Source organism: Pseudomonas putida (genome assembly GCF_002025705.1).
In the GTDB taxonomy this organism is placed as follows: Bacteria; Pseudomonadota; Gammaproteobacteria; order Pseudomonadales; family Pseudomonadaceae; genus Aquipseudomonas; species Aquipseudomonas putida_J.
Window position 1 is genome coordinate 4292276 of sequence record NZ_CP018846.1, and the last position, 54835, is coordinate 4347110.

The following is a 54835-nucleotide window of genomic DNA, read 5'->3' on the forward strand; positions in this document are numbered from 1 at the left end:
GGGGTGGCGGGTACATGCTGGTGGACGAAATCGGCGGCTTCGCGCAGGGCAGCAAGGTCGAACATGGCGATCATCCCTCTTCGGTAGGTGGTTGATCCGATCCTAAGCGCCAGGCATTGTATGGGTACAACCTTATATTGCATGGGCAGCAATTTCGTGTGGATCCCACAGCTGATCGACGATGACCAACCCCGTTACCTTGCCTTGGTCGATGCAATTGCCAATGCCATCGAAAGTGGCGCCCTCAAGGTCGGTGACCGCCTGCCCCCGCAACGGCGGCTGGCCTGGAAACTGGGCCTCAACCCTAGTACTACCCAGCAGGCCTACCGCGAAGCTGCCGCTCGCCACCTGGTGGCTGGCGAAGTGGGCCGCGGCACCTACGTGCTGGCGGGCAGCAAGGAAGCGACCCTGTTCCGCATCAAGCATCATGACGGGCAACGCCCGCTGATCGACCTGTCGACCAACGTTCCGGTGGCTGATCCGCACAATCATGATTTGCACGACAGCTTGCGCAGCCTGCTGAAACGCCCCGATAGCGACTTGCTCAATCATTACCTGGGCCCCGAGCAGTTGCTGCTTGGGCGGATGCGTGGCGCCCAGTGGATGGCCAACCGCGGCCTGGCCCTGTCAGCGGACGAACTGTTGCTGTGTGGCGGAGCCCAGCAGGCGCTGGCACTGGTGCTGCAGTCGATCTGTCAGGCGGGTGAGCCAGTCATGCTTGAGGCCCTGACCGCACCGGGTATCAAGGCGGCCTGCCGGCAACTGCGTCTGCCCGTGCATGGCGTGGCACTGGACGACCAAGGCCTGCGGCCCGATGACCTGGACCGTGTGGCGCGCGCCAGCGGTGCCCGCGTGCTGGTAACTACGCCGACCCTGCACAACCCCACAGGCGCCTGCATGGATGATGCTCGCCGCGCGGCAATTGCTGAGGTAGTCAAACGTCTGGGGCTGTTGCTGATCGAGGATGATGTGTACGGCGCATTCAGCGACCAACCGCCGCTCTACCCACTGCTGGGCGATCAAGGGGTCTACATCAACAGCCTGTCCAAGACGGTGGCTGCTGGCTTGCGATTGGGATGGATTGCGGCCAGCCCGAAACTGCTGGCCCAGGTTGACCCGCATGCCCAGGCCAGCCACTGGCCAGTGTCGCCATTGAGCCTGGAGATCGCTCGCCAATGGATCGAAGACGGTACAGCTGCGCGGCGGCTCGCCTGGCAGAAAACGGAAATCACCGAGCGATGGCGCCTGGCTCGCAGGCTGCTGGGTGATGGGCTGCACCTTACGGGCCAGCCTTCGCCCCACGCGTGGCTAGGCACGCCGCCGGGGGCCGAGGCGGTGGTAAAGCAATGTCGCGAGCGAGGTGTGGAAGTCGTCCCGGCCAGTGTGTTCGCGATTGGCGCGACCGAGGTGCAAGCCGTGCGCATCAGCCTGTCGGCAGCAGGCAGCCGAGCAGAGCTGAAACAAGGCCTGGAGGTAGTACAGCAGGTACTTTCGGGGCAATGATCCAGGGGACGAGAGCAGCCACTTCGCTACTGCTCAACGCGAAGGGCCGCTTACGCGAGCTATCAACCCTGCTGGCAACCTTCACCCATCGCCCGGTACTGAATGGTGTGCACCTGGCCATGGTGGTCTTCATAGGTCATGGTCGCAGGCACCACTTCACAGACATTGGGGATGGTCGACAGGTTGATCACCCGTTTGATGTCAAGGTTCATGGAGTAGTCGTACTGCTGGGCCACAGGCTCGCTGGAGACCGGTTTGGCCTCATCGGCGAGGGCGAACGAGGACATACCGACCAGAGCAAGAATCAGTAATGGTTTCATGGGGTTTGACCTTTAAAGCAATCCAGCTGATCGAGTGACTTCTTATGCCGTCAATGGCGCGGAGAAGTTGTCATCAACTGCGAAGATGACACGAAGTACCGATCCCGCTTCGTCTACTGCCAGGGGGAATGGTTAAAATTCTACTCCTGGCCGGGAATAGTTGAACCCTGAACTCGGACATTCACCCTTGCAGGTTTTGCAACAATCTGCGACAAAGCGAAACGGCTCGATGGCCTGAGATCAGCGAGCTAGAGCCAACCGTTCCAGGTATACCCATGACTGCCCTGCACTGCGCCCTGCTCATCGGCCCCGAGCGCCGATTGCTCGAACACTTCTACAAACAGCAGGGTTCGCGCATGCGTGCAGCCAATGATGGTGAATCGTGGGTGGCTCGCAGTGATGGGATCGTTGCCGGCCTCTGCCTCAGTACGATTGCCGACGGCCAATGGCTCACCGGCCTGTTCGTCGCCCCGCAAGCGCGCAAGCGTGGTGTGGCCGCGCAGTTGATCGAGGCGGCGCTGGCCGGGCACAGTGGCCCAACCTGGCTGTTCTGCCACCCCGACCTTGCCGCCTACTACCAGCGCCTGGGTTTCAGCATTACGGCGCAACTACCCGAAGCCCTGGCCTCGCGCCTGCAGCGCTACCAGCGCAGCAAAAGCCTGCTGGCCATGGTACGGGCTCAGTCGTCGCTGGCATCCAGCCCAGGGAACAGCACATCGGTGTAGCCGAACCTGGCAAAGTCCTGGATGCGTGAGGGGTACAGGCGGCCGATCAGGTGGTCGCATTCGTGCTGCACCACCCGCGCATGAAAACCATCGGCAAAGCGGCTGATCGGATTACCCTGCGGGTCGATGCCTTCATAGCTGATGTGCTTGAAGCGCGGCACCACCCCACGCAGGCCGGGCACCGACAGGCAACCTTCCCACCCGTCCTCGATCTCGGTGGTCAGCGGCGTGATCACCGGGTTGAGCAGGATGGTTTGCGGTACCGGCTCGGCATCCGGGTAACGTGCGCTGCGCTCGAAGCCGAATATCACCAGCTGCAGGTCGATGCCGATTTGCGGCGCTGCCAGGCCCACGCCTCCGACGTGGTGCATGGTCTCGAACATGTCGTCGATCAACTGCTGCAGCTCGCTGCTGCCGATCAGGTGTTCAGGCACCGGTGGAGCGACGCGCAGCAGGCGCTCGTCGCCCATCTTGAGAATGTCACGGATCATCGCGGGTTCGGCTCGGTCGGTTGTGGCTCGACCGGGTGTTCATGGCCGAGCACGGTGATGGTTTCCTGGGTTTCGACGCCCTTGAAATCCTTCTCGCCCGGGTTCTTGCCCTCGCTCGACATGTGCTCGATCACCGCATTCATTTCAGCGCCCAGCAACAGCACGGCGGCCGAGATGTAGAAGTACAGCAACAGCACGATGATCGCACCGATGCTGCCATACATGGCGTTGTAGTCGGCAAAGGTCTTGACGTAGTAGGCAAAGCCCAGGGAGGCGATGATCCATACTACTACCGCCAGTACCGAACCGGGGGTGATGAAGCGAAACTTCTGTTTCACGTCCGGCATCACGTAATAGATGAGCGCCACGGCCACCATCAGCAAAATGACAATGGCCGGCCAACGCAAGATCGTCCACACCGTGACGATCACCTCCTGCATGCCAATCTGAGCTGCGATCCACTCCATTACTTGCGGGCCAAGCACCATCAGCGCTGCCGCCACCAGCAACATGCCGGCGATACCGACGGTATAGAAGATCGACAGCGGGATGCGCTTCCACACCGGGCGCCCTTCGGGCACGTCGTAGGCGGCGTTCATCGCGCTCATCATCAGCCGTACACCGGCCGAGGCGGTCCACAGCGCGATGACGATACCCACCGACAACAGCCCGCCCTTGGACTGTTGCAACTGGTCGATCACCGGGTTCACCTGCTCCAGCGCCTGGGGCGGGAGCACCAGTTCGGATTGCAAGCGCAACCAGGTAAAGAAGTCTGGCAGGTGCAGGAAGCCAATCAGGGCGATCAGGAACAGGATGAAGGGGAACAGCGAGAACAGCATCTGGTAGGCCAGTGCGGATGCGTAGGTCGACATCTCGTCGTCGAGGAACTCCTTGACGGTGCGCACCAGCACGCGGTGCAGGGGCAGGCCGCGCAGGTCGGGGAAAATCATAGCGTCTCCTTTCGCCGCTTGATTCTTGAGTACAACGGGTAAGTCTAATAGACCACGCGGAGGATGTACTGCTCCCGGCCATGCCAGAAGAAATTGCCTATGCCTGTTTCTGCCTCGCACAGAGGCAGAAACAGGCCACTTCACATCAAGGCTTCTTCACCGCATCTTTCACATTGCCCTTGATCTGCTGCGCTTCGCCCTTCAGTTCCTGGGCCTTGCCCTCGGCCCGCAGCTTGTCGTTGCCGGTCACCTTGCCGACGCCCTGCTTGACGTTACCGACCGCTTCGTTGGCCAGGCCTTTTGCTTTGTCTTTGGTGCCGCTCATGGCAAATCTCCTGCAAATGGAGACACGTGAACCGTGTCGACAGTCTGTGGACCGACCGCAGTTGGCAGGAGTTTCAATCAATTTTCCGGATTCAAGCCGAGCGGTGATTCTAAGGGCGAATACCGCACCGAATCAGCCCTGTCGTGCTGCCCAAGGCCTGCGCGCTGCCCTAGAATCGCCGGCAAACGGCAACCCGAAGCAGGTTGCAAGCCTACAAGAACAACAGTTTCCGGATACCCGCCCCATGCGTCTGATGTCCCTGTTCACGGCCATGCTGCCGTTGTTGCCCCTGTCTGCCCTGGCCGCCGCACCGGCCAGCGAAACCCTGAAAGTCGAGCGTTATGCCGACGATGACCAACCCGGCACCCTGCGCTGGGCAATCGAAACCAGCAACCAGAACCCCGGCCACTACCGCATCGATATCGCCGCAGTGGGCAAGCCGCCCTACGTGATTCGCCCAACCCGCGCCCTGCCGGAAATCAAGGGCCCGGTGCAGATCACCGGGCTGCCCTGGGCCCGAGATGGCCAGTACATTGCCATCGACGGCTCGGGCTATATCAAGGACCAGGGCGTGCGCACCTGCCCCGGCGCCCTGCCCGGCCAGTTCGGCACCAACGTTCGCACCACCACCAACCCTGGGTTGGTGCTGCGTGATACCCAGGACGTGCACCTGAGCGGCCTGGAAGTGCGCAACTTCTGCATCGGCATCCTGGTCAACCGCGCCAGCGGCAACGTCATCGAAGACAACCGCATCGTCGCCAACAAAGGCGGCGCCGGCATCATGCTCACGGGCGATGACGGCGCCGGCAACCCGACCGCCACCACCACGGTCAACAACAAGGTGCTGCGCAACCAGCTGATCGACAACGGCGATGGCCTTGAGCTGACCCGCGGCGCGGCCTTCAACCTGGTGGCCGACAACCTGTTCCGCTCCACCCCGGCCAACCCCGAGCCTTCCCAGGGCATCGAAATCCTGCTGGGCAACGACAACAGCGTGGTGCGCAACCGCTTCGAAAACTACTCCGACGGTTTGCAGATCAACTGGGGCAAGCGCAACTACCTCGGCGCCAACACCTTCAGCGGCAACTCGATCGGCATCAGCGTCACCGGCGAAGGCAATATCCTCGACGGCAACCTGATCCACGGCAACCGCATCGGCGTGGCCCTGCGCCCGGAGCCGGATGTCACCGCCACGCGCCTCACCGGCAACCGCATCTGGGGCAACAGCCAGGACATCCGCCGCTGCGAGGCCGGCGGCTCGTGCGTGCCTGACCAGCGCACGGGGGCCATCATCTTCGGCGTGCCGGCCCAGGCCCATGCGCTGTATGTGGGTTCACGCGGGGTCGGCGCGGATTTGCCGAAGCAGGACCAGGCGATCATCTGCGATGCCAAGGGCGAGCCCAAGCCATGCCAGCCGTTGCCCAACCACAACCAGCAGGCGCCACGGCTGATCGCCCTGGACGGCAATGTGCTGCGTGGCGAGGTACAGGGGCCTGTGTCGAGCCTGCTGCGCATCGAGGTGTTTGGCAATGCCCAGGCGAATGGGACCGAGGCGGAGCAGTATCTGGGGGAACTGTTGGTCAATAGCGATGCGCAAGGGCAGGCAAGGTTTGCTCAGGTGCTGGAGAACATCGGCGAGCTGAAGAGCTTCACTGCGACGGTGACCACTGCGGATGGGGCCACTTCCGAGTTGAGCTTGCCGGTCAGCCGCTAGGGCTCATGGCCTCTTCGCGGGCTTGCCCGCTCCTACTGGGATATCAAATAGCCTGAAGGCAATGACATTCCTGTGGGAGCGGGCTTGCCCGCGAAGAGGCCTGTAAACCTTGCTAGGCCCGGTGCCACCCCTCACAATGCAGCCCTAATCAAGCGTCAACCCGCAGGAACCTGCATGAAACTCGACAAACCAGCCGCCATCGCCCGCCGCAACCAGGCCCTGGCCAACCCGGTGCTGACCAGCGCCAACACCCTGTTCGCCATCCTCGACCGCAAGCGCAACCTGTGGTGGTTCGAGGTGCCGGTGGCACTGCTGCGCAAGGGCCAGCCCGACTGGGTCAACCTGCTGCTGCACACCCCGGAAAGCGACGAGCTGCAACACCTGAAGGTGCCGATCAACTTCCTGCGTGCTCACCAGGAGCAGATGGAGGTGCGCAACCCTGGCAAGCGCCGTTCGACCATCAGCCTGGCCCTGAGCGCCGACCGCGACTCGCTGCTGCGCGACACCCGCCCGGGTGGCGAGCAGCTGGACTTCCGCACCTTCGTCCAGGCCTGATCAGGCCTTTTCGATACGATCGTCATGGATGACGATGCGGCCTTGCTTGAACAACCCGCCAATGGCCTTCTTGAAGTTGCCCTTGCTGACGTTGAACATCTGGCTGATCGCCTCCGGGGCGCTCTTGTCGCTCACCGCCAGCACCCCGCCTTCGGCCTCCAGGCGCGCCATGATGCGCTCCTGCAGGTCGTCGCCCAGCGCCTTGCCGACCGGCTGCAGGCTCAGGGCGATCTTGCCGTCATGGCGCACTTCCTTGATGAAGCCTTCCACGTGCATGCCCGAACGCAGGAACTTGAACACCTCGTTCTTGTGGATCAGGCCCCAGTGGCGGTTGTTGATGATGGCCTTGAAGCCCATCGGCGTCTCGCCGGCCACCAGCAACTGCACCGGTTGGCCGACCGCGTAGTCGGCGGGCGTGCGATCGAGGTAGCGGTCCAGACGCGAAGTGGCGGTGATGCGCCGGGTGCGCTTGTCGAGGTAGGCATGCACCACGCAGTAGTCGCCGATCTTCAGCTGGCGTGACTCTTCCGAATACGGCATCAGCAGGTCCTTGGACAGGCCCCAGTCGAGGAAGATGCCGGCACCGTTGATGTCTTTGACCTTGAGGCTGGCGAACTCGCCGACCTGCACCTTGGGCTTCTCGGTGGTGGCGATCAGCTGGTCTTCGCTGTCCAGGTAGATGAACACGTTCAGCCAGTCGTCGACCTCGGTTTCGGCGTCTTTCGGGATGTAACGCCCGGGCAGCAGGATTTCGCCGTCGGCGCCGCCGTCCAGGTACAGGCCGAATTCCACGTGTTTCACGATTTGCAAACTGTTGTAACGCCCAAGCAGAGCCATTTCCGATGTTCCTCAAGACAAGGCGGCTATTCTACACCTGAAGCCAGCGCGCTGCCCGGTCGCTGATTCGGCGGAACCGCGCCGCCCCCCTTGCGTCTACCGAATGGCCAGCCACTGCAAGGATTCGCACATGCCTGTACGCCAGTCCAAAGCCCTGCTCCTCGCCATCGCCTGCACTGTGGCACTGGCCGCCTGCAGCCGGATCGACCTGGCCTACCGCAACCTCGACCGCCTGGTGCCCTGGTCGCTGGGCGACTACATGGCGATGAACCGTGAGCAGAAGACCTTGCTCGACGAACGGTTGAAAGAGCACCTGGCCTGGCACTGTAAAACCCAGTTGCCCGGCTACCTCGACTGGCTCGACCGCATACGCGACATGGTCGCCGAGGACCAGGTGACCGACCAGGCCCTGCAGCAACGCACGGTCGAAGCACGCCAGGCGATTGGCCGGGTGGCTGAAGAAATCACCCCCTCGGCCACCGAGCTGCTGCGCGGCATGAGCGATGCGCAAGTGGCGCAGATGCGCGATGCCTTCCGCGACGATATCAGCGAGCGGCAAAAGCAATATGTCGACACCCCCTTGGCCAAACAGATCGCCCGCCGCAGCGAACGCATGGAAAAACGCCTGAACAACTGGTTCGGCGAGCTCAATTCTGCCCAACACCAGCGTGTGCAGGCCTGGTCGCAGGCGCTGGGTGACCAGAACCGCCAGTGGATCGCCAACCGCCAGCACTGGCAGCAGCAACTGCTGCTGGCCATGAACCAGCGCAACGACGCCAGCTTCGAGCCGCGCCTGGCGACCTTGCTGCAACGCAAGGAAAGCCTGTGGACGCCGGAGTATCGCGCTGCCTATCAGAATAGCGAGCAGCAGGCACGCAGCCTGTTGATCGACTTGCTGCGCCTGAGCACACCGGTGCAGCGCCAATACCTGCAAGAGCGGCTGGCCAAGGTGCGCACTGACTTCAGTGAGCTGAAGTGCCTGAAAGGGTGAAGCGAACAGCAGGCCCGGCCTCTTCGCGGGTAAAACCGCTCCCACAGGTTTTGTGCGAACTTGAAACCAGTGTGGAATCTGTGGGAGCGGGTTCATCCGCGAAGAGGCCAGGCCTGGAAGCCGAGAATCAGCGCCCCTTGCGCCGATAGGGGAACACGTCGATCACCTTGCCTTCGCGGATCGACGCCTGCAGCCCCTTCCAGTAATCCGCGTCATACAACTCCCCGTGTAACCGGCTGAACAGCCGGCGCTGGCTGATATCGGCAAACAGGAACGGCGGGAACTCCTCGGGGAACACATCGTGCGGCCCGATCGAATACCACGGCTCGCCAGACATCTCGTCCTCCGGGTAGCGCGGCGGCGGGATGTGCCTGAAGTTCACCTCGGTGAGGAAGCTGATCTCGTCATAGTCGTAGAACACCACCCGCCCGTGCCGGGTGACGCCGAAGTTTTTCAGCAGCATGTCACCCGGGAAGATGTTCGCCGCCGCCAGCTGCTTGATGGCCAGCCCATAGTCCTCCAGGGCTTCAAGCACTTGCCCTTCGCTGGCCTGCTCCAGGTACAGATTGAGCGGGGTCATGCGCCGCTCGGTCCAGCAATGGCGCACCAGCACCGTGTCGCCTTCGAGCGCCACGGTCGAGGGTGCCACTTCCAGCAACTCGGCCAGGCACTCGGGCTCGAACTTGCCACGCGGGAAGCGGAAATCGGCAAACTCCTGGGTATCGGCCATGCGCCCCACCCGGTCGACGCTTTTAACCAGCCGGTATTTGTCGATCACCGTGGCACGGTCGACGGTCTTGGACGGCGAGAAACGGTCCTTGATGATCTTGAACACCGTGTTGAAACCCGGCAGGGTGAACACGCTCATGACCATGCCGCGCACCCCGGGCGCCATGACGAAGCGGTCGTCGCTGCTGGCCAGGTGGTTGATCAGGGCGCGGTAGAACTCCGACTTGCCCTGCTTGTAGAAGCCGATCGAGGTGTACAGCTCGGCAATGTGCTTGCCCGGCAGAATGCGCTTGAGGAAGTTGACGAACTCCGCTGGCACCGGCACGTCAGCCATGAAGTACGAACGCGTGAACGAGAAGATGATCGACACTTCGGCCTCGTCGGTGATCAAGGCGTCGGCCTCGATGCCGTGGCCTTCACGGTGCAGCAGCGCAATCACCAGCGGCCACTGCTCGTCGCTGTTGTACAAGCGGCCGACCAGGTAAGCGCCCTTGTTGCGGTACAGCACCGGCACGAACAGCTCCACGGTCAGGGCCGGGTCCTTGCACACCCAGTCCGGCAGGCATTCGCGCAATTGCTCCTCAAGGCGGGCGAGGTCGCCTTCCAGGTCGCCATAGGGCGCATCGAACGGGTAATCGGCGAAGATCGCCCGCAGCAGGCTCTTCAGGCCGGCACCCAGTGTGTAGGTGCGGGTCTGCGCAGCGCGCTCATGGGCGCGGATCGAAGGCCGGGTGGTGTGGATGAACATGCAGCCGTCGCTGATCTGGTCATGGCTGAACAGGCTGCAGAACAGCGAGTTGTACCAGGTCTCCGCCAGCTCATCGTCCAGGCGTGGGTCGATCAGGCGGATGTAGGCGTTTTTCACCAGCGGCCACTGTTCCACATCCAGCAGCACCTCTGCGTCAAAGCCATCGCGCAGCCAGGCGTTGACCTCACCGACCTTCTGTTCATAGAGGTTGATGCGCACGGCCGACGCCCGCTGAATCTCTTGCCAGCGCGCCTGCTCGAAGCGCTCGCGAGCCCCCAGGGTGATGCGGCGAAAATGTTCGCGATAGTCGTCAAAACCGTCGAGGATCATCCGGGCGATCTCGCCGGCTGGCCAATGCTGGGTCATGCGATGAACCTCACGCCTGGTGAGATGAAGAGCTTAGCCTGTACTGGCCTCTTCGCGGGTAAACCCGCTCCCACAGGTTTGCGCAGTGCTTGAAGGCAGTGATATCCCTGTGGGAGCGGGTTTACCCGCGAAGAGGCCGGTACAGGTTTACAGCGCAAGAAAGCACAAGAAACACACCCGGCGCCTGGCGTACACTCGCGCCCTGCCCTGTATCCGGAGACCGTTGTGAGCCCCATCGCCCTAGCCCGTCTGCTGACCCTTGCCGCTGTCTGGGGGGCGAGCTTCCTGTTCATGCGCATCATTGCCCCGGAGCTGGGCACCATCCCTACCGCGTTCTTCCGCGTCTCCATCGCCTGCCTGGGCCTTGTTGCCATCCTCACCGCCACCCGGGTGCGCTGGAACTTCGACGGCAAACTCGGCGCCTGCCTGGTGCTGGGCATGATCAACTCGGGCATCCCGGCCACGTTCTATTCAGTGGCCGCGCAGGTGCTGCCCGCCGGTTACTCGGCCATCTTCAACGCCACCACACCGTTGATGGGCGTGCTGATCGGCGCGCTGTTCTTCCGTGAGGCCATGACCTTGCCCAAGCTCGGCGGTATCTTCCTCGGCCTGTTCGGTGTCGGCATCCTCAGCGGCGCTGGCCCGGTAGCACTGGACATGGCCCTGGTGCAAGGCGCCCTGGCTTGCCTGGCGGCCACCACCTGCTACGGCTTTGCCGGCTTCCTCGCGCGGCGCTGGATCAGCGGCCTGGACAGCCGCCTGTCGGCCCTGGGCAGCATGCTCGGCGCCACCTTGATGTTGAGCCCGCTGTTCGCCTGGAGCGCCCTGACGCAGCCGCCTGCAAGCTGGGGTGGCTGGCAGGTGTGGCTGTCACTGCTGGGCCTGGGCCTGTTGTGCACCGCCTTCGCCTACATCCTGTACTTCCGCCTGCTGGCGGAAATCGGCCCGGTCAGGGCCAGCACCGTGACCTTCCTGATCCCGGTGTTCGGTGTATTGTGGGGGGCATGGCTGCTCGACGAGCCCTTGTCGATGGCGCATGTGTATGGCGGTGTGCTGATTGCCCTGGCACTGTGGCTGGTGCTGCGCCCGGCGCGCACGTGAGGCGAAGCGAACCATGAGCGACACATTCAAAAAGGTGCTGTTCCGCCTGGAGCAGGACGAACACGGCTACCCGCCAGCCTCGGTGGAAGGCTTGTGGACGCAGGCGGTCGCAGGTGGCCATCGGGTCGACAGCATCCCCTTCCACGTCTACGGCATCGCGCCCGGCGACATCATCAGCATCCGCCATGAGGGCGACCAGGCCTGGTTCGATGCTTTGCAGCAGAGTGCCGGGGCGTCGGTGTTCCGGGTCGTCGTCAAACCACCGGAAACGTTGGAGCAGGTACACGCGGCCCTGATCGAGTTCGGTTGCACCTGCGAAGTGGAAAAAGCGGTCAGGATGCTGGCAGTCGAGGTGGCGGCAACGCGATCGGCCGACACCCTGCTCTACTACCTGCTGACCCAGCGCGAAGCCGGCACCCTGGACTTCGAGGAAGGCGTGTTGCGCCACGCCATCCCCGAAGAGTTCCGCTAGGCCTTACGCCTCGGCGAGCCGTGCGGCCGGTTTGCGGAACACAAACAGCAGGCCGACCACGATCAGCCCCATGCCCAGCAGGCTCAACGGCGCCAGGCGGTTACCGAAGATCAGGAAATCCATCACTGCGGTCACTGCTGGCACCAGGTAGAACAGGCTGGTGACGTTGACCAGGTTGCCCTTGGCGATCAGCCGGTACAGCAGCAGCGTTGCCAGCAGCGACACCACCAGCCCCATCCACAGCAGCGCGCCGATGAAGCCGCCGGTCCATTCCACCTGCAACGGCTGCAGCGGTGCAAATACCGCGCACATGGCGAAGCCTGCGATGTATTGCAATGGCAGTGTGCCCATGGGGTTGTCGGTGATGCGCTTCTGCAGGATCGAACCAAAGGTCATGCTGGCCAGCGCCAGCAGGGCGAACAGCATGCCGAGCAGCGAAACCCCGCCCAGGTTGATGCCCTGGTAGACCACCATCACCAGCCCGCCAAGCCCCAGCGCCAAGCCAAACAGCCGGCTCCAGGAACGCTGGCGCTCCATCAGCACCACGGTGAGGATCGGTTGCACCCCCATCACCGTGGCCATCACGCCAGGGGTGACATGGGTGTTGAGTGCCACCAGGTAGAAGATCTGGTAGGCGCCGAGCAGCACGCAGCCGGTACCCAAGGCACGCAGGATCGCCCCCCTGCTGCGCGGCCAGCGCAGGCCAAGCAACGGGCCGATCAGCAGCAGGCCAGTCAGGGCCAGCGCCGAGCGCAACAGCAGGAAGGCGAAGGGGCTGGCATGGGCCAGGCCAAGTTTGGAAACGATCGCGCCGCTGCTCCAGAGCAGGACGAACAGGCTGGTGGTGGCCGCCGAGGCCACGGATGCTTTGTTGAAGACAGACATGTATTGCCACCTGATATAAGGCGAATAAGCCAGACGGCGGGCGTGAACTTCAGCGAGGGAAGGTGCCGACCGTGTTCAGTAGGTTGCGGATGCGAGGGGGATGCGGCAGCAGCCGATCAGCCCAGTACGACCACACAACGAGGCGGAGCTACGCCGCCTACAACGCCACTGACAGGTGGTGGGTAGTGACTGATCATGGCCGGCTGCTGGCTGCCACGCACGACCATGCCCGCGACTGGCGCGATGGCAAAGCTTGCGGTGGAAGGGATGGCTGGCATGATCGGGTCTTCAGGGAAGAGAAGTGTTTCGGAATATAGCGGTGAATCCTGGGTTGGGCAATAGCCTGTTCCGGCCTCTTCGCGGGTAAACCCGCTCTCACAGGTAGTGCACAGGCTTCAAGTACTGCGCGATCCCCTTGGGAGCGGGTTTACCCGCGAAGAGGCCAGACCTGCCTTAGAACAACCAGCGGTACAACACGTAAGCCACCACCACCGCCAGCACCGGCCGCAAGATGCGGTAGGCCTTGGGGTTGGCACGCTTGAACTGCTTCACGCGGGTGCTGATCTTGTTGCTGAAGCGCTTGCTCCAGGCATAGGCCTGGTTGATCCCGCCCACACGCTCGTCGTCGGTGTTCTGCGGCGCGGTGGCGCGGCCGAGGAAGGCACTGACCTTGCGGTTGATACGGGTCATCAGCGGGCTGCTCAGCGGCCGCTCGATGTCACAGAACAGGATCACCCGAGTCACGTCGGTTTCGTTCTTGACCCAGTGCACGTAGGTCTCGTCGAACATCACGTCCTCGCCGTCACGCCAGGCGTATTCCTCGCCGTCGACATAGATGCGGCAAGCGTCGGAGTTTGGGGTCGACAGGCCCAGGTGGTAGCGCAGGGAACCGGCAAACGGGTCGCGGTGCGGGTTCAAGTGGCTACCGCCCGGCAGCAAGGCAAACATCGCGCCTTTGACATTGGGGATGCTGCTGACCAGCTCGACAGTTTTCGGGCACAGGGCTTCGGCAGACGGCAGCGGCTTGTCGTACCACTTCAGGTAGAAGCGCTTCCAGCCTTTCTTGAAGAACGAACCGAAGCCTGCGTCGTTGTCCTTTTCGGCAGCACGGATGTAACCCTCGTCGAACAGGCGCATGGCCTCCTCGCGGATCACCTGCCAGTTGTCCTTGAGCACGTCCAGCTCGGGAAAACGCTGGCGGTCCAGGTAAGGCTTGGACGGCACGCCGGAGAACAGGTACATCAGGCTGTTATAGGGAGCGAACAGCGCCGAATGGTTGACGAACTGGCGCAGTACCGGCAGGCGTGCCTTGCCGCGCAGGTGCACGTACAGCACGCTGCCGAAGAACACCAGCAGGACACCTGCCTTGGCGAGGAAGGAAAAGGTCATGCAACACTCCTTGGATGGGACGCAGGCCAGCGCTGCCTGCTCCCAGAAAAATCATCCGGCCATCATAAACCCATCCCGCCCCGGTAAAAACAACCAGGGCAGGATCTCACTCATGAAGATTTTGCAATAAACCAGGCCGCCGAATGTTGCGCCGGATCAGCGGCAGGGCTGATTACTGCTGGTTTTCCTGCTCGCTGAACAGGTCGCTGAACAGCATGCTGGACAGATACCGCTCACCCGAGTCGGGCAGGATTACGACGATGGTCTTACCCTGCATCTCCGGCTTCTCGGCCAGGCGCACCGCGGCTGCCATGGCCGCACCACAGGAAATACCGCAGAGAATGCCTTCTTCCTGCATCAGGCGAATGGCCATGGCCTTGGACTCTTCATCGGTCACGGTCTCGACCTGGTCGACGATCGACAGGTCGAGGTTTTTCGGCACGAAGCCTGCGCCGATGCCCTGGATCTTGTGCGGGCTGGGCTTGAGCTCTTCACCGGCCAGGGTCTGGCTGATCAGCGGCGAAGCCACCGGCTCGACCGCCACCGACAGGATCGACTTGCCCTGGGTGTGCTTGATGTAGCGCGACACGCCAGTGATGGTGCCGCCGGTACCAACGCCCGCAACCAGCACGTCGACCGCGCCGTCGGTGTCGTTCCAGATCTCCGGCCCGGTGGTCTTTTCGTGAATCGCCGGGTTGGCCGGGTTCTCGAACTGGCCCGGCAGGAAGTACTGGGCAGGGTCGGAGGCGACGATTTCGTTGGCCTTCTCGATGGCGCCTTTCATGCCCTTGGCCGGCTCGGTCAGCACCAGCTCTGCCCCCAGTGCCTTGAGCACCTTGCGTCGCTCCAGGCTCATGGAGGCCGGCATGGTCAGGATCAGCTTGTAGCCACGGGCGGCAGCGACGAAGGCCAAGCCGATGCCAGTGTTGCCCGAAGTCGGCTCGACGATGGTCATGCCCGGCTTGAGTTTGCCGCTGCTCTCGGCGTCCCAGACCATGTTCGCGCCAATCCGGCACTTGACCGAGTAGCCCGGGTTGCGCCCTTCGATCTTGGCCAGGATGGTCACCCCACGCGGGGCGATGCGGTTGATCTGCACCAGCGGCGTATTGCCGATGGAGTGGGCGTTGTCTGCAAAGATACGGCTCATGGCAGGGTCCTTGAACATGAGAAACAACAGGGAAAGACTTAAAGGGTAAGCCCGCCCCGGTGGCCAGTAAAGCCTGTTCGAACTCCCGGGCTTTATCTGCGGTCAACCGTGCAACCCGCCGCGGAGAGCCTTGCGATGAAAGCTCGCTATCGCTGGCCGTTGATTGGCCTGACCAGTCTGATCGTGCTGCTGGTGGCCTTGCAGCTGGCCCTGCCCTACCTGGTGCGCGATTACCTGAACGACAAACTCGCCCAGATGGGCGAATACCGGGGCCAGGTGGCCGACGTCGACCTGGCCTGGTGGCGCGGCGCCTACCAGATCAATGGCCTGAAGATCGTCAAGGCCACCGGAAAAGTACCGGTACCGCTGCTGGAAGCGCCGCTGATCGACCTGTCGGTGAGCTGGCATTCGCTGATCTACGACAAGGCCGTGGTGGCCAAGGTGACCTTCAAGCGCCCAGAGCTCAACTTCGTAGACGGCGGCAACAAGCAGGCCTCGCAGACCGGTCGCGGTACCGACTGGCGCCAGCAGCTGGAAAAACTGCTGCCGATCACCCTCAACGAAGTGCAGATCGAAGACGGCACACTGACTTTTCGCAACTTCACCTCCAAACCGCCGGTCGACCTCAAGGCCACGCACCTCGATGCCAACATCCGCAACCTGACCAACGTGCGCGACGAAAAGGGCCGGCGCGATGCCAGCTTCGACGCCAGTGCCTTGCTGCTGGGCGATGCCAAGGTCGAGAGCCGCGCCACCTTCGACCCCTTCAGTGATTTCGACGACTTTGAATTCCGCCTGCGTGCCACCGGCATTGAGCTGCGCAGGCTCAACGATTTTTCCAGTGCCTACGGCAAGTTCGATTTCAATGCCGGGCACGGCGACCTGGTCATCGAGGCCCAGGCCGAAGACGGCCGCCTGCATGGCTACATCAAGCCGTTATTGCGCGATGTGGATGTGTTCGACTGGCAGCAGGACGTGGAGAACAAGAACAAGAACATCTTCCGCTCGGTCTGGGAGGCGCTGGTAGGGGCCAGCGAGACGGTGCTGAAGAACCAGCCGAAGAACCAGTTCGCCACCCGCGTCGAACTGAGTGGCAGCGTGCACAAGCAGGACATCAGTGCCTTCGAGGCGTTTTTGCAGATCCTGCGCAATGGCTTCATCCAGGCGTTCAATGCACGCTATGAACAGCCCCCGCCCAAGACTGACTGAAGCCGTGTGACGGGCCATTCAGGGACTGAATACCCGGTCTGCGTTTCCAGCTGCCCAAGCCCGCGTTATAGTCGTTGGCAAATCACAAACATGTGTTGTCTGCACTGGCCTCTTCGCGGGCAAGCCCGCTCCCACAGGTACTCCACAAGGTCCAAGCCTGTGCTGATCCTGTGGGAGCGGGCTTGCCCGCGAAGAGGCCGGCACAGGCACCCCGCAGAGGACAGATCCATGAAGTTCGAAGGCACCCGCGACTACGTCGCCACAGACGACCTGAAACTGGCGGTAAACGCGGCCATCACCCTCGAACGCCCGCTGCTGGTCAAGGGCGAGCCAGGCACTGGCAAGACCATGCTCGCCGAGCAGCTCGCTGCCTCGTTCGGCGCACGCCTGATCACCTGGCACATCAAGTCCACCACCAAGGCCCACCAGGGCCTCTACGAGTACGACGCGGTCAGCCGCCTGCGCGATTCGCAGCTGGGCGTGGACAAGGTCCACGACGTGCGCAACTACCTGAAGAAAGGCAAGCTGTGGGAGGCCTTCGAGGCCGACGAGCGGGTGATCCTGCTGATCGACGAGATCGACAAGGCCGACATCGAGTTCCCCAACGACCTGCTGCAGGAACTCGACAAGATGGAGTTCTACGTCTACGAAATCGACGAGACCATCAAGGCCAAGCAACGCCCGATCATCATCATTACCTCCAACAACGAAAAGGAGCTGCCCGACGCCTTCCTGCGCCGCTGCTTCTTCCACTACATCGCCTTCCCTGACCGCAGCACCCTGCAGCAGATCGTCGACGTGCACTACCCGAACATCAGCCAGTCACTGGTCAGCGAGGCGCTGGACGTTTTCTTCGACGTGCGCAAGGTACCGGGCCTGAAGAAGAAACCGTCCACCTCCGAGCTGGTCGACTGGCTCAAGCTGCTGATGGCCGACAACATCGGTGAAGCCGTGCTGCGCGAACGCGACCCGACCAAGGCCATCCCGCCACTGGCTGGCGCCCTGGTGAAGAACGAGCAGGACGTGACGCTGCTCGAGCGCCTGGCCTTCATGAGCCGGCGCGGCAACCGCTGACAGGAGCCGGGCCATGCTGCTCAACCTGTTCAATGAAATGCGCGCGGCGAAGGTGCCGGTATCGGTGCGCGAACTGCTCGACCTGCACCACGCCATGCAGAAAGGCGTGGTGTTTGCCGACATGGACGCCTTCTACTACCTGGCCCGCGCCATCCTGGTGAAGGACGAGCGCCACTTCGACAAGTTCGACCGTGCCTTCGCCGCCTACTTCAAGGGCCTGGAAAACCTCGACCAGCACATCGAGGCGCTGATCCCCGATGAATGGCTGCGCAAGGAGTTCGAGCGCTCGCTGAGCGACGAAGAACGTGCTCAGATCCAGTCGCTGGGCGGCCTGGACAAGCTGATCGAGGAATTCAAGAAACGCCTCGAAGAGCAGAAGGAACGCCACGCTGGCGGCAACAAGTGGATCGGCACCGGCGGCACCAGCCCGTTCGGCTCGGGTGGTTTCAACCCCGAAGGCATCCGCGTTGGCGAAGCCGGCAAGCGCCAGGGCAAGGCAGTCAAGGTGTGGGACCAGCGCGAGTACAAGAACCTCGACGACCAGGTCGAGCTGGGTACGCGCAACATCAAGCTGGCCCTGCGCCGCCTGCGCAAGTTCGCCCGCGAAGGCGCCGCCGAAGAGCTGGACATCGACGGCACCATCGACCACACCGCACGTGACGCCGGGCTGCTGAACATCCAGATGCGCCCGGAGCGGCGCAACACGGTGAAGCTGCTGTTGCTGTTCGACATCGGCGGTTCGATGGACGCCCACGTCAAGGTCTGCGAAGAGCTGTTCTCGGCCTGCAAGACCGAGTTCAAGCACCTGGAGTATTACTACTTCCACAACTGCGTTTATGAGTCGGTGTGGAAGAACAACCTGCGGCGTACATCAGAGCGCTTCTCCACCTTCGACTTGCTGCACAAATACGGCGATGACTACAAGGTGGTATTCGTCGGTGACGCAGCCATGGCGCCCTACGAGATCACCCAGCCGGGTGGCAGCGTAGAGCACTGGAACGAAGAAGCCGGGTATGTGTGGATTCAGCGCTTCATGGAGAAATTCAAGAAAGTCATCTGGATCAACCCTTATCCGAAGCAGGCTTGGGATTACACGGCATCGACACACCTGGTGCGGGACTTGATCGAGGACAAGATGTATCCGCTGACCTTGCAGGGGTTGGAGGACGGCATGCGTTACCTGTCGAAGTAGCTCATGCCCCGGGGCCGCCTTGCGGCCCTTTCGCGACACAAGGCCGCTCCTACAAGGGGCCGCGATCTCCTGTAGGAGCGGCCTTGTGTCGCGAAAGGGCTGCAAAGCAGCCCAAAATGCTCAAATCCAACGCCGACCAAATGCCTGCTGTTCCCGCCAGGCCTCTTCCTGCACCACTGCCCTGAACCGCACCACCGCCCCCGGCATGCACTGCGCCAGCTGCGCCAACGCCAACGGCGTCAAAGCCCCCAATCGCGGATAGCCGCCAATGGTCTGCCGATCATTGAGCAACACGATCGGCTGCCCATCCGGCGGTACCTGTATCGCACCCAGCGGAATGCCTTCGGAAATCATCGGCGCGCCCTGGTAGACCAGCTGCGGCCCCAAAAGGCGGATGCCCATGCGGTCTGCGCGGCTGTCCAGCGCCCAATCACGGTTGAACGCCTCGAACAGGCTGGTCCCGCTGAAGTCACCGATCTGCGCGCCCATCACCAGGTCGAGCACAGGTTTTTGCGCATAGCTCGGACGCAACGTCGCCGGCACCTCGCGCAGGGCCGGTGAATCGCAAACAAACGCCAGGCTCTGGCCTTTTTCAAGCGCTTTGCCTCGCCCATCGATACCACCCAGCTCCTCGCGCACGACCGTGGCGCAGCTGCCCAGCACATCCTCACCAAGGAACCCGCCCGGCGCTGCCAGATACGCCCGCACACCTTGCTTTGGCTGCTTCAGGGTCAAACGCTGCCCTTTGGCCAAGCTGAAGCTGCGCCATGGCAGCAAGGGCTGATCATCCACCCGCGCATCCAGGTCAGCTCCGGCCAGCGCCAGCACACAGTCCTGCTCGGCCACCAGGGCAAAACCACCCAGCGCCACCTCGACCACTGGCGCCCCCAGCGGGTTACCCAGCAGCCAGTTGGCCCAATGCATCGCCACCCAGTCCAGCGCCCCACCCTGGGTCACACCCAGGTGCCGCACGCCAAAGCGCCCGGCGTCCTGCAACTGGCACAATGCGGTGCTGGCCTCGATTTTCAGCTGCTTCATGCCTGCACCTCCACGTCACCGCCCAAGGCCACGAACTCGGCCCGCGACACCGCCACGAAGCGCACCCGGTCGCCCGGCTGCAGCAAGCTGTAGCCCTCACGTTCACGGTCGAACAGGCGCACCGGTGTGCGCCCGATCAGGTTCCAGCCACCCGGCGACACCGCAGGATATGCCGCCGTCTGGCGTTCGGCGATACCAACGCTGCCGGCCGCCACACGCTTGCGCGGGGTGCTCAGGCGCGGGCTGGCGAGGCGCTCGTCGACCAGCCCCATGAAGCCGAAACCTGGGGCGAAGCCAAGGGCGAACACCGGGTATTCACGTTCGCTGTGCAAACGGACCACCTCGGCTTCGCTCAGCCCGCTGCGGGCTGCCAGCACGGGCAGTTCCGGGCCGACGCTGGCGTCGTACCACACCGGGATTTCATGGCGCCGGCCACCGTTGCCGGTATCCGGCTGCAAACCGTCCAGCGCCTGGCCGATCAGCGCCCTCGCCTCGCCTGGCGGCAGGTCTGATTGCAGCATCAGCGTGGTGTAGGACGGCACCAGGTCCACCAGGTGCACGCCGAACGCCGCGCTCAGGCGCTGGCTGGCGGCGAGCATCCAGGGCATGTTGGCTTCGTCGATACGGTCGAACAGGCGCACCATCAGGCTGTCGATGGCGACGGTTTCGATACGCAGCTTCATCGCGCCTCCAGCGCATCGAGGGCCTGGCGGATCTGCCGCACGGCCGCCACCGAGCTGTCGTTGTCGCCATGCACGCAGAGGGTGCTGGCGGCAAGCTTCAGCGCGCTGCCATCATCCGCCACCAGTGTTTCGCCCCGGGCCAGGCGCAGGGCCTGCTCGACCACCAGCGCCGGCTCATGGTGCACTGCCCCCGGCAAACGGCGCGAAACCAGGTGGCCGCTGGCGGTGTAGGCACGGTCGGCGAAGGCCTCGAACCACAGCGGCACGCCGATTTCATCGCCCAGTGCCTGGGCCGCGCTGTTGTCGGCGGTGGCCATGAGCATCAGCGGCAGGCCGCTGCCATAGGCCGCCACGGCTTCCAGCACGGTGCGCAGCTTGAGCGGGTCAGCCATCATGTCGTTGTACAGTGCGCCGTGGGGCTTCACGTAAGCCACGCGCCCGCCGAGCACTTTGCAGATACCGTCCAGGGCGCCGATCTGGTAATGCAGCAAGTCGCGGACTTCTTCAGGGCTGCAGGCCATGGAGCGGCGGCCGAAGCCCACCAGGTCCGGGTAGGCCGGGTGCGCGCCGATGGTCACGCCGTGCTCCAGCGCCATGGCCACGGTGCGGCGCATGATGCTCGGGTCGCCGGCGTGGTAGCCGCAGGCGATGTTGGCGCAGTCGATGTGGGGCATCACCTCGGCATCCAGGCCCATGCGCCAGCTGCCGTAACTCTCGCCCATGTCGCAATTGAGTAGCAGGGGTTTCACCTGACGTGCTCCCGTGTCGATGTTCATAGGCCTACCTTAGCGCGCCTGAAGTTGTTTGCCGCGTGTTTCGGGCAAGCTCAACGCCGCCACGATCACCACGCCATACGACACCGCAGAGAACACGCCGATGCCCAGGCCCAGAGGGATTTTCTCGCCGAGCAGGCCGATCAACAGCGGGAACAGGGCGGCGATGACCTTGCCGATGTTGTAGCAGAAGCCCTGCCCCGAGCCACGCACCCGGGTGGGGAACAGTTCGGTCAGAAACGCGCCCATGCCGCTGAAGATGCCCGAGGCGAAGAAGCCCAGCGGGAAACCGAGCCACAGCATCACGCCATCGCTGACCGGCATCTGCGTGTACAGCAGCACGATGATGAACGAGCCTACGGCGAACAGGATGAAGTTCTTCTTTGCCCCAGCAGGTCGGACAAGTACGCGCTGACCACATAGCCGATGTAGGAACCGATGATCACCATCGCCAGGTAACCGCCGGTGCCCAGCACGCTCAAGCCGCGCTCGTTCTTGAGGAAGGTCGGCAACCACGAAGTGATGGCGTAGTAGCCACCCAGCGCACCGGTGGTCAGCAACGAGGCGCGCACGGTGGTCCAGAGCATGCCGGGGGCGAATATCTCGTAGAAATGCGACGGGGCCTCAACACTCTCCCCGGCCTTGGCCTGGCGATACACCTCTGGGTCCTTGACCAGCCGGCGAACGAAGATCACGAAGATCGCCGGTACCAGGCCGAGCAAGAACAGCGCGCGCCAGGCCTGCTCGGCCGGCAGCCAGGAGAACAGAAGCGCATACAGGATTGCCGTCAGGCCCCAGCCGAGGGCCCAGCCCGACTGCACCATACCCACCGCCTTGCCGCGGTCCTGGGCACGGATCACCTCGCCGATCAGCACCGCACCGGCGGTCCATTCGCCACCGAAACCAAAGCCCATCAGGGTGCGGGCGATCAGCAGCTGCTCATAGTTCTGGGCAAAGCCGCAAAGGAAGGTGAAGAAGGCAAACCACAACACCGTCAGTTGCAGGGTGCGCACGCGGCCGATGCGGTCGGACAGGATGCCGGCAACCCAGCCGCCGACGGCCGAGGCGATCAGCGTGCTGGTGTGGATCAGCCCGGCTTCGGCGGTGCTGATGCCCCACAGCATGATCAGTGTCGGGATGACGAAACTGAGCATCTGCGTGTCCATGCCGTCCAGGCCATAGCCGATCTTGCAGCTCCAGAATGTGCGCCGTTGCTGTTGGTCGATGTCACGGTACCAGGCGAACGGCCCGGTCGAAGGAGGGGATTGCACCTGCTGCTGCACGCCGCTTGGGTTCATGCTTGCCTCGGCTTGTTGGTATTGTTTTATGGGCGACGTCGGGCGTCGCGGCCTGGGCATCATGTTCAGAGGCCGTGCCGGCTGAGTCCAACTAGAAAAACCGCCGGTCTGGAACAAGAAAAACTGATCATGAACCTTCGCTTCCTCGAAACCTTCGTCTGGGTCGCCCGCCTCAAGAGCTTCCGCCTGACTGCAGACAAGCTGTTCACCACCCAGGCCTCGGTGTCCAGCCGCATTGCCGCGCTGGAGGCCGACCTTGGGGTGAAACTGCTGCTGCGCGACTCCCGCGGTGTCAGCCTGACGCCAGAGGGCAGCAAAGTGCTGGAGTACGCCGAGCGCATGCTCGACACAGCCAAGGCCATGAAGCAGTCGCTGGATAGCGACCGGGCTAAAGTCGGGCGTATTCGCGTCGGGGTGATGGACACGGTGATCCACACCTGGATGAGCGCGCTGGTGGCGGAACTGACCGAGCGCTACCCGCAGGTGGAAATCGAACTGGTCGCCGACACCGCGCTGAACCTGCGCGAGCAGTTGCAGAAGGGCTTTCTGGACGTGATCCTGCAGACTGACCTGCTGCGCGAACAATCGATCCGCAGCCAGGACCTGGCGCGCTACCCGATGGGTTGGGTGGTGGCGGCGGGCTCCGTGTACCACCGCGACTTCGCCTCGCTGGCCGAACTGGGGCGCGAGCGGATTGTTACCTTCTCGAAGAACTCGCGGCCACACCAGGAGGTACTCAGCCTGCTGCAGGGGGCCGGGGCCGAGACGCCGCGATTGAACTGCGTGAATTCGGTGGCGGCCATCACCCGGCTACTGCGCGATGGCTTCGGGGTTGGCGCCTTGCCGCCAGCGTTGGTGGATGCGGAGTTGAGCCGGGGTGAGCTGGTGTTGCTGGAAGGCTTGCAGCCGCCTCCGAGCCTGGAGCTGGTGGTGGCCTGGCAGACTGGCGTGGCGTTGGTGGATGAGGTGGTCGGGGTGTGCCGGCAGGTGCTGGAGCAGTATGCGCGGGATGTGGGGGGGCAGCGGATAGTGCTGGTTTCGTAGATGTTCGCCGTTAGGTTTTCTGCGCCTGTGGGATCGAGCGCCGCCCACGCGGCGCATCGCGGATAAATCCGCTCCTACATTTGTTGCAACGTGGCCATGCCTGTCAGGCCATGGTTGTCAGCCTGTTCGTAGGGCTCAAGTCATGCGCCAAGGCTGACAACCATGGCGTAACAGGTTCGGCACGTTGCAACAAATGTAGGAGCGGATTTATCCGCGATGCGCCGCGCGGGCGGCGCTCGATTTCCCAGGCGCCGCAAGATTTGAGGCAAGCCCTCAGCGCCAGCTCTCTTTCACCGCTCCACGCCGCCGCCCGCCAAGGATCACCCAGCCAATCCCCAGCAGCAGGCTTTCGACCACGAAGGCCAGTACAAACCCGGCCCCGACGCCCCAGCCAATGGCCTCGGGCACCAGCAGAATCTGATAGCTGTAGCCCTTGAGTGTTTCTTCGCGTAATTGCGCATCCGGCTGCACCAGCACATGCCAGGTCCGGCTCAGCCAGGACCCTTGCAGCGCCTGCCATTCGTCTTCCAGCAACTGATTGCGAATCAGCAGGCTCTCGATGCTGTTGGCATCGCTGAGGAACACCGGGTCGTCACTGGTCCGGTAATGCCGCACCAGAGCCTGCAGATCACCCTTGAAGAAGCGCTCGGCGGTCTGCTTGAAGCCATCCAGCGCCTGGCGCGATTCGAACAGGTGCGCCTCGGCCCGCTGGCTGTAGTCCTTGACCAGCCCAGGCACCTGGATACCGGCCAGCAGGCCGAACGTGAACAGCAGCAACCGCAGGTAACTTCTGAACATGCAGCGTCCTTAGCTCTGGCCTTGCGAAACGCACTCTCCGTGCCGCCACAAGGCCCATTGGCCGGGCTCGTAGCGCCGCCAGGTCTCGTTCTCGGTCAAGGCTTCGGTGGCGATTACCGTGACCACGTCATTAGGCGTGGTTTCGGTGTGAAAATCGACGATCAGGTCGACATCCTTCAACCGAGCTGCACCAAATGGCGCACGCCGGGTAATGTGTACCAGCTTGGTCGAGCAGAAACAGAACAGCCAGTCGCCGTCGCTGAGCAGGCAATTGAACACGCCCCTGCCGCGATACTCGGCACAGGCTTCGACCAGCACTGGCAGCAGCTGTTCCACCTCGACCGGCTCCGGGAAGGCAGCACGGATGCGGTTGAGCAGATCGCAGAAGGCCGCCTCGCTGTCGGTATCGCCCACCGGGCGATAGAAGGTCGCTTCACCCTTGAACTCGCCAAGCTGGCCGTTGTGCGCGAAACACCAGTTGCGGCCCCACATTTCGCGGACGAACGGGTGCGTATTGGACAGGCACACGCGGCCGACGTTGGCCTGGCGAATATGGCCGATCACCACTTCGCTCTTGATCGGATAGCGCTGCACCAGGTTGGCGACTTCCGACTCGCTGCTTGCGGCCGGGTCCTGGAACAGGCGCAGGCCGCGCCCCTCGTAGAAGCCGATGCCCCAACCGTCACGGTGCGGGCCGGTACGCCCACCACGCTGCATCAGGCCGGTGAAACTGAAAACGATGTCGGTGGGGACGTTGGCACTCATGCCCAGCAGTTCGCACATGGGGGTGTCTCCGCTTACAGGCGTGGTTCGACCCGGCCACGGCCGCCGCTGGGTGCGGCAGGTGGCGGGTCGTCGCGGTAACGGTCATGGCGCTCGGCAGCCATTGGTGCGCCGGCTGTGACTGCATTGTCCTCGGCCACACGGCGCTCGGCGGCGGCTTCAGCCTGCGCGCGGCGCTCGCGGGCGCGCTTTTCCAGCGGCCAGCGGATCAGCACGAAGACGATGTACAGGATGAAGGCGATCATGCCGTACATGGCAAAATCGGAAATCGCCCGCCAGGCGTTGTTGCCGACCTTGAAGGCCAGGTCCAGGGCGGTGATGGCGATCGCCGGGGCGAAGATGTCCTTGCCCGGGTCGACGATGGTCGGCGTCAGCAGCAGCACCGCCAGGATCACCCGCAGTGGTTCACGCAGCCAGCGCCACATCCAGCCGGTAAGCTTGAAGCCCACCAGCAGGCAGCCCAGCGCGGCGACAGCGTAGAGGCCCCAGGCGAAGGTGTAGTCATTCTCGATCATGGTGGTTCGTGCAAGCCAGGCAAAGAGATGCCTATGATAAACACTTTTCAGGGCGCAGACAGCGTCTCCCTGTCCCGGTCAAGAGATCCCCGATGCCAACCAAGCCCCAGCCCCCCATTGCCCGCCAGGACCAGGCCACCGATCCCTATGCCTGGCTGCAACAGCGCGACACCCAGGAAGTGCTCGATTACCTGCAGGCAGAAAACGCCTACCAGGAGGCCTGCCTGGCCGACCAGGCAGCGCTGCGCGAGCAGTTGTTCGAAGAGATCAAGGGCCGCATCCTGGAAACCGACCTGTCGCTGCCCTCGCCCTGGGGCCCGTACCTGTACTACACCCGCACCACGGCAGGTGACGAATACCCGCGTCACTATCGCTGCCCTCGCCCGGCGGACGATTCCAACACGGTGGACGTAAGCCAGGAACAACTGCTACTCGACCCCAACGCCCTGGCCAACGGCGGCTTCCTGTCGCTGGGCACGTTCAATGTCAGCCCCGACCACCGCCTGCTGGCCTACAGCCTCGACACCAGCGGCGACGAAATCTACACCCTGTACGTCAAGGACCTGACCAGCGGCAACCTGACCGCCCTGCCCTTTGACGACTGCGACGGCAGCATGACCTGGGCCAACGACAGCCAGACGCTGTTCTTCGCCGAGCTGGACGATACCCACCGCCCCTGGCGCCTGCGCCGCCACACCCTCGGCGAGGCTGACGCCAGCACCGTGTTCGAAGAGCCTGACGGCCGTTTCTTCCTGCACTGCTACCGCACCAGCTCCGAACGCCAGCTGGTCTTGCTGCTCAACAGCAAGACCACCAGCGAGGCCTGGGTGCTCGACGCCGAAACACCACAGGCGGCGTTCACCTGCCTGGCGCCAAGGGTCGAAGGCCACGAGTACTTCCCTGATCACGGCCAGCTCGATGGCCAATGGCGCTGGTTCATCCGCAGCAACCAGCAGGGCATCAACTTTGCCCTCTACCATGCACCGGTCGCCCCGGTACCCAGCCGCGACCAGTGGCAGGTGTTGGTGCCGCACCGCGACGACATCATGCTCGAAGGCCTGAGCCTGAATGCCGACGCGCTGACCCTGAGCCTGCGTGAAGGCGGCCTGCCGATCATCGAAGTACGCCCGCAAGGGTTGGCCCCTTACCGGGTCGAATTGCCCGATGCGGCCTATAGCCTGTACGTGCAGGACAGCCTGGAGTTCGCCAGCCGCCGTGTGCGCCTGCGCTACGAAGCCCTCAACCGCCCGGCCCAGGTGCGCCAGCTGGAGCTGGCCACGGGTGCCCAGGAAGTCCTCAAGCAGACCCCGGTGCTCGGCCAGTTCGACGCCGACGATTACGTCAGCCAACGCCTGTGGGCCACCGCAGCGGACGGCACCCAGGTGCCGATCAGCCTGGTGCGACGCCGCGAAGACCAAGGCAAGACCGTGCCGCTTTACCTGTATGGCTACGGCGCCTACGGTGAAAGCCTCGACCCGTGGTTCTCCCACGCCCGCCTGAGCCTGCTGCAGCGCGGCGTGGCTTTCGCCATCGCCCATGTGCGCGGCGGCGGCGAGCTGGGTGAGGCCTGGTACCGCGCCGGCAAGCAGGAACACAAGCACAACACCTTCAGCGACTTCATCGCCTGCGCCGAACACCTGATCGCCCAGGGTGTTACTGCACCGGAGCGCCTGGCCATCAGCGGCGGCAGCGCCGGCGGCCTGCTGATGGGCGCGGTGCTCAACCTGCGCCCGGAGCTGTTCCGCTGCGCCATCGCCGAGGTACCGTTCGTCGACGTGCTCAACACCATGCTCGACCCCGAGCTGCCGTTGACCGTCACCGAATATGACGAATGGGGCAACCCCGAAGAGCCTGATGTGTACGCACGCATCAAGACCTATGCACCTTACGAGAACGTCAGCGCCCAGGCCTACCCGGCCATGCTGGTGGTGGCCGGCTACAACGACAGCCGGGTGCAGTACTGGGAGGCAGCCAAGTGGGTGGCGCGTCTGCGCACCCGCAAGACCGACGACAACCTGCTGCTGCTCAAGACCGAGATGGGGGCCGGGCATGGCGGGATGAGCGGTCGTTACCAGGGGCTGCGTGATGTGGCGCTGGAATATGCGTTCGTGTTTGGCGAGCTGGGTATTGGTTGAGAATGCCGGGGGCGCTTTGCGCCCCTTTCGCGACACAAGGCCGCTCCTACAGTCGATCGCGTTCTCTCTGTAGGAGCGGCCTTGCGTCGCGATGGGCTGCAAAGCAGCCCCAAAATCCCTCTATCAACACGAACTGTCAGTCAATCATCCTGCGCAGGCGGTTTCGGCGGCTCCTGGCGCAAACCAGGCAAGTCCTGGTCCTTGGGCGGCCCAGGCACCGGCATCGGCGGCAGCAGTGGCGCGCCTGGCGTGCTGTCGTAGGCCTTGGGCGGCGTGCTCGGGGTAATCTGCGGGTAAGGCGTGGGCGTCGGCGTGCCGGGTGCACCAGGCACCGGGGTACTGAGCCGGGGTGGCGTGCTCGCCGCTTCGGCCAAAGGCATGGCGGCGACAAGCAGCGCGGCGAGGATCGCGTGGAACATCAGCAACCTCCTGTCGGGAACCTCTGTACAGGCTACGCCGATATTCGAGTTTTCGCCTGTCCGCCTGCCCCGCAAGCGCGCTAGACTCAATGGCATAACCGTCACCTGCCTGATCAGAACAAAGGAAACACCATGAGTTCGGCTTCCACCTCCGCCGCCACCGCCCGCCTCGACCGCATCCTCGCCGACGCCAAGCGCGACAAGGAGATGGGCTACCGCGACAAAGCCCTGAGAATGTACCCGCACGTGTGCGGCCGTTGCGCCCGCGAATTCGCCGGCAAGCGCCTGAGCGAGCTGACCGTGCACCACCGTGACCACAACCACGACAACAACCCGCAGGACGGCTCCAACTGGGAGCTGCTGTGCCTGTACTGCCACGACAACGAACACTCGCGCTACACCGACCAGCAGTATTTCAGCGAAGGCTCGACCAGCACCCCGAGCATCGCCAAGGCCACCCATAACCCGTTCGCCGGGCTGGCGGGCATGCTGAAAAAAGACTGACCGCCACGACTCCTGTCGCTGCAACACCCCGCTGCTGCCGGCAAGCCCGTATAATCGCGCTCTTTTTTTCACGAAGGGCCCCGGCACGTGGCAAACAAACGGTACAGCTGCATCGGCCTGTTCAACCCCAAGTCTGCGGAGAACGTCGGTTCGGTGATGCGCGCAGCGGGTTGCTACGGCGTCAACTCGGTGTTCTACACCGGCAAGCGCTATGAGCGCGCGCGTGACTTCGTCACCGACACCAAGCGGGTGCACTACGACATACCGCTGATCGGCATCGACGACCTGCAGCGCATCATTCCCCTGGGCTGCACGCCGGTGGCGGTGGAGCTGGTGGACGGCGCACGGCCGCTGCCGGAATACACCCACCCGGACCGGGCGATCTATATCTTCGGGCCTGAGGATGGCTCGTTGAGCGAGGAAGTGCGCGGGTGGTGCGAAGAGACCATCTACATCCCCACCGAAGGCTGCATGAACCTCGCGGCGACGGTGAACGTGGTGCTGTATGACCGCATGGCCAAGGGCTTGAACACCCGATCTGGGCCCAAATTCAAATAAAAAGGCCGCCTTGCGTTGGCAGGGCCGGCCTCTTCGCGGGTAAACCCGCTCCCACAAGGAACTCACAGACTTCAAGGCTTGTGCAGTTCCTGTGGGAGCGGGTTTACCCGCGAAGAGGCTGGCCCTGCCATCACAAAACGGCCGGCTGGTGCTGAGCTCCGTCAGAACAGCACCGGTCTTGCTCAGGTCACGAAGCGTTGATCCAGATGGTCTTCAGCTCCGTGTACTGGTCGTGGGCCCAGATGGACTTGTCGCGCCCACCGAAGCCAGACTCCTTGTAGCCACCGAACGGCGTGGTCACGTCACCTTCACCGAAGCAGTTGACCGTCACCACGCCCGCGCGGATTTCACGCGACAGGCGCAGCGCATTGCGCAGGCTGCCGGTGTAAGCCGAAGCGGCCAGGCCGTAAACGGTGTCGTTGGCCAGTTCGATGGCCTCATCAATGGTTTCGAAGCTGGTCACGCTCAGCACCGGCCCAAAGATTTCCTCGACGAACAATTTGTTGTCGCGGCCAACGTTGTCGACGATGGTCGGCTGCACGAACACGCCTTCCTCGGTCTCGCCACCTTGAACGATGCTGAGTTTCTGCTCGGCAGCGTATTCCAGATACGACTTCACCTTCTCGAAGTGCGACTTGCTGACCATCGCGCCCAGGCGGTTTTCCGGGTCGAGGGGATCGCCCAGCTTCCAGTCCTTCAGGTGCTTGGCGATCAGGCCGAGCAGCTCGTCCTTGACGTCCTTGTGGACGATCAGGCGCGACGATGCCGAGCAGTTCTCACCCATGTTCCAGAACGCGCCGGCGGTGACGAACTGGGCCACTTCATCGAGGTCTTCGCAGTCGTTCATGACCACAGCCGGGTTCTTGCCGCCCAGCTCCAGCACGATGCGCTTGAGGTTGGACTCGGCAGCGTATTTCAGGAACAGGCGGCCAGTGTCGGTGGAACCAGTGAAGCTGACCATCGGGATGTCCATGTGACGGCCGATGGCCTCACCTACTTCACGGCCACCGCCAGGCACCAGGTTGAACACGCCAGCAGGAATGCCCGCCTCATGGGCCAGTTCGGCCACGCGCAGGGCGCTGAGCGTGGTCTCCTTGGCCGGCTTGACCACGATCGAGCAACCGGCGGCCAGCGACGGGGCGATCTTCCAGGCCAGCATCAGCAGTGGGAAGTTCCACGGCAGCACCAGGCCGACCACGCCGATGGCTTCACGCACCACCATGGTCACTGCAGCGTTGCCGGTCGGGGCGGTGGCGTCGTAGATCTTGTCGATCAACTCGGCATGCCAGCGAATGGTGTGGATGGTCTCCGGCACGTCGACGCTCTGGCACTCGCTGACCGGCTTGCCACTGTCCAGCGCTTCGAGCACCGCCAGTTCGTGGGCGTTGTCTTCCAGCAGCTGCGCGAATTTCTGCAGCACATGCTTGCGGTCGTTGGGCTGCATCTTCGACCAGGTGCCTTCTTCGAACACACGCTTTGCAGCGGCCACGGCGACGTTGACGTCGTTGACGTCGCAGGCGGCGACCTCGGCCAGTTGCTTGCCGGTGGCCGGGTTGGTGGTGACGAAGGTTCGGCCAGAGATGGCATCGCGGAACTCGCCGTCGATGAACGCCTGGGTGCGCAGTTGCAGGTCGGCGGCGATGGCCGCGTATTGTTCCTTGCTCAGCAATTCAGCCATTTTTCCGGCCTCCTTATTTGATCTGGGCGATGGTGGCCTTGAGTTCGCTGACCACGCGCTGCAGCTCTTGCTTCTCGGCGGCGTCGAGGTCGTACAGCGGCTTGCGCACGCCACCGGTGCTCAGGCCGTTGAGGGCACAGCCGTACTTGATCGACTGGACGAACTTGCCACCTTCGAGGAAGTCCATCAGCGGCATCATGGCGGCCATGATCTTGCGCCCCTTGTCGAAGTTCTTCTCGATCACGCAGGCCTCGTACAGGGCCACGTGCTCGCGCGGGATGAAGTTGGAACCGGCGCAGACCCAGCTCTTGGCGCCCCAGGCGAAGAACTCCAGGGCCTGGTCGTCCCAACCGCACGACAGCTGGATGTTCGGGCGCTTGATGGCCAGGCGGTGCAGCTGGGCCATGTCACCGGAGCTTTCCTTGATGGCGACGATGTTCTTCACGTCGGCCACGGCGTCGAAGAACGCCTCACCCATGCTGACGCTCATGCGGCCTGGGTAGTTGTAGAGCATGATCGGCAGGCCGGCGGCAGCGTCGACCGCTTTGACGTGCAGGGCGATTTCCTGCTGGGTCGGCAGCGCGTACGGCGGGGTGCCGACCAGCAGCGCATCGGCCTTGATTTCCTTGGCGTGCTGGGCGAAGGCCACGGCGTCTTCGGTGCGGATGCCACCGGTGCCGACGATCAGTGGCAGGCGGCCGTTGAGCACGTCCTTGGCCTGGGCGGCCAGCTCGATGCGCTCCTGGGTGGTGTGGGCGTAGTACTCGCCGGTAGAGCCGCCGATGATGACGCCGTGGATCTTCGACTCGACCAGGTATTCGAGCACTTCGGCGAACGCCGCCTTGTCGATCGAGCCGTCCGCAGCCAGCGGAGTGATTGCCGGGGTGTAGATGCCTTCGAATTTCACGGTAGGTTCTCCAGTGCGTTGCTCAGTGTTGTAAAGGCCACGGCGGATCGATGCCGTGGCGGGTTGTCAGTCGAATCAGCCCAGCGAAGCGGCCTGTTGCAGGTTCAGCGAACGGGTTTCCGGGGCCAGGGCGACCGAGAAGGCCAGGCCGACGAAGGTCACGGCGGCAGCGGCGTACATGGTCGCGCCAATGCCATAGCTATCCAGGGCGATAGGCACCAGCCAGGTGCCGACTGCGGCGCCGATGCGCGACATCGAGGTGCCTACGCCCACGGCGCCAGCACGGATTTCGGTGGGGAACAGTTCGTTCGGGTAGACCAGCTGCAGTACCTGGGCGCCGCCAATGAACAGGGCGTAGGCACCGAACAGCACGAGGATGAGCATCTCGTTGCCATTGCTGAAGGCGCCCAGGCCGAGAAGCGCCAGCCCCGACCAGAAGAAGCTGTGCAGCAGCGTGGTGCGCCGGCCGAGGGTGTTCAGCAGGCGGGTGCCGATGATGCAGCCGACCACGAACAGGCAGGTGATGGCCACCGAGCCGATCGCCGCCCAGTCGCCTTTCAGGTTCAGCGCACCCAGCACTTTCGGAGCGAAGGCGTAAACGGCGAACACCGGGATCACCGAGCAGGTCCAGAACATGGTGACGAACAACATGCGCTTGCCGTAGCCGGAGTGCAGCAGGCTGAAGAACGACAGCTTGCGGGTCTTGGGTTCCTCGGGCAGGTTCTTCAGGCTGAAGCCGTTGCCGTACACCTGTTTGATCACCTGCTCGGCCTCGGCCGAACGGCCCTTGCTGATCAGCCAGCGCGGCGATTCAGGGGTACCCAGGCGGATGGCGAACAGCAGCGCGCCAATCACCGCGGCACTGGCCAGCACCAGGCGCCAGGCATCGTCGCCGCCGTGACGCAGGATCGCTTCACCGGCCATGTAGGCTGTGGCAGCACCGGCGAACCACAGCACGGTCAGGGTGGCCAGGCGTGGCCCGCGGTTCTTCTTGGGCAGGAACTCGACCAGCAGCGAAGTCGCCACCGGATACTCGATGCCCACCGCGATGCCGATGACGAAGCGCAACAGGAACAGGGCCAGTGCCGACTCCACCCAGAACTGCGCGACCGAAGCCAGCATGAACAGGATCGGGCCGACGAAGAACACCCGTTTGCGGCCCAGGCGGTCGGTCAGCCAGCCACCGAAGAAGCCGCCAAAGAAAATGCCAATCAGCGCCGAGGCGGCGATCATGCCCTGCCAGAAGCTGGTCAGCTCAAGGCCAGCGGACATCTGCACCATGGCCACGCCGATGATACTCAGCACATAACCATCGACGAACGAACCGCCACCGGAACGCAAGGTCAGCAACTGGTGGAAGTTGTTGATCGGTACATCTTCAATCGAAATATTCGGACTTGTCATTGTTGTTCCTACCACTTCTTGCCTGCACATTTTCAAGGCGAGCGTGTCCGCGAAACTGAAAACTGCATTCAGCTCCGAGTGACCGGACTACGCATCCCGATCATAAAATTCGGGCAAAGGGTGCCCGTGCCGGTTAAATACAACCGGCTTAACAAAGCATTCTTGCAACTTCAGCTAACGATCAGCTTTCCTTGCCAGCGCGGAACTGCCCCCACATCAGGTTAGCGTTCAAGCCCAGGGAAACCAGGGGCTGCGGTGGGTTCGCACAAGGCCCTGGGGCATTGAGCAGAAACTCGATCAGTTCGTTCTTGTCGCCTGCCAGCCAGTCAGCCAGCAACTTGCCGGTGACGGTGCCACGGGTAACGCCCAGGCCGTTGCAGCACAATGCACCGACCACGTTCGGCGCCAACTTGCCAAAGAAGCCCATATGGTTGCGCGACAACGCCAGTGCACCGCCCCAGGTGTATTCGAAGTTCACACCGGGCAACATCGGGAAGCGCCGGGCAAAGGATTCGCGATGGCGCTCTACGAAGCGCTCCAGGTATTTGCGATTGCTGCGCCCGTCCGGGTTGTAGCTGAAGCTGTTGCGGATCAGCAGGCGGTTGTCGACGGTCCGGCGCATGGTGGTACCGAACGGGTCGGCCGGGATCACGCCCCAGTACGGCTTGCCACCCAGGCGCGCCTGTTCGTCCTCGGTCAGCGGGCGGGTAATGCTGCCGTAGGTGAACACTGGCAGCATGCGGCCCTTGAGGAAGCCGAAGCTCATGCCGAAAGCGTTGGTGGTGAGCACCAGCTTGTCAGCGGTGATCGTGCCGTTGGCATGGCGCAGCAGCACCTTGTCACCGTACTCGACGTCGGTGATCGGTGTGTGCTCATAGAGGGAAACGTTACTTGGCAGGCTGTCGGCCAGGCCTTTCACCAATGCCGATGGCTGCAGCAGTGCGGTGCCGGGGGTGAACAGCCCCTTGCGGTAGAAGTGTGTGCCGATGTGCTCTGGCAGGTCGCTGCCTTCGATCACTTCATAGGGCTGGCCCAACTTGTCCAGGCCACGGCGGTAGGCATCCAGCACCGCGATGCCGCGGCCTTCGATGGCAGCCTGGTACTTGCCGCAATGGCGGAACTGGCACTCGATGTCGTAGCGCTCGATCAGCTCCTTGAGGTACGACTGGCCGCCCAGGTTGAGCTTGAGCACGGTCTTGGCGATGTCGATGTCGCCGATGTAGTCCTCGGCACCAATGTCGTGCGGCAAGTCGATGGCAAAACCGGCGTTGCGCCCGGAAGTGCCGAAACCGACCTCCTGGGCCTCGATCAGCACGATCTCGTCGTTCGGGAAGTTCGTTGCCAGCTGGCGTGCAGCCGCCAGGCCGGTGAAACCTGCGCCGACCACCACCCAGCGCGCCTGGCTGTGGCCACTGTGGGCCGGCCTCGGCGTGCGGGGCTTGCTCAGGTGATACCAACCACAGGTGGCATCATCGGCAGGTAACGAACTTATTCTTGTCATGTCACTAACCTGGTTCTCGTTTTTGACGGGTGGTCAGCGCGGGTGGCGGCGACCGGGAATTTCATATCTGAATCGGTACATCCAACCCTTGCGGCGCGGCGTATTCGGCCATGCGCCGACGCGACAGCTCAAAGTGCTCGCGCACCAGCTGGCCAGCGGCCTGTGGGTCGCGGCGCTCGATGGCTTCGATCATCTGGTCATGCTGGTCGCAGGCGACTTCGAGGTCACACTGCATGTCGTCGGTGGTCGGATGGCGGTAGAAGATCTTGCCCAGGCGGGCATGGTCGATCAGCAGACGACGCAGGCTCGGCAACAGGTAGTCGTTGTGCGCCATCTTGCCGATTTCCAGGTGGAAGGCGTCGTTGTAGAGCACGCGGTTTTCAACGTCACGCTCTTCGATGGCTTGGCGGAACTGGGCCTGGATGCCTTTGAGCGTTTCGATTTCTGCTGGCGTGGCATTGGTTGCAGCCAGCTGGGTGGTGGCGACGTAGACCAGCGGCGCGGCAACGAAAAAGCTGTGCAGCGATTCGTGGTTCATCGCCGCGACGCGTGGCGCGCGGTTGGCCTCCAGCTCGATGTAGCCTTCGGCGGCTATCTGGCGCAGCAGCTCACGGACCGGGGGGCGCGACAGGCCAAATTCGTCGCACAGTGCCAGTTCGTCCACCACCGCGCCAGGGGCCAGTTCCATGCTGAGGATCCGGCGACGCAGCGCTTCGGCAAGGACGGTTTTACGGTCCTGCGGCACCTCAGCAGCGAGTGGTTGGACGGTGGCTTTCATGGCGGCCTTCTTTGTTGTCATAGCACTATGTCTACTATTTGTATAACGACTATAGGGCACTGTTAGACAATGTGTCTACAGCATTTTCGATGAACGGTGAAATCTCTCGGGGCCTTTGTTTTAAAGGGTTTGAGGGCATCACAGGGGTGTGATTAAACACCCTTGAGGCTGCATTTCCAAACCGGACAGGTAATTATCCAGATCAGACAAGACGTAGCTTTTTCAGCGCCTTTACGACCGAGCGCCGCCCGCGCGGCGCATCGCGGATGAATCCGCTCCTACATTTGTTGCAACGTGCCGAACCTGACAGGCCATGGTCGCCTGCCTTGTGCATGTCTTGAGCCTTACAAACAAGGCTGACAACCATGGCCTCACAGGCATGGCCACGTTGCAACAAATGTAGGAGCGGATTCATCCGCGATGCGCCGCGCGGGCGGCGCTCGATCTCAAACCCAGCAAAAAACGTTCGTCGTACCAGCGCGATCAGGCCGCCGCGAGTGCCTCGCGCCGCTCGTGCCGGCGGCTGGTAATCACCCCCAACACCAGGATCACCAGCGCCAAGGCCAGGGTCAGCGACACTTCCATCCGGTGCTGCGGCATCACATAGGTCAGCCACGGATACAGCCACATCTTGAAGGCAATCTCGACATGCTGACATTGCAGGATGGCGCGCATGCGCAGCTGCGGGAAGGCGATGGCCAGGTACATCAGCAAGGCGATCGAGCCAGAGCTGGCCAGCAGGAAGGCAAACACTTCGGCCGGTGCGAAGTAATTGACGATGGTCGCCAGCATGCCGATCAGCGTGCTGCCGATCACCGCCGCACGCGGCACGCCAACCTTGGAAGTGCGCTGGATAAAGCCCGGTGCGTCACCGCGCTTGCTCAGCGAATAGAGCATGCGCGAGGAAATGTAGATCGACGAGTTCAGGCAACTGGCAACCGCCACCAGCACCACCATGTCCACCAGCAGCTTGGCATACGGAATGTGCATGATTTCCAGCGCACGCTGGTAGGACCCCTGCACCGGCAGCAGCGGATCGTTCCAGGGCACCACCGAAATGATCACGAAGATCGACAGCAGGTAGAACACGCTGATGCGCCAGATCACCGAGCGGGTGGCCTTGGCGATGTTGCGTGCCGGGTCCTTGGATTCCGAGGCGGCGATGGTACCCAGAACCACCAGTACAGCCAACCGATGGTGAAGCCGGCCCAGCGCCCGATGGCGCGGTCGGCATAGGTGGAAAATGAGCCTGTGTCGGGGCTGGCGACCGCCATTTCACCAAGCATGCGCATCACCAGCACCACCAGGGCACCGGCCAGTGCATAGGCGATGATGGCTGAAGGCCCGGCGGCGGCGATGGCGTGCCCGGAGCCGACGAACAGCCCGGCGCCGATCACTCCGACGATGGAAAGCATGGTCACGTGGCGCTGCTTGAAGCCTTGCGCCAGCTGATTGCCGGCGCCACTCGCGCTTGTCATTGTCATCCTGATCCCTGCTGTTGTTCTTTTGTGGAGGGGGACGTGAAGCTCCTGGGTCGAAACCCAGCGTGGATGAGCTTCGCGCGGGGACAAGTTAATCCTGCATGAGCGAGCTTCAGTTGCCCGTATCCGCCAAGCAATTGACCGGACCAGACATCGATACGTACGCAGCGCCCATTGCAGAGCCTTCGCGACCACCCGGCACCGCGAATGAACGCTGGCTGCCGCGGTCGGGTCAGTTGCTTACATTCCACAAGGAGGGCTTGCCATGCTCGATATCCATTCCGCCCCGGAGTCGCGGGAGCACAATGTCCATGGCCTGGAACGCGCCGGCTCACTGGCCGGGGGCGCGCTGATGTTCAGCAAGGGGCTGCGCCACGGCGGCCTGATCGGGTTGTTGCAGATGGTGGTGGGTGGCCTGGCGGTGGCCCGCGGGGTCAGCGGGCATTGCTCGACCAAGGCCTGGTGGCTGAGGCATCGGCAGGAGTATCACCGTTTGCGTTCGGATATACAGCGCAGTGCGGCGGAGCTTGAGGTGCTCAGGGCCAGTGCCGAGGCGGCTACCCGTGGGGTAACCGTGACCGGGAAAGATCCGTTGACTGGCAGCTGAGTCTTGTGATGCCTGTGCCGGCCTCTTGGCGGGTAAAACCGCTCCCACAGTGACCCCAACAGTTCTTGAAATCTGTGGTGAACCTGTGGGAGCGCCGGTTCGGCGCCCCGACTTGCCCGCGAAGAGGCCAGTACAGGCTAGTGCAGGGCCTTGCTCTGCAACACGTCGGAGCGGCGCCCCAGCACATTCTCGCTGATCTGCACGAACTCTTCGGTGCTCACGCTGGGCAGGCGCATCAGTGCCCGGGTGACGTCGTCCAGCGAGCGCTTGGCCTGGGTATGGATGCGAATTTCCTTGTCCAGCGCCTGCAGCAACATCACCCCACGGGCCACTTGCGCGGGGCTTGCGTGCTCGGCACGCAGCTGGGTGACCTTGCCGCCCTGCTTCTGCAAGCGAGCCTGCCATACCTCGTAACGGTCGTCGCTGATGCCTCCGGCACGGCGCAACAGCTCGGTGGCGTAGTACTCGGTCAGGCCCTGGCCCAGCCAGTCGCTGTTGTCTCGCACACGAATCTGCGCAAACAGCTGCACCAGCTCCCGCAGCAGCGGGCTGCTGCCACTCTCGCTGACCATTGGCCGGCTGCTGTGCAGGTAGATCGAACCATCGGCCGCCATCGCCCCGCGCCACATGCCATCACGGGCGCCAACCAGCAGCAGCTTGGCCGGGTTACGCGGGAACACCGCCTGCAGTTGCGGCCAGACGAAGGTCAGCAGCGTCAGGCTGTCCATCCGCCGCATGCCCTGCCCCACTGGTGCGGCCACGGTAACGTCGGTCTCGCCCAGGCGGGCACGGCGGCTGCCAAGGTCGCCCGCCAGCATCCAGCCGGTCGGGCGGTCGAACAGGCGGGACACGTTGTCGATACGGAACTTGTCCTTGCCGATGCGTGGCCAGGACGTTTCGATGCTCTTCCAGCCTTCAGGCAAATCGACGGTCAGGCGCGCCACCAGCTCGGTACCGTCCTGCTGGTCGAGGCGCGCAGGCGGCACCAGCTGATCGCCGAGGAACAACGCCCAATGCGGGGTGATGCGCGTGGAGTAGGCGCCGCTGCGCAGCTTCTGGTCCAGTTTCACCCGGTAGCTGAGGCTGGTCTTGCCCGTCGCCGGGTGCCATACCCCACGCTCGCCCTGTTGCTGCCACTGGCCATCAGCCTGGAAGCCACTGTAGGCGCCAGCCTTGCCCAGGTCGAAATCCAGGCTGCGCACGGCACTGCCTTCAGCCAGGGTCAGGCGCACTTCGGCCTGGCCATTGGCAGGCAGCAGACGCACCTGGTAATCGAGGTCGACTTTTTTCGCCCAGGCCGGCGAACAGGCCACAAGCCCGAGGAGCAACAACAACTGGCAACGCATGGCGAAACTCCTTGTTCCTCAGAGGCGACGGGGTGCGTGCGCCGTTCAGCTGGCGCGGAAAATCAGGTGGTCTTCCCAGTCGTCTTCATCCACATCATGTTCACTGAGCATACGCCCCGATTGCGATATGCGCTGTTCATGCACCTGCTTGCGGTCACCGCAGACCAGATGGTGCCACTCAGGCAGGTCCTTGCCCTCGCTGACCAGGCGGTAACCACAAGTGCTCGGCAACCATTTGAACTGGTCGGCCTTGCCCGGGGTGAGCTGGATGCAGTCCGGCACATGGGCGAAGCGGTTGGGGTAGTCGCTGCACTGGCAAGTATCGAGGTCGAGCAGCTTGCAGGCGATGCGCGTGTAATAGACGCTGTTGTCGTCTTCGTCCTCAAGCTTTTGCAGGCAGCACAGGCCACAGCCGTCACACAGCGACTCCCACTCTTGCGGGCTGAGTTGTTCGAGGGTCTTGCGCCGCCAGAACGGCGCGCTGTCAGCGATCATCACACGGGTTTCCTGCATTCATCTTCAGGCCGCGGCGCGCGGCGGCGCCAGTCTAGAGCCTGGCCTTCGGCAACGCCAGACCGCTTGTCAGTGCCGGGCGGACGCAGTAGCGTGCGTGCTTTGCCATCCAGTTGCAGGAGCCGCCATGAGCGCCACCCCACGCATTGCCGATTACGCCATCAACGAGCAGTTCATCAACCGCTGGTCGCCGCGCGCCTTCACCGCCGAACCGATCAGCGAAGAGACCCTGCTGAGCTTCCTCGAAGCGGCACGCTGGGCGCCATCGGCCTACAACTCGCAGCCTTGGCGCTTCCTTTATGCACGCCGCGACACGCCGAGCTGGGAACGCTACCTGAACCTGCTGGTGCCGTTCAACCGCAGCTGGGCGCAGCAGGCCTCGGCACTGGTGCTGATCATTTCCAAGACCACCTTCGCGGCACCTGGTGCCACGGAAGAAAAGCCGGCGCTGTGGCACACCTTCGACACCGGCTCCGCCTGGGGCCACCTGGCACTGCAGGCCAGCATCAGCGGCTGGCACACCCACGGCATGGCCGGGTTCGACCAGGCACTGGCGCGCCAGGAGCTGAAGATTCCAGAAGGTTATGAACTGCATGCCATGGTGGCGATCGGCAAGCTGGGCGACAAGGCCAGCCTGGACGAAGCGCTGCAGGCACGTGAAGTGCCGAGCCCGCGCCGGCCGCTGAGCGAATTGGCGGCTGAGGGTGATTTCAGCCTGTAAGGCTTGTGTTGGCTGTGCCGGCCTCTCGCGGATGAATCCGCTCCTACAAAAAACGTATGCCCCTGTAGGAGCGGATTCATCCGCGAGAAGCCGGTACAGGCATCAACAATCAGTAGCCCCGGGCGAAATCGACTTCCCCGCGCAACCCCTGCCCCTCTGCATACGCCCGCACATTCTCGGCAAACAACCGCACCATCGCCGCCGGTGAGGTCGGCGCCGAGCTGTGCCCGGTCAGCAACAACCCCCAGGCGGTCCAGAACGGATGCCGTTGTGGCAGCGGTTCCTGCCGGCACACGTCGATCACCGCTCCGGCCAGGTGCCCTTCCTTCAACGCCTCGACCAGGTCGGCATCGACCACCGCCGCGCCGCGTCCGGCGTTGATGAACAACGCCGTGGGCTGGAAGCACTTAAACAGCGCCGCGTCATACAGGTCATGGGTTGCCGGCGTGTCCGGCAGCAGGTTGAGCACGTAGTCCACCTGCCCGACCATGCGCGGCAAATCCGCAAGCCCCGCAACCTCGACGAACGGCGCCTGCTCGCGGGCACTGCTGGCGATGCCGTAGAGGGTCACCCCAAACGGCACGAGGAACTCAGCCACGCGCTGGCCGATATCGCCAGTGCCGACGATCAGCACCTTGCGCCCCTCCAGGGTGCGCCCCGGGCGGTCATCCCAGCGTCGCTCGACCTGGCTGACCAGGCGCGACAGCACTTCGCGCTCGTGGCCAAGCATGTAGGTGAGCATGTACTCGGCCATCACCTGGCCGAAGATGCCCACGGCGCGGGTCAGGCGGTAATCACGCGGCAGGCCCTCGGCCAGCAACGGCGTGATGCCGGCCCAGGTCGATTGCATCCATGCCGGCTTGTGGCCCTGGCGCAGCAGGCTCGCCAGCAAATCCGGCTGGCCCAGCCAGACCGGGCACTGCGGCGCCTGGCGGGCCAGTTCGGCGGAGTCGTCGCTGGTCAGGATTTCCACTTCAGGCAGGGCTTGGCGCAACAACTCGGCGTATCGAGCATGATCATGCTCAGCGATCAGTACGCGCATGATCAGACCGGGTCGTTACGGCGCAGCAGCTCTTCGGGCAAGTGCTCGATGTACTCGTCCTCGGCAGGTGGCATCTGCAGGTGATAGCCCTGGCTTTCGAGGTTTTCCAGCACCTTGGTGATGTCCTCGCGGGCCAGCTGGCGCTCTGGGGTCAACACCAGGTCGAAGGCGTGCACAGGCTTGCCAAAGAATGGCAGCAGCGCCTCTGGCACACGCTCCAGGCCTTCGGCCTTGAGCACGTAGAGGTACATTTCGTTCTTGCGTGGGCTCTTGTAGATCGAGCAGATACGTTTCATTGCTTGTCTCCGGCGCCTGCAAGGTCGTCCAGCAGGGCCTGGCCCATCCGCTCACGGCGCCAGCCGCGCAGCGAATCGGGCAGTTGGTAGGGGCCGTTGGGGTAGCCGCTCTTGAGCAGGGCTTCCAGGGCTTTCTTGCGCAGCATCAGCTCTGGGGCGATCCCCAGGCGCTCGCCTTCGGCCTGGCCGATGGCGCGCAGGCGCTTGAGGATACCGGCGGCTTCGATCGGCAGCGGCTCAGGCAGCGGCTGTGGCCATTGCTCGGACGGCAGGTTGCCGGCGCGCTTGATCAGCTCGAGCAGGTAGGCGCCGTCCTGCCGGATGGTGCGCGGGTGCATTTCTTCGATCTTGGCCAGGGCCGAAAGGTTGTCCGGCTGGCTCTTGGCCATGGGCCACAGCGAGTGTTCCTTGAGGATGCGATTGCGCGGCACGTCGCGGCTGCGCGCTTCTCGTTCGCGCCAGGCGCACAGCTCGCGCAGCACCGCCAGTTGCTGGCGGCCCAGCTTCCAGGCGAGCTTCACGTCGCGATACAGGGTCTGGGGTTCGACCTCACGGCGCAACGCAGCCACCAGCTCGGCGCCATCATCCAGCACCCAGGCGTACTTGTCGCCGGACAGGCGTGGCTGCAGGGCAGCAAACAATTCGGCCAGGTGCACGGCATCTTCGGCAGCGTAGCTGACCTGGGTTTCCGACAGCGGGCGTTGCAACCAGTCGGAGCGGGTTTCGCCCTTGGGCAGCTCGATGCCCAGCACTTCCTGCACCAGGCGCGAGTAACCCATGGAGAAGCCCAGGTTCAGGTAGCCGGCCGCAAGCTGGGTGTCGAACAACGGTTGCGGCAGCTTGCCGGTCAGGCGCAGCAGCACTTCAAGGTCTTCGCTGCAGGCGTGCAGCACCTTGACCACACTGCTGTCGTCGAGCAGTTCGCCCAGCGGCTGCCAGTCGCCGATCAGCAACGGGTCGATGAGGAAAGCCCGCTGCCCGTCACCGACCTGGACCAGGCCGGCTTTCGGGTAGAAGGTGTCGACCCGCATGAATTCGGTGTCGAGCGCCACGAAGGGCAGTTCGCGCCACTTGCGGCATTGTTCGGCCAGGGTCTGGTCGTCACGGATCCAGTGAATTTCGATGGCCACAAGGCTCTCCCACAAACATTGGCGCGCAGTATATACGGCGCGGGCCCTGCTGGTGAAACCTGCGCCATCCCTGGTTTAGATGAACGGCCTCAGCGCTGGGCAGCCAACCACGGCCGGCAGCTGGCAAACATGTCCAGCGACTGCTGGTAGACCTCGGTGCGCACCTGCAGCAGGCCCAGCATCGAGTGGAACAGGTTGTCCTGCGACAGCGGTGCATCGCTGAGCTTGGCCAGGCAGTCGGTGTCGAGGCCGAAGTCCTCTTTGTAGCTGTCGGAGAACCAGGTCAGCAACGGCACATGCTTCTGTTGTTCCGGGGCAATGGCATAAGGGGTGCCGTGCAGGAACAGGTTGTACTCGCCCAGCGACTCGCCATGGTCCGACAGGTAGATCATCGCAGTGTCGACCTTGTCCTGCTTGCTGCGCAGGGTATCGATCAGCGAGGACAACACCTTGTCAGTGTAGGCCAGGGTGTTGTCGTAGCCGTTGATGATTTCCTGCTCGCTGCACTGGTTCAGCGCGTTGCTCTGGCACACCGGGGTGAAGCGCTCGCCGCCTTTGGGGTAGCGCTTGAAGTACTCGGGGCCGTGGCTGCCCATCTGGTGCAGCACCAGCACGGTGTCCTTGTCGAGGTTGTCGATCAGCTCGCCCAGGCCTTGCAGGAGGATTTCGTCATGGCACTCGCCGCTGGCGCACAACTGCGGGTCCTTGAGGTTGCTGACGTCGATGAACTGCACGCGGTCGCAGGTGCCCTTGCAGCCCGACTGGTTGTCGCGCCACTGCACGGCCAGGCCGGCACGCTGGAGGATGTCCAGCAGCCCTTCGCGGTTCTTCGCCACACGGGCGTCGTATTCCTTGCGCTTCATGCCAGAGAACATGCAGGGCACCGAGACGGCGGTTTCGGTACCGCAGGAATGCACATCGGAGAAACTCAGCAAGCCCTGTTGCCTGGCAAGGTTCGGGGTAGTATCGCGGTCATAGCCCAGCACGCCGAAGTGATCGGCCCGCGCACTTTCACCCACCACCAGCACGGTCAGCGACTTGCGCTCGTGTTTCTGCCAGGCCACATCACGCTTGGCATCTTCGCCATAATTCTGGAACGGTCGCGCTGCAGTACCGACGCGCTCGTTGACGTAACCGATGGTCGCGCCGACGACATTGCTCGGGGTGAGCATCAGGCGCAGTTCGTGGTGGTTGCGAAACAGCGACGACAGCCCTTGATAGTTGACCAGTGCCACCGAGCCCAGGGCCACCACGCAGGCACCGCTGACCACCAGCTTGCCCAGCAATTCGCGGTGCCACGGGCGGTAGGCGATCTGCGCTTTCCACAGCAATATCGAGGGCAATACGCCGAGCAACAGAATATACGCGGCGAACTTGAACGACATCAGATCGCGCACTTCCGTAACATTGGTCTCGGCCATGTTACGGAACATGCCGGCATCAATAAGTACGCCGTACTGGTTCATGAAGTAAGCGGCACTCGCGCCACTCACGAACAACACGATCAATAGCGGTTTCAATACATAACGGAAGGCGAACAGCGTCAATACCAGGTTGAACGCGAACAGCATCAGCACGGCGAACGCCAGGCTCAGCCAAAGCCCTGACAGCCCTGCGGGCACCACCTCTTGCAGGTGCTCCCAGAGGAACATGTTGAGACCGACCAGCAGGTAAACGCTGGCCAACAGCGTGACCCATTCAGTCCGCAGGGATTTGAAGTTGAGCATCGGCATTCGCAATCAAGAGTAATTATCAACCCCCAGGCCTGATGGCACCGTGGGAAAGTCGCGAGACTCTAGAAAGCGCACCATCAATTTTTCGTGAAAAAGACGGTAACAATTTCGTAAGCCGATGCATTTTTTTACATTAAATTAACTTCATTCAGCGTTCGTTCAGCCAGGCAGACGCAGCTTGGCATAGGGTTCGCGGTCGATGTCGAGCACCTCGACACACAGCTGGATGTCCACGCCAGCCTGCGCCGGGATGGCTTCGCGCAATACCTCGAGCAAGCTGCCGGACAACTGCTGCTTCACCTCCGGCGAGCGGCCACTGAGTATCGCCAGGCGCACATGGGCAAAGGCCCGCTCACCCGGTGCGGTACCCACCCGGTAATGCCTGAAGGCCTCGGCCCGGCTCTTGATGTCGGCCTCGTCGGCAAACTGGCCACTGCCGACCAGGGCGTGGTTCAGGCGCAGCAGCAGCACATCGACATTCAGAGCGCGCAGGTTGTCACTGTATTCCAGGTTCAGGTGAGGCATGGCGCAGGTTCCAGGCACGGGAAGGGATGCGACAGCCTACCCCAGTCCCCCACCTGCGCAAAGGCGTCTATCCTCAAAGGTCAGGACCTTACCGACAACCCTGACAGAGGTGAAGAAATGCCAGTTCCGCATGATCTGCTCGCTGACTTGCACATTACCGCTGACGCATTCCAGGCACTCATAGACAAGGACCAGAACCTTCACAAACTGCACAAGGAATACAACACCAAGGACAAGGAGGTACTGGCCGCCGAGTCCAACGGCACCAACGACGAGGCGGTCAACCGCCTGCGCAAGGAAAGGCTGCTGCTCAAGGACAAGATCGAGCGGATCATCCATCCGCCAAAGTCCTGATCAATGGCATAAATATACACAGCCCCTTGTAGGAGCGGCCTTGTGTCGCGATAGGGCCGCAAAGCGGCCCCGGCAATCTTTGCATTAGAGCGGTAACCCCGGGGGCCGCTGCGCAGCCCTTTCCGACCGGTCCGGCGCCCCGGAAAGGCCGCTCCTACAAGACCGCTTACTTGCTAGCCAGCCGCTGAAGCCTTCAACGCCCCATCCAGGTCCTCGATCAGGTCGCGGTAATCCTCGATCCCCACCGACAGCCGCAGCAGGTTCTCGCTGATCCCCATCTCGCCCTTCTGCGCCGGGCTCAACGAGTTGTGCGACATGCTCCAGGAGTGGTTGATCATGCTTTCCACCCCGCCCAGCGAGTCGGCCAGCACGAAGATCTGCAGCGTCTCGACCAGCCGATTGAGCGCTGCGCGGTCGGCACCCTTGACCTTCATCGCCACCACTGCCCCGCCTGCACGCATCTGGCGCTTGCACAACGCATGTTGCGGATGGCTTTCCAAGCCCGGGTAATACACCTGCTCGACCTGCGGGTGGCCTTCGAGGAAGCGCGCCACCTGCAGCGCGTTGGCGCACTGGCGCTCCATGCGCACATCCAGGGTCTTCAGCCCGCGTAGGGCCAGGTAGCAGTCGAACGGCCCCTGGATCGCCCCGACCGCCATGCTGATCTTGCGCAGGCGCGCCAGCAGTTGGTCATTGGCTGCGACTACAACGCCCCCGGTGAGATCGGAATGGCCGCCGATGTACTTGCTCGCCGAGTGCATCACCAGGTCCACACCGAGGGTGATCGGGCGCTGGTTCCACGGCGAGCAGAACGTGTTGTCGATGCAGGTGAGGATGCCGCGGGTACGGGCCAGGTCGCAGACCGCCTTGATATCCACCAGGTGCAGCAGCGGGTTGGTCGGTGACTCGATCCAGATCAACTGGGTCTCGGGCTTGATCGCTGCCGCCACGGCCTCGACGTCATTCAGGTCGACATAAGTAGTGGTCAGGCCCGATGTGCGCCCGCGGTAGTCTTCGAGGATGCGGAAGGTGCCGCCGTAAACGCCATTCATCACCACCACGTGGGCGTCCTTGGGCAGTAGTTCCAGCACCGTGGCGGTGGCATTCACACCCGAGGCACAGGCCACCGCACCAACACCCTCCTCCAGCGCGGCAACACAGCTTTCATAGGCATGCCGAGTGGGGTTGCCAACACGGCTATAGGCATATTCGGGGTTATCGTCGAGGCTGCGCTTGATGTAGGAACTGGCGGTGTAGATGGGCGGGAAGATGGCGTTATCGGCAACACTGGACTGCTCGCCGGCGTGGATGGCACGGGTGGCGAAATTACGCGGCTTGTCGGACATGGTCGGGCCCATTGGCAGGATTCAAGCCTGCAACTATGGCAACAACCTGACGCGGCGGCAATGCCGGCCCGTACAGGAAATTTTCCTAGCCCTGGGGTAATCTGGGGAAAATTTTTCTCGATGGTTTGCGCCTGCCATGGACAGTTTCGACCAACACATCCTCACCCTGCTGCAGCGCGACGCCTCGATCTCGCTCAAGGACCTGGCCGAAGCGGTCAACCTGTCGACCACGCCATGCTGGAAGCGGGTCAAGCGCCTGGAGGAAGAAGGCTACATCCTCGGCCGTGTCGCCCTGCTCGACCCCGAGCGCCTGGGCCTGGGGCTGACCGTGTTCGTCCAGCTCAAGACCCAGCGCCACGACAGCGCCTGGCTTGAACAGTTTGCGACGACGGTCAAGGGGTTCGAGGAGGTGATGGAGTTCTACCGGATGTCCGGGGACTGGGACTACATGCTGCGGGTAGTAGTGGGCGATATCGCTGCGTATGACCGCTTCTACAAGAAGCTGATCAACAGTACCGAGGGGCTGTCGAACATCACCTCCAGTTTTGCCATGGAGCAGATGAAATACACCACGGCCTTTCCAGTGCATAGATAGCCGGGGCTGCCTTGCAGCCCTTTCGCGACACAAGGCCGCTCCTACAGGGGAACGCGATTTCCTGTAGGAGCGGCCTTGTGTCGCGAAAGGGCCGCAAAGCGGCCCCCAGCAATCGAGGTCAGTCAGCCGCCAGCACCGCCTCGACCCTGTTCCCGGCCTTGGCCTTCTCCAGCTTGATCGCGATGAACTTGGAAGTCGGCGTGTAAGTCCCTTCGCCATAACTCTCCAGCGGCACCAGCGGGTTGGTCTCCGGGTAATACGCCGCTGCCTGGCCATCCGGAATGTCATAGGGCACCAGGCGGAAGCCCGACACACGCCGCTCCACGCCATCTTCCCAAAGCGACACCAGGTCCACCTGCTCGCCCGGCTCGAAGCCCAGGCGGCGGATGTCCGCTTCGCTGACGAACACCACCTCACGCAGGCCGAATACCCCACGATAACGGTCATCGAGCCCGTACAGCGTGGTGTTGTACTGATCGTGCGAGCGCATGGTCTGCAGGATCAGGTCCGGCTTGTCGCCCCGCGCCAGCACCTTGGCGTTGACCAGTTCTTCAGGCAGCGAGTGAGGCATGAATCGCGCCTTGCCGGTGGCCGTACGGAAGTTGCGATCGGCCGCGTTGTTGCCCAGGTGGAAGCCACCCGGGTGCTGCAAGCGCTCGTTGAAATTGGCAAAGCCCGGGATAACGTCGGCAATCATGCTGCGAATGCGGTTGTAGTCGGCAACCGCGTATTCCCAGTCGATCGGCTGGTTGCCCAAGGTGGCCTTGGCCATGCCGGCGACGATCCACGGCTCCGAACGCATGTGCGGCGAACGCGGGCGCAGCTGGCCATTGGAGATGTGCACCATGCTGAAGGTATCCTCCACGGTCACGCCTTGCGGCCCTTCGCCCTGCATGTCGATCTCGGTACGCCCCAGGCACGGCAGAATCAGCGCATCGCGGCCGGTAACCAGGTGCGAGCGGTTGAGTTTGGTGGAAATCTGCACCGTCAGCGCACAGTTGCGCAGCGCCGCGTGGGTGCGCGGGGTATCTGGCGTGGCTTGGGCGAAGTTGCCGCCCAGGGCGATGAACACCTTGGCCTGGCCCTCTTCCATGGCTTTGATCGCCAGCACCGCATTGTGCCCGTGGGCACGCGGCACACGGAACTTGAAGCGTTTTTCGATGGCATCGAGCAGCGCTGCCTTGGGCTTCTCGTCGATGCCCATGGTGCGGTCACCCTGCACGTTACTGTGGCCACGCACCGGCGAAAGGCCAGCACCGGGTTTGCCGACGTTGCCGCGCAGCAGTTGCAGGTTGACGATTTCCTGCACGGTCGGCACCGAATGCCGATGCTGGGTGACCCCCATGGCCCAGCACATGATCACCCGCTCGGCCTTGCGATACATGCGCGCAGCCAGTTCGATCTCAGCCAGGGTCAGGCCCGACTGCTTGACGATGTGTTCCCACGAGGTGGCATCCACCGCCGCCAGGTAGTCATCGACGCCACTGGTGTGCTCGGCGATGAAGGCATGGTCGAACACCGCCGGCTCGCCCTTGGCCTGGGCCTCACGCTCCCACTGCAAGAGGAACTTGGCGATACCACGCATGGCCGCCATGTCGCCGCCCAGGGCCGGGCGGAAATAGGCGCTGGTGGTCGGCTCGGAGCCGTTGCTGAGCATTTCGAACGGGTGCTGCGGGTGCTGGAAGCGTTCCAGTCCACGCTCCTTGAGCGGGTTGAAGCACACAACCTGGGCACCCCGCTTGACCGCCTCGCGCAGCGGTTCGAGCATGCGCGGGTGGTTGGTGCCAGGGTTCTGGCCAATGACGAAGATCGCATCGGCCAGCTCCAGGTCGTGGAACACCACGGTGCCCTTGCCCACCCCGAGGGTTTCCGACATGCCGGCGCCGCTGGCTTCGTGGCACATGTTCGAGCAGTCGGGGAAGTTGTTGGTGCCGTAGGCGCGGACGAACAGCTGGTAGAGGAACGCCGCCTCGTTGCTGGCCCGGCCCGAGGTGTAAAACTCGGCCTGGTCAGGCGAGTCCAGCGCACGCAGGTGCTGGGCGACCAGTTCGAAGGCTTCTTGCCATGTGGTTTCGACATAATGGTCGGTGGCCGCGTCATAGCGCATCGGATGGGTCAAACGGCCTTGATACTCGAGCCAGTAGTCGGTCTGGTCGAGCAGCGCGCTGACGCTGTACCTGGCGAAGAACGCCGGGTCCACCGAGCGACCGGTGGCCTCCCAGTTCACCGCCTTGGCACCGTTTTCGCAAAACTTGACCATGTCGCTTTCCGGCGATTCGCCCCAGGCGCAGCCCGGGCAGTCGAAACCACCGTTCTGGTTGGTCTTGAGCATGGCCCGCAGGTTCTTGAAGGCGTTGTCGCTGCCCAGCCAGCTCTTGGTCACGCTTTTCAACGCGCCCCAGCCGGCGGCGGGGCCTTTGTAGTCCCTGATGTGTTGGTCCTGGCTCATGCGATGCATCCTCACGCTTCGGTGCTTTTTTCCAGCCTATGGACCCCGTGATAGTGCCGTCCAATCGAAATGTCTTACCCCTTGATAGGCCATTTCGATCATGGCCTCAGACCGCGTCGCCGCTTTCGCGGGCAAGCCCGCTGCCACAGGCACACCACTGCCCTCGGCCCCTGTGATTTCCCTGTGGCAGCGGGCTTGCCCGCGAAGGCAGCGACGCGATCCAACCCTTGAAATGCAAGGCCTGTAGCCGTGATAGAGGGCATTGATGAATCGGTCGGGGAAAGCAATTTGACGGGGCTGCCCACAGGCGATAGCTTGGATCCTGTAGCCCCCATTTCCTTTCGAGCGCCAACGTGGAACAGAACAGCCGGGCCCTGATCGACGGCTTCAACCGGAAAATCGACTACCTGCGGATGTCGGTCACAGACCGTTGCGACTTCCGTTGCGTGTACTGCATGGCCGAAGACATGCAGTTTTTGCCGCGCCAGCAGATCCTCAGCCTCGAAGAACTGTTCCAGGTAGCCGAGCGCTTCGTCGCCCTCGGCACCCGCAAGATCCGCCTGACCGGCGGCGAGCCGCTGGTGCGCCAGGGCATCGTCGACCTGTGCGGGCGCATCGCCGCCCTGCCCGGCCTGCGCGAACTGTGCATGACCAGCAATGGCTCGCAGCTCGGGCGCCTGGCCCAGCCCCTTTTCGACGCCGGTGTCACGCGCCTGAACATCAGCCTCGACAGCCTTGATGCCGGGCGCTTCAAGCAGCTCACCCGCACCGGCGACCTTGACCAGGTAATCGCCGGCATCGATGCTGCACGCCAGGCCGGCTTCAAACGCACCAAGCTCAACTGCGTTGTGCTCAAGGGCCGCAACGACCACGAGCTGGTCGACCTGGTGCGCTTCGCCATCGACCGTGAGCTGGACATCACCTTCATCGAGGAGATGCCGCTGGGGGTGATCAACGAGCATGAGCGCGGCGAATCGTTCTGCTCCAGCGACGAAGTGCGCCAGCGCCTGGCCGAACACTTCACCCTGATCGAATCCACCGAATCCTCCCAGGGCCCGGCGCGCTACTGGCGCCTGGCCGAAGCCGCACACACCCGCGTCGGCTTCATCTCGCCGCACAGCCACAACTTCTGCGCCACCTGCAACCGCGTGCGCCTGACAGTCGAGGGCCGCCTGCTGCTGTGCCTGGGCAACGAACACTCGATGGACCTCAAGCAGGTACTGCGCGCCCACCCCGGCGATGCGGCACGGCTGGAGAAGGCCATCCGCGACTCGCTGCACCTCAAGCCCTACCGCCACCACTTCGAAGTCGGTGGCGAGGTGCAGATCCTGCGCTTCATGAACATGACCGGCGGCTGAACGGCCGCCTCTGGATTTCCATGATCGTCCACCCCCACCCCGATGTGCTGCGCGTGCTGTTCACCCTCAAGGGTTCGATCGTCAAACGCATTGCCCTGCGCTGCCTGATGGTCACCTTGCTGGCCGCGCTGATCGTGCTGGTCGAGCGGCATTTCCCGGCATTCTTCTATCCGGTCAGCGCCACGCCGTTCACTCTGCTCGGCCTGTCGCTGTCGATCTTCATGAGCTTTCGCAACAACGCCTGCTACGACCGCTGGTGGGAGGGCCGCAAGGCCTGGGGCAAGCTGATCATCGAGACCCGCTCGTTCGTGCGTGAAAGCATGGTGATCGCCGACGAGAAGCTGCGCGCCGAGCTGCTGCGCAGCCTGTGCGGGTTTGCCCATGGGTTGAATGCGCGGCTGCGCAACGAAAGCGAAGTGGACGCCACACGCCCATGGCTGGATGCCACTGCCCCGGTGGCCGCGCACAACGTGTGCGATGGCATCCTGCGCGCTATCGGTACGCGCTGCTCACAGCTGGCAGAACACGGGCAGATCAGCGAATGGCGCTATACCCTGCTGGAACAGCGCCTGGCCGGGCTGACCGAGGTGCAGGCCACCTGCGAGCGGATCAAAGGCTCGCCATTGCCGTTCCCCTATACCCTGCTGCTGCACCGCACCATCTACATCTTCTGCCTGCTGCTGCCATTTGCCCTGGCCGAACCATTGGGCTGGCTGGCACCGTTGTTCACCACCATCGTCGGTTACACCTTCTTCGGTCTGGATGCGATCGGCAACGAACTGGAGGACCCATTCGGGCGGGATGAGAACGACCTGCCGATGGATGCGATGGTGCGCACGGTGGAGCGGGATGTGCTGGGGGCCCTGGGGGTCGAGCCGCTGCCGCCGGTGTTGCTGCCGGTGGACTTTGTATTGAACTGACGAATTGCTTTTTCTGTACTGGCCCTTTCGCGGGTAAACCCGCTCCCACAGGTACAGCACAGGTCTCAGGTTGGGCGCAATTCCTGTGGGAGCGGGTTTACCCGCGAAAGGGCCGGTGCAGGTCAACCCCGGCTTTCGCAGGCTTCGATAGGCTTCAGATGCTTGACGAAATTACAGGGCCGATGCCGCGCATCCAGCTGTTCCACCAGAATGCCTTCCCAGGCAGTGCGGCAAGCACCGGTCGAGCCGGGCAGGCAGCACACCAGGGTGCCGTTGGAAATCCCCGCCAGTGCCCTGCTCTGCACGGTCGAGCTGCCGATATCGAGAATGGACAAGGCGCGGAACAGTTCGCCAAAGCCATCGACGCTGCGCTCCAGCAGGCACTGCACCGCCTCCGGCGTACTGTCACGCCCGGTAAAGCCGGTACCGCCGGTGATCAGCACCACCTGCACGTCGTCATCGGCGATCCAGGTCGCCACCTGGGCGCGGATCTTGTACAGGTCGTCCTTGAGCAGCGCCCGCGCCACCAGGCGATGGCCAACTTCCACCGAGCGGCTGGCCAGCAGCTCGCCGGAGGTGTCGTTGTCGTAGGTACGGGTGTCGCTGACGGTCAGCACGGCGATGTTCAGCGGTACGAAAACCGCATCGGGTTGGACGCGCACGGTGAAGCTCCTTGAATGGCATTGTCGTCACGCTAGAGGCAAGCCTGACAGGCGTCCAATCGAAATGGCGAACCGGCCGATCAATGACATCTATCGCAGACGTGGGTTAAGGTCTGCACAACCAGACTCCAGGCACTTCCATGGACATCAAGCAGCTCAAGTTCCTCATCGCCCTCGACCAGACCCGCCACTTCGGCCAAGCCGCGGCGCTGTGCCATATCACCCAGCCGACCCTGTCCATGCGCCTGCGCAACCTGGAAGACGAACTGGACCTGGTGCTGGTCAAGCGCGGCCAGCGCTTCGAGGGCTTTACCGAGGCTGGCGAGCGCATCCTGGCCTGGGCCCGCACCCTGCTCGCCGCCCATGATGGCCTGCAAGCCGAGGCCGCCAGCTGCCGTGGCCAGGTGGTCGGCAGCTTGCGCCTGGGCACCGTGCCGCTGGCCAGCTTCAACCCCATGCACCTGCTGCTGCCGTTGCGCGAGAAATACCCCGAGCTGCAGTTTCAGCTCAGCTCGCACAGCACCGAGCAGATTATGGATGGCCTGAGCCGCAATCAGCTCGACCTGGGCATCTGCTACCTCGACCAGGTCAACGCCAATTTCTTCGAAGTGATCGAACTGGGCACCACCACCATGGGCCTGCTGTTCGACACCCAGCACTTCCAGTTCGACGCCGACAGCCTGCGCTGGGACGAACTCGGCGATATTCCCCTGGGCTTGCTGAGCAAGGGCATGCACTACCGCCAGTCACTGGACCTGAGCTTCCGTAGCCGCGGCCTGGAACCCAATGCCGTGCTGGAAAGCGACTCGACCTTCCAGCTGGTGCAGGCCATCAACACCGGCGTGTGCTGCGCGATCATGCCGCTGGGCTGCGGCCTGGAAGACCTCAGCGAGCACATGCGCATCATCCCCATCGCCGACGCCAGCATCCACAGCCCGGTCGGCCTGCTGCTGCGCCGCAGCGAACCGCGCTCGGCAATTGCCGAGCAGTGCTTCGACGAAGCCAGGCTGCTGTTTCAACCGGCCTGATCCGCCGTCGCCTGGCGGTACTGCCGGGGCGTGAAGCCGGTCAGCTGCTTGAACTGGCGGCTGAACGCGCTGTGGTCGGTGTAACCACAGCGCAGCGCCACCTCGGTGATCGGCAAATCAGAATGCAGCAGCCGATGAGCGTGCTCCAGGCGTGCCTTGTGGATCATCTGCCGCGGCGTGAGGTGGAACACCCGCTTGCAGTAACGCTCCAGCTGCGCCACAGAAATGCCGGCGATACGGGTCAGTTCATTCATGCTGACCGGCTGGTGAAAATGGCGGCGGATATGCTCGTCCACAGCAGCCAGGCGCTGGTAGGCGGGGTGGGTGTCGGCGGCTGACTGCAGGTCGACGGAGATGCCCACCAGGCCAATGATCTCACCCTCGGGGTTGTACAGCGGGCGCTTGTGGGTCAGGCACCAGCCCGGCTCACGGCTGCCGTACAGGTGCAGTTCGAGCTGGTCTTCCAGCACCAGGCCATCCTTGAGCACGCGGCGGTCCTGCTCGGTGTAGCCGGGGCCCAGTTGCGCCGGGAACACTTCGGCGCTGGTCTTGCCCAGCAGCGGTTGCAGGCGCTTGAGGCCACAGCGCTGGACCAGGGTGTTGTTGGCCAGCACATAGCGGGCGGCCGGGTCCTTGATGAAGATCGCGGCGTTGGGGATGGCGTCGAGGATCGGCAGCAGCAGCGAGACACCGGCCAGCAAGGCCTCCAGGGTGGCCGGGGGGTGCTGGTCGAGGGATTGGTACAAAGTTGCCAGGGGGGTATCGGTCATCTTCAGGTTCTCTACCGGCTTAGCCGGCCTCTTCGCGGGTAAACCCGCTCCCACAGAAATATCACAAGTCTCGAAAGCAGTGCTGTACCTGTAGGAGCGGGTTCACCCGCGAAGAGGCCAGCACTACCAGCACACCTCTACAGCCTTTACGCGGTATGGCTTCCAGCCTATCTACCTACCCAGCCCGAGCGCCAGGCATTTCTGCAACTGTGCCGATTTCGTCATTACCTCTGCAGAAAACCATCAAGAACGCCTCCCCGATTCGGGTCCACTCTATGCCCCACGCAAGCCGCCCAAAACGACAAGAGCGCGGCTGTAAAAAGCCGCATCACGTGACATCAGACCTGCCTATCCAAAACCTACAAAAAGGCGCCCCCATGTCAGGCAAATTCAAGAAACAGCTGTCATTGCTCGACCTCA

Annotated in this window: 56 protein-coding genes and 2 pseudogenes (2 of these 58 cut by a window edge); 22 read left to right on the forward strand and 36 right to left on the reverse strand. The window is 63.2% G+C overall.

Features of this window, described 5'->3' with window-relative positions; all coding sequences use genetic code 11:
* Positions 1-65, reverse strand: the beginning of a protein-coding gene (locus BUQ73_RS19260; RefSeq protein ID WP_079230592.1) for a threonine dehydratase. Its footprint begins 901 nt before the window's first position; only the first 65 of its 966 coding nucleotides appear in the window; the start codon lies at positions 63-65; the stop codon falls past the left edge of the window.
* 76 nt (positions 66-141) lie between these two features.
* Between BUQ73_RS19260 and BUQ73_RS19265 the strand changes: the two genes are divergently transcribed.
* On the forward strand, positions 142-1503 hold the full coding sequence (locus tag BUQ73_RS19265) for a PLP-dependent aminotransferase family protein (RefSeq protein WP_079229266.1): 1362 nt from the start codon (positions 142-144) through the stop codon (positions 1501-1503).
* A gap of 62 nt (positions 1504-1565) precedes the next feature.
* Here BUQ73_RS19265 and BUQ73_RS19270 read toward each other — a convergent pair whose 3' ends face one another.
* A complete protein-coding gene (locus BUQ73_RS19270; RefSeq protein ID WP_054885703.1) occupies positions 1566-1823 on the reverse strand; it encodes a DUF2790 domain-containing protein in 258 nt (85 codons plus the stop codon).
* A gap of 275 nt (positions 1824-2098) precedes the next feature.
* Between BUQ73_RS19270 and BUQ73_RS19275 the strand changes: the two genes are divergently transcribed.
* On the forward strand, positions 2099-2548 hold the full coding sequence (locus BUQ73_RS19275; protein WP_161492851.1) for a GNAT family N-acetyltransferase: 450 nt from the start codon (positions 2099-2101) through the stop codon (positions 2546-2548).
* On the opposite strand, the gene def is transcribed toward BUQ73_RS19275, so the two are convergent.
* The 3 genes from def to BUQ73_RS19290 all read right to left on the reverse strand — a co-directional run bounded on the left by def (position 2503) and on the right by BUQ73_RS19290 (position 4314).
* Entirely contained in the window at positions 2503-3039 is a 537-nt protein-coding gene (def, locus tag BUQ73_RS19280; protein WP_079229267.1) for a peptide deformylase, read from the reverse strand. The two genes, BUQ73_RS19275 and def, sit on opposite strands and share 46 nt — an antisense overlap.
* Entirely contained in the window at positions 3036-3989 is a 954-nt protein-coding gene (locus tag BUQ73_RS19285) for a YihY/virulence factor BrkB family protein (RefSeq protein WP_079229268.1), read from the reverse strand. The genes def and BUQ73_RS19285 overlap by 4 nt, the downstream gene beginning before the upstream one ends.
* Positions 3990-4134: 145 nt before the next feature.
* A complete protein-coding gene (locus BUQ73_RS19290) occupies positions 4135-4314 on the reverse strand; it encodes a CsbD family protein (RefSeq protein ID WP_079229269.1) in 180 nt (59 codons plus the stop codon).
* A gap of 244 nt (positions 4315-4558) precedes the next feature.
* On the opposite strand from BUQ73_RS19290, the gene BUQ73_RS19295 reads away from it, so the two are divergent.
* Both BUQ73_RS19295 and BUQ73_RS19300 read left to right on the forward strand, forming a co-directional pair.
* Complete coding sequence (locus BUQ73_RS19295) at positions 4559-6028, forward strand: right-handed parallel beta-helix repeat-containing protein (protein WP_079229270.1); 1470 nt, start codon at positions 4559-4561, stop codon at positions 6026-6028.
* Positions 6029-6202: 174 nt separating this feature from the next.
* Positions 6203-6583, forward strand: a complete 381-nt coding sequence (locus tag BUQ73_RS19300) for a hypothetical protein (RefSeq protein ID WP_079229271.1) — start codon at positions 6203-6205, stop codon at positions 6581-6583.
* Here BUQ73_RS19300 and BUQ73_RS19305 read toward each other — a convergent pair whose 3' ends face one another.
* Entirely contained in the window at positions 6584-7420 is an 837-nt protein-coding gene (locus BUQ73_RS19305) for a S1 RNA-binding domain-containing protein (protein ID WP_079229272.1), read from the reverse strand. It abuts the gene before it with no gap.
* 130 nt (positions 7421-7550) lie between these two features.
* On the opposite strand from BUQ73_RS19305, the gene BUQ73_RS19310 reads away from it, so the two are divergent.
* A complete protein-coding gene (locus BUQ73_RS19310) occupies positions 7551-8411 on the forward strand; it encodes a DUF6279 family lipoprotein (RefSeq protein WP_079229273.1) in 861 nt (286 codons plus the stop codon).
* Positions 8412-8538: 127 nt separating this feature from the next.
* Here the strand turns inward: BUQ73_RS19310 and aceK are convergent, their stop codons facing one another.
* Positions 8539-10254, reverse strand: coding sequence for a bifunctional isocitrate dehydrogenase kinase/phosphatase (aceK, locus tag BUQ73_RS19315; protein ID WP_079229274.1), 1716 nt, complete (start codon positions 10252-10254; stop codon positions 8539-8541).
* A gap of 225 nt (positions 10255-10479) precedes the next feature.
* Here aceK and BUQ73_RS19320 point away from each other — a divergent pair, with 225 nt between their 5' ends.
* Positions 10480-11355, forward strand: a complete 876-nt coding sequence (locus BUQ73_RS19320) for a DMT family transporter (RefSeq protein ID WP_079229275.1) — start codon at positions 10480-10482, stop codon at positions 11353-11355.
* Positions 11356-11368: 13 nt separating this feature from the next.
* Positions 11369-11827: a DUF4265 domain-containing protein gene (locus tag BUQ73_RS19325; RefSeq protein WP_079229276.1), complete on the forward strand. Its 459-nt coding sequence runs from the start codon at positions 11369-11371 to the stop codon at positions 11825-11827.
* A gap of 3 nt (positions 11828-11830) precedes the next feature.
* On the opposite strand, the gene BUQ73_RS19330 is transcribed toward BUQ73_RS19325, so the two are convergent.
* The 4 genes from BUQ73_RS19330 to cysK form a co-directional block, all read right to left on the reverse strand.
* A complete protein-coding gene (locus tag BUQ73_RS19330) occupies positions 11831-12712 on the reverse strand; it encodes a DMT family transporter (RefSeq protein WP_079229277.1) in 882 nt (293 codons plus the stop codon).
* Between the two features lie 116 nt (positions 12713-12828).
* Positions 12829-12990, reverse strand: coding sequence for a hypothetical protein (locus tag BUQ73_RS28410; RefSeq protein WP_156335891.1), 162 nt, complete (start codon positions 12988-12990; stop codon positions 12829-12831).
* A gap of 175 nt (positions 12991-13165) precedes the next feature.
* Complete coding sequence (locus BUQ73_RS19335; RefSeq protein ID WP_027918675.1) at positions 13166-14101, reverse strand: aspartyl/asparaginyl beta-hydroxylase domain-containing protein; 936 nt, start codon at positions 14099-14101, stop codon at positions 13166-13168.
* Between the two features lie 172 nt (positions 14102-14273).
* Positions 14274-15248 (reverse strand): cysteine synthase A, encoded by a 975-nt coding sequence (gene cysK, locus BUQ73_RS19340; protein WP_079229278.1) that lies wholly within the window; start codon positions 15246-15248, stop codon positions 14274-14276.
* Between the two features lie 135 nt (positions 15249-15383).
* Here cysK and BUQ73_RS19345 point away from each other — a divergent pair, with 135 nt between their 5' ends.
* The 3 genes from BUQ73_RS19345 (at position 15384) to BUQ73_RS19355 (ending at position 18723) form a co-directional block, all read left to right on the forward strand.
* Positions 15384-16457: a DUF748 domain-containing protein gene (locus tag BUQ73_RS19345; protein ID WP_079229279.1), complete on the forward strand. Its 1074-nt coding sequence runs from the start codon at positions 15384-15386 to the stop codon at positions 16455-16457.
* Between the two features lie 228 nt (positions 16458-16685).
* A complete protein-coding gene (locus BUQ73_RS19350) occupies positions 16686-17531 on the forward strand; it encodes an AAA family ATPase (protein ID WP_027918672.1) in 846 nt (281 codons plus the stop codon).
* A gap of 13 nt (positions 17532-17544) precedes the next feature.
* Positions 17545-18723, forward strand: a complete 1179-nt coding sequence (locus BUQ73_RS19355; protein WP_079229280.1) for a vWA domain-containing protein — start codon at positions 17545-17547, stop codon at positions 18721-18723.
* Positions 18724-18843: 120 nt separating this feature from the next.
* Here BUQ73_RS19355 and BUQ73_RS19360 read toward each other — a convergent pair whose 3' ends face one another.
* The 4 genes and pseudogenes from BUQ73_RS19360 to BUQ73_RS19375 all read right to left on the reverse strand — a co-directional run bounded on the left by BUQ73_RS19360 (position 18844) and on the right by BUQ73_RS19375 (position 22515).
* On the reverse strand, positions 18844-19761 hold the full coding sequence (locus BUQ73_RS19360; protein ID WP_079229281.1) for a biotin-dependent carboxyltransferase family protein: 918 nt from the start codon (positions 19759-19761) through the stop codon (positions 18844-18846).
* Complete coding sequence (gene pxpB, locus BUQ73_RS19365) at positions 19758-20444, reverse strand: 5-oxoprolinase subunit PxpB (protein ID WP_079229282.1); 687 nt, start codon at positions 20442-20444, stop codon at positions 19758-19760. Before pxpB ends, BUQ73_RS19360 begins: the two co-directional genes overlap by 4 nt.
* Complete coding sequence (locus BUQ73_RS19370) at positions 20441-21220, reverse strand: 5-oxoprolinase subunit PxpA (protein WP_079229283.1); 780 nt, start codon at positions 21218-21220, stop codon at positions 20441-20443. Before BUQ73_RS19370 ends, pxpB begins: the two co-directional genes overlap by 4 nt.
* A 9-nt stretch (positions 21221-21229) precedes the next feature.
* A pseudogene (locus tag BUQ73_RS19375) lies at positions 21230-22515 on the reverse strand (MFS transporter).
* 129 nt (positions 22516-22644) lie between these two features.
* Here BUQ73_RS19375 and BUQ73_RS19380 point away from each other — a divergent pair.
* Positions 22645-23559, forward strand: a complete 915-nt coding sequence (locus BUQ73_RS19380; RefSeq protein ID WP_079229284.1) for a LysR family transcriptional regulator — start codon at positions 22645-22647, stop codon at positions 23557-23559.
* 273 nt (positions 23560-23832) lie between these two features.
* Here BUQ73_RS19380 and BUQ73_RS19385 read toward each other — a convergent pair whose 3' ends face one another.
* The 3 genes from BUQ73_RS19385 to BUQ73_RS19395 are packed head-to-tail and all read right to left on the reverse strand — an operon-like array spanning position 23833 to position 25655.
* Positions 23833-24357 (reverse strand): DUF2937 family protein, encoded by a 525-nt coding sequence (locus BUQ73_RS19385; RefSeq protein ID WP_079229285.1) that lies wholly within the window; start codon positions 24355-24357, stop codon positions 23833-23835.
* Positions 24358-24366: 9 nt separating this feature from the next.
* Positions 24367-25140: a class II glutamine amidotransferase gene (locus tag BUQ73_RS19390; protein ID WP_079229286.1), complete on the reverse strand. Its 774-nt coding sequence runs from the start codon at positions 25138-25140 to the stop codon at positions 24367-24369.
* Between the two features lie 14 nt (positions 25141-25154).
* Positions 25155-25655 (reverse strand): MFS transporter, encoded by a 501-nt coding sequence (locus tag BUQ73_RS19395; protein WP_079229287.1) that lies wholly within the window; start codon positions 25653-25655, stop codon positions 25155-25157.
* 92 nt (positions 25656-25747) lie between these two features.
* Here BUQ73_RS19395 and BUQ73_RS19400 point away from each other — a divergent pair, with 92 nt between their 5' ends.
* A complete protein-coding gene (locus BUQ73_RS19400) occupies positions 25748-27790 on the forward strand; it encodes a S9 family peptidase (protein ID WP_079229288.1) in 2043 nt (680 codons plus the stop codon).
* A gap of 140 nt (positions 27791-27930) precedes the next feature.
* Here BUQ73_RS19400 and BUQ73_RS19405 read toward each other — a convergent pair whose 3' ends face one another.
* A complete protein-coding gene (locus BUQ73_RS19405) occupies positions 27931-28209 on the reverse strand; it encodes a hypothetical protein (protein ID WP_079229289.1) in 279 nt (92 codons plus the stop codon).
* A gap of 132 nt (positions 28210-28341) precedes the next feature.
* Here BUQ73_RS19405 and BUQ73_RS19410 point away from each other — a divergent pair, with 132 nt between their 5' ends.
* Positions 28342-28713 carry a YajD family HNH nuclease gene (locus tag BUQ73_RS19410; protein ID WP_027918660.1) on the forward strand — a complete coding sequence of 124 codons (372 nt, stop codon included), beginning with the start codon at positions 28342-28344 and terminating at the stop codon, positions 28711-28713.
* Positions 28714-28800: 87 nt separating this feature from the next.
* The gene (locus BUQ73_RS19415; protein WP_079229290.1) at positions 28801-29271 is read left to right on the forward strand and encodes an RNA methyltransferase; all 471 of its coding nucleotides are present in this window, start codon (positions 28801-28803) and stop codon (positions 29269-29271) included.
* Between the two features lie 187 nt (positions 29272-29458).
* Here the strand turns inward: BUQ73_RS19415 and BUQ73_RS19420 are convergent, their stop codons facing one another.
* From BUQ73_RS19420 to BUQ73_RS19445, 6 genes and pseudogenes are all read right to left on the reverse strand, one after another.
* The gene (locus tag BUQ73_RS19420; protein WP_079229291.1) at positions 29459-30949 is read right to left on the reverse strand and encodes an aldehyde dehydrogenase; all 1491 of its coding nucleotides are present in this window, start codon (positions 30947-30949) and stop codon (positions 29459-29461) included.
* 13 nt (positions 30950-30962) lie between these two features.
* Positions 30963-31856, reverse strand: coding sequence for a dihydrodipicolinate synthase family protein (locus BUQ73_RS19425; protein ID WP_079229292.1), 894 nt, complete (start codon positions 31854-31856; stop codon positions 30963-30965).
* 75 nt (positions 31857-31931) lie between these two features.
* Positions 31932-33260 (reverse strand): MFS transporter, encoded by a 1329-nt coding sequence (locus BUQ73_RS19430; RefSeq protein WP_079229293.1) that lies wholly within the window; start codon positions 33258-33260, stop codon positions 31932-31934.
* Positions 33261-33441: 181 nt separating this feature from the next.
* On the reverse strand, positions 33442-34761 hold the full coding sequence (locus tag BUQ73_RS19435; protein WP_079229294.1) for an NAD(P)/FAD-dependent oxidoreductase: 1320 nt from the start codon (positions 34759-34761) through the stop codon (positions 33442-33444).
* 61 nt (positions 34762-34822) lie between these two features.
* Positions 34823-35539: a GntR family transcriptional regulator gene (locus BUQ73_RS19440; protein WP_079229295.1), complete on the reverse strand. Its 717-nt coding sequence runs from the start codon at positions 35537-35539 to the stop codon at positions 34823-34825.
* Positions 35540-36022: 483 nt separating this feature from the next.
* A pseudogene (locus tag BUQ73_RS19445) lies at positions 36023-37023 on the reverse strand (amino acid permease).
* Between the two features lie 262 nt (positions 37024-37285).
* Between BUQ73_RS19445 and BUQ73_RS19450 the strand changes: the two are divergent.
* A complete protein-coding gene (locus tag BUQ73_RS19450) occupies positions 37286-37627 on the forward strand; it encodes a DUF2892 domain-containing protein (protein ID WP_079229296.1) in 342 nt (113 codons plus the stop codon).
* A 137-nt stretch (positions 37628-37764) separates the two neighbouring features.
* On the opposite strand, the gene BUQ73_RS19455 is transcribed toward BUQ73_RS19450, so the two are convergent.
* Positions 37765-38973: a hypothetical protein gene (locus BUQ73_RS19455; protein WP_079229297.1), complete on the reverse strand. Its 1209-nt coding sequence runs from the start codon at positions 38971-38973 to the stop codon at positions 37765-37767.
* A 45-nt stretch (positions 38974-39018) separates the two neighbouring features.
* Positions 39019-39468, reverse strand: a complete 450-nt coding sequence (locus BUQ73_RS19460) for a YcgN family cysteine cluster protein (RefSeq protein ID WP_060510309.1) — start codon at positions 39466-39468, stop codon at positions 39019-39021.
* A 145-nt stretch (positions 39469-39613) separates the two neighbouring features.
* On the opposite strand from BUQ73_RS19460, the gene BUQ73_RS19465 reads away from it, so the two are divergent.
* Positions 39614-40207 carry a nitroreductase family protein gene (locus BUQ73_RS19465; protein ID WP_079229298.1) on the forward strand — a complete coding sequence of 198 codons (594 nt, stop codon included), beginning with the start codon at positions 39614-39616 and terminating at the stop codon, positions 40205-40207.
* A 109-nt stretch (positions 40208-40316) separates the two neighbouring features.
* Here the strand turns inward: BUQ73_RS19465 and BUQ73_RS19470 are convergent, their stop codons facing one another.
* The 5 genes from BUQ73_RS19470 to BUQ73_RS19490 all read right to left on the reverse strand — a co-directional run bounded on the left by BUQ73_RS19470 (position 40317) and on the right by BUQ73_RS19490 (position 44933).
* Complete coding sequence (locus BUQ73_RS19470; RefSeq protein ID WP_079229299.1) at positions 40317-41249, reverse strand: D-2-hydroxyacid dehydrogenase; 933 nt, start codon at positions 41247-41249, stop codon at positions 40317-40319.
* 2 nt (positions 41250-41251) lie between these two features.
* Entirely contained in the window at positions 41252-41545 is a 294-nt protein-coding gene (locus BUQ73_RS19475) for a YcgL domain-containing protein (RefSeq protein ID WP_027918652.1), read from the reverse strand.
* Entirely contained in the window at positions 41542-42675 is a 1134-nt protein-coding gene (gene rnd / locus BUQ73_RS19480; RefSeq protein ID WP_079229300.1) for a ribonuclease D, read from the reverse strand. The genes BUQ73_RS19475 and rnd overlap by 4 nt, the downstream gene beginning before the upstream one ends.
* Before the next feature lie 89 nt (positions 42676-42764).
* Positions 42765-44402 (reverse strand): phosphoethanolamine transferase, encoded by a 1638-nt coding sequence (locus BUQ73_RS19485; RefSeq protein WP_079230594.1) that lies wholly within the window; start codon positions 44400-44402, stop codon positions 42765-42767.
* Positions 44403-44567: 165 nt separating this feature from the next.
* Positions 44568-44933 (reverse strand): 5-carboxymethyl-2-hydroxymuconate Delta-isomerase, encoded by a 366-nt coding sequence (locus BUQ73_RS19490; RefSeq protein ID WP_027918649.1) that lies wholly within the window; start codon positions 44931-44933, stop codon positions 44568-44570.
* A gap of 117 nt (positions 44934-45050) precedes the next feature.
* Between BUQ73_RS19490 and BUQ73_RS19495 the strand changes: the two genes are divergently transcribed.
* Entirely contained in the window at positions 45051-45287 is a 237-nt protein-coding gene (locus BUQ73_RS19495; RefSeq protein WP_079229301.1) for a YdcH family protein, read from the forward strand.
* A gap of 173 nt (positions 45288-45460) precedes the next feature.
* Here BUQ73_RS19495 and BUQ73_RS19500 read toward each other — a convergent pair whose 3' ends face one another.
* A complete protein-coding gene (locus tag BUQ73_RS19500) occupies positions 45461-46645 on the reverse strand; it encodes a trans-sulfuration enzyme family protein (RefSeq protein WP_079229302.1) in 1185 nt (394 codons plus the stop codon).
* Positions 46646-46769: 124 nt separating this feature from the next.
* On the opposite strand from BUQ73_RS19500, the gene BUQ73_RS19505 reads away from it, so the two are divergent.
* A complete protein-coding gene (locus BUQ73_RS19505) occupies positions 46770-47228 on the forward strand; it encodes an Lrp/AsnC family transcriptional regulator (protein ID WP_079229303.1) in 459 nt (152 codons plus the stop codon).
* A 118-nt stretch (positions 47229-47346) separates the two neighbouring features.
* On the opposite strand, the gene BUQ73_RS19515 is transcribed toward BUQ73_RS19505, so the two are convergent.
* Positions 47347-49677 (reverse strand): FdhF/YdeP family oxidoreductase, encoded by a 2331-nt coding sequence (locus tag BUQ73_RS19515; protein WP_079229305.1) that lies wholly within the window; start codon positions 49675-49677, stop codon positions 47347-47349.
* A gap of 353 nt (positions 49678-50030) precedes the next feature.
* Here BUQ73_RS19515 and moaA point away from each other — a divergent pair, with 353 nt between their 5' ends.
* Both moaA and BUQ73_RS19525 read left to right on the forward strand, forming a co-directional pair.
* Entirely contained in the window at positions 50031-51035 is a 1005-nt protein-coding gene (gene moaA, locus BUQ73_RS19520; protein WP_079229306.1) for a GTP 3',8-cyclase MoaA, read from the forward strand.
* A 20-nt stretch (positions 51036-51055) separates the two neighbouring features.
* Positions 51056-51955: a bestrophin family protein gene (locus tag BUQ73_RS19525; protein ID WP_079229307.1), complete on the forward strand. Its 900-nt coding sequence runs from the start codon at positions 51056-51058 to the stop codon at positions 51953-51955.
* Positions 51956-52077: 122 nt separating this feature from the next.
* Here the strand turns inward: BUQ73_RS19525 and moaB are convergent, their stop codons facing one another.
* Positions 52078-52617: a molybdenum cofactor biosynthesis protein B gene (gene moaB, locus BUQ73_RS19530; RefSeq protein ID WP_027918642.1), complete on the reverse strand. Its 540-nt coding sequence runs from the start codon at positions 52615-52617 to the stop codon at positions 52078-52080.
* 140 nt (positions 52618-52757) lie between these two features.
* On the opposite strand from moaB, the gene BUQ73_RS19535 reads away from it, so the two are divergent.
* Positions 52758-53645, forward strand: coding sequence for a LysR family transcriptional regulator (locus BUQ73_RS19535; protein WP_027918641.1), 888 nt, complete (start codon positions 52758-52760; stop codon positions 53643-53645).
* Here BUQ73_RS19535 and BUQ73_RS19540 read toward each other — a convergent pair.
* Positions 53633-54415 (reverse strand): AraC family transcriptional regulator, encoded by a 783-nt coding sequence (locus BUQ73_RS19540; RefSeq protein ID WP_079229308.1) that lies wholly within the window; start codon positions 54413-54415, stop codon positions 53633-53635. The genes BUQ73_RS19535 and BUQ73_RS19540 overlap by 13 nt on opposite strands.
* 377 nt (positions 54416-54792) lie before the next feature.
* Between BUQ73_RS19540 and BUQ73_RS19545 the strand changes: the two genes are divergently transcribed.
* Positions 54793-54835: the start of an APC family permease gene (locus tag BUQ73_RS19545; protein WP_079229309.1), read on the forward strand. It continues 1571 nt past the right edge of the window; 43 of the gene's 1614 nt are visible here — the first part of the coding sequence; the start codon lies at positions 54793-54795; its stop codon lies beyond the right edge, outside the window.

What these genes read in the sequence shown, in the direction of transcription:
- BUQ73_RS19265 (WP_079229266.1), top strand. Translation starts at nt 142, where the DNA reads ATGGGCAGCAATTTCGTGTGGATCCCACAGCTGATCGACGATGACCAA.
- BUQ73_RS19270 (WP_054885703.1), bottom strand. Translation starts at nt 1,823, where the DNA reads ATGAAACCATTACTGATTCTTGCTCTGGTCGGTATGTCCTCGTTCGCC.
- BUQ73_RS19275 (WP_161492851.1), top strand. Translation starts at nt 2,099, where the DNA reads ATGACTGCCCTGCACTGCGCCCTGCTCATCGGCCCCGAGCGCCGATTG.
- def (WP_079229267.1), bottom strand. Translation starts at nt 3,039, where the DNA reads ATGATCCGTGACATTCTCAAGATGGGCGACGAGCGCCTGCTGCGCGTC.
- BUQ73_RS19285 (WP_079229268.1), bottom strand. Translation starts at nt 3,989, where the DNA reads ATGATTTTCCCCGACCTGCGCGGCCTGCCCCTGCACCGCGTGCTGGTG.
- BUQ73_RS19290 (WP_079229269.1), bottom strand. Translation starts at nt 4,314, where the DNA reads ATGAGCGGCACCAAAGACAAAGCAAAAGGCCTGGCCAACGAAGCGGTC.
- BUQ73_RS19295 (WP_079229270.1), top strand. Translation starts at nt 4,559, where the DNA reads ATGCGTCTGATGTCCCTGTTCACGGCCATGCTGCCGTTGTTGCCCCTG.
- BUQ73_RS19300 (WP_079229271.1), top strand. Translation starts at nt 6,203, where the DNA reads ATGAAACTCGACAAACCAGCCGCCATCGCCCGCCGCAACCAGGCCCTG.
- BUQ73_RS19305 (WP_079229272.1), bottom strand. Translation starts at nt 7,420, where the DNA reads ATGGCTCTGCTTGGGCGTTACAACAGTTTGCAAATCGTGAAACACGTG.
- BUQ73_RS19310 (WP_079229273.1), top strand. Translation starts at nt 7,551, where the DNA reads ATGCCTGTACGCCAGTCCAAAGCCCTGCTCCTCGCCATCGCCTGCACT.
- aceK (WP_079229274.1), bottom strand. Translation starts at nt 10,254, where the DNA reads ATGACCCAGCATTGGCCAGCCGGCGAGATCGCCCGGATGATCCTCGAC.
- BUQ73_RS19325 (WP_079229276.1), top strand. Translation starts at nt 11,369, where the DNA reads ATGAGCGACACATTCAAAAAGGTGCTGTTCCGCCTGGAGCAGGACGAA.
- BUQ73_RS19330 (WP_079229277.1), bottom strand. Translation starts at nt 12,712, where the DNA reads ATGTCTGTCTTCAACAAAGCATCCGTGGCCTCGGCGGCCACCACCAGC.
- BUQ73_RS28410 (WP_156335891.1), bottom strand. Translation starts at nt 12,990, where the DNA reads ATGCCAGCCATCCCTTCCACCGCAAGCTTTGCCATCGCGCCAGTCGCG.
- BUQ73_RS19335 (WP_027918675.1), bottom strand. Translation starts at nt 14,101, where the DNA reads ATGACCTTTTCCTTCCTCGCCAAGGCAGGTGTCCTGCTGGTGTTCTTC.
- cysK (WP_079229278.1), bottom strand. Translation starts at nt 15,248, where the DNA reads ATGAGCCGTATCTTTGCAGACAACGCCCACTCCATCGGCAATACGCCG.
- BUQ73_RS19345 (WP_079229279.1), top strand. Translation starts at nt 15,384, where the DNA reads ATGAAAGCTCGCTATCGCTGGCCGTTGATTGGCCTGACCAGTCTGATC.
- BUQ73_RS19350 (WP_027918672.1), top strand. Translation starts at nt 16,686, where the DNA reads ATGAAGTTCGAAGGCACCCGCGACTACGTCGCCACAGACGACCTGAAA.
- BUQ73_RS19355 (WP_079229280.1), top strand. Translation starts at nt 17,545, where the DNA reads ATGCTGCTCAACCTGTTCAATGAAATGCGCGCGGCGAAGGTGCCGGTA.
- BUQ73_RS19360 (WP_079229281.1), bottom strand. Translation starts at nt 19,761, where the DNA reads ATGAAGCAGCTGAAAATCGAGGCCAGCACCGCATTGTGCCAGTTGCAG.
- pxpB (WP_079229282.1), bottom strand. Translation starts at nt 20,444, where the DNA reads ATGAAGCTGCGTATCGAAACCGTCGCCATCGACAGCCTGATGGTGCGC.
- BUQ73_RS19370 (WP_079229283.1), bottom strand. Translation starts at nt 21,220, where the DNA reads ATGAACATCGACACGGGAGCACGTCAGGTGAAACCCCTGCTACTCAAT.
- BUQ73_RS19380 (WP_079229284.1), top strand. Translation starts at nt 22,645, where the DNA reads ATGAACCTTCGCTTCCTCGAAACCTTCGTCTGGGTCGCCCGCCTCAAG.
- BUQ73_RS19385 (WP_079229285.1), bottom strand. Translation starts at nt 24,357, where the DNA reads ATGTTCAGAAGTTACCTGCGGTTGCTGCTGTTCACGTTCGGCCTGCTG.
- BUQ73_RS19390 (WP_079229286.1), bottom strand. Translation starts at nt 25,140, where the DNA reads ATGTGCGAACTGCTGGGCATGAGTGCCAACGTCCCCACCGACATCGTT.
- BUQ73_RS19395 (WP_079229287.1), bottom strand. Translation starts at nt 25,655, where the DNA reads ATGATCGAGAATGACTACACCTTCGCCTGGGGCCTCTACGCTGTCGCC.
- BUQ73_RS19400 (WP_079229288.1), top strand. Translation starts at nt 25,748, where the DNA reads ATGCCAACCAAGCCCCAGCCCCCCATTGCCCGCCAGGACCAGGCCACC.
- BUQ73_RS19405 (WP_079229289.1), bottom strand. Translation starts at nt 28,209, where the DNA reads ATGTTCCACGCGATCCTCGCCGCGCTGCTTGTCGCCGCCATGCCTTTG.
- BUQ73_RS19410 (WP_027918660.1), top strand. Translation starts at nt 28,342, where the DNA reads ATGAGTTCGGCTTCCACCTCCGCCGCCACCGCCCGCCTCGACCGCATC.
- BUQ73_RS19420 (WP_079229291.1), bottom strand. Translation starts at nt 30,949, where the DNA reads ATGGCTGAATTGCTGAGCAAGGAACAATACGCGGCCATCGCCGCCGAC.
- BUQ73_RS19430 (WP_079229293.1), bottom strand. Translation starts at nt 33,260, where the DNA reads ATGACAAGTCCGAATATTTCGATTGAAGATGTACCGATCAACAACTTC.
- BUQ73_RS19435 (WP_079229294.1), bottom strand. Translation starts at nt 34,761, where the DNA reads ATGACAAGAATAAGTTCGTTACCTGCCGATGATGCCACCTGTGGTTGG.
- BUQ73_RS19440 (WP_079229295.1), bottom strand. Translation starts at nt 35,539, where the DNA reads ATGAAAGCCACCGTCCAACCACTCGCTGCTGAGGTGCCGCAGGACCGT.
- BUQ73_RS19450 (WP_079229296.1), top strand. Translation starts at nt 37,286, where the DNA reads ATGCTCGATATCCATTCCGCCCCGGAGTCGCGGGAGCACAATGTCCAT.
- BUQ73_RS19455 (WP_079229297.1), bottom strand. Translation starts at nt 38,973, where the DNA reads ATGCGTTGCCAGTTGTTGTTGCTCCTCGGGCTTGTGGCCTGTTCGCCG.
- BUQ73_RS19460 (WP_060510309.1), bottom strand. Translation starts at nt 39,468, where the DNA reads ATGATCGCTGACAGCGCGCCGTTCTGGCGGCGCAAGACCCTCGAACAA.
- BUQ73_RS19465 (WP_079229298.1), top strand. Translation starts at nt 39,614, where the DNA reads ATGAGCGCCACCCCACGCATTGCCGATTACGCCATCAACGAGCAGTTC.
- BUQ73_RS19470 (WP_079229299.1), bottom strand. Translation starts at nt 41,249, where the DNA reads ATGCGCGTACTGATCGCTGAGCATGATCATGCTCGATACGCCGAGTTG.
- BUQ73_RS19475 (WP_027918652.1), bottom strand. Translation starts at nt 41,545, where the DNA reads ATGAAACGTATCTGCTCGATCTACAAGAGCCCACGCAAGAACGAAATG.
- BUQ73_RS19485 (WP_079230594.1), bottom strand. Translation starts at nt 44,402, where the DNA reads ATGCTCAACTTCAAATCCCTGCGGACTGAATGGGTCACGCTGTTGGCC.
- BUQ73_RS19490 (WP_027918649.1), bottom strand. Translation starts at nt 44,933, where the DNA reads ATGCCTCACCTGAACCTGGAATACAGTGACAACCTGCGCGCTCTGAAT.
- BUQ73_RS19495 (WP_079229301.1), top strand. Translation starts at nt 45,051, where the DNA reads ATGCCAGTTCCGCATGATCTGCTCGCTGACTTGCACATTACCGCTGAC.
- BUQ73_RS19500 (WP_079229302.1), bottom strand. Translation starts at nt 46,645, where the DNA reads ATGGGCCCGACCATGTCCGACAAGCCGCGTAATTTCGCCACCCGTGCC.
- BUQ73_RS19505 (WP_079229303.1), top strand. Translation starts at nt 46,770, where the DNA reads ATGGACAGTTTCGACCAACACATCCTCACCCTGCTGCAGCGCGACGCC.
- BUQ73_RS19515 (WP_079229305.1), bottom strand. Translation starts at nt 49,677, where the DNA reads ATGAGCCAGGACCAACACATCAGGGACTACAAAGGCCCCGCCGCCGGC.
- BUQ73_RS19525 (WP_079229307.1), top strand. Translation starts at nt 51,056, where the DNA reads ATGATCGTCCACCCCCACCCCGATGTGCTGCGCGTGCTGTTCACCCTC.
- BUQ73_RS19535 (WP_027918641.1), top strand. Translation starts at nt 52,758, where the DNA reads ATGGACATCAAGCAGCTCAAGTTCCTCATCGCCCTCGACCAGACCCGC.
- BUQ73_RS19540 (WP_079229308.1), bottom strand. Translation starts at nt 54,415, where the DNA reads ATGACCGATACCCCCCTGGCAACTTTGTACCAATCCCTCGACCAGCAC.